This is a genomic window from Streptococcus sp. KHUD_017 (genome assembly GCF_054861245.1).
On the sequence record NZ_CM142175.1, the window covers coordinates 22501 to 79671 of the forward strand.

58 protein-coding genes and 1 other RNA gene (1 of these 59 only partly in view) are annotated in these 57171 nt (G+C 41.7%); 52 read left to right on the forward strand and 7 right to left on the reverse strand.

Going from position 1 to position 57171, the window contains the following annotated elements:
• Positions 1–157: 157 nt before the first annotated feature.
• Positions 158–697, reverse strand: coding sequence for a hypothetical protein (locus tag ACVAMZ_RS00115; RefSeq protein ID WP_461684674.1), 540 nt, complete (start codon positions 695–697; stop codon positions 158–160).
• Between the two features lie 303 nt (positions 698–1000).
• On the opposite strand from ACVAMZ_RS00115, the gene tadA reads away from it, so the two are divergent.
• From tadA to ACVAMZ_RS00170, 11 genes are all read left to right on the forward strand, one after another.
• Positions 1001–1468: a tRNA adenosine(34) deaminase TadA gene (gene tadA / locus ACVAMZ_RS00120; RefSeq protein ID WP_461684675.1), complete on the forward strand. Its 468-nt coding sequence runs from the start codon at positions 1001–1003 to the stop codon at positions 1466–1468.
• Between the two features lie 32 nt (positions 1469–1500).
• An RNA gene (ffs, locus tag ACVAMZ_RS00125) (signal recognition particle sRNA small type) lies at positions 1501–1599 on the forward strand.
• Positions 1600–1652: 53 nt separating this feature from the next.
• Complete coding sequence (locus tag ACVAMZ_RS00130; RefSeq protein WP_195184408.1) at positions 1653–2096, forward strand: dUTP diphosphatase; 444 nt, start codon at positions 1653–1655, stop codon at positions 2094–2096.
• 9 nt (positions 2097–2105) lie between these two features.
• Positions 2106–2561, forward strand: a complete 456-nt coding sequence (locus tag ACVAMZ_RS00135; protein ID WP_048716617.1) for an isochorismatase family protein — start codon at positions 2106–2108, stop codon at positions 2559–2561.
• A gap of 18 nt (positions 2562–2579) precedes the next feature.
• Positions 2580–3119, forward strand: a complete 540-nt coding sequence (locus tag ACVAMZ_RS00140; protein ID WP_263394213.1) for a histidine phosphatase family protein — start codon at positions 2580–2582, stop codon at positions 3117–3119.
• A 15-nt stretch (positions 3120–3134) separates the two neighbouring features.
• Positions 3135–3626, forward strand: coding sequence for a hypothetical protein (locus tag ACVAMZ_RS00145; protein WP_461684676.1), 492 nt, complete (start codon positions 3135–3137; stop codon positions 3624–3626).
• 40 nt (positions 3627–3666) lie between these two features.
• Positions 3667–5031: a DNA repair protein RadA gene (gene radA / locus ACVAMZ_RS00150; RefSeq protein ID WP_414259875.1), complete on the forward strand. Its 1365-nt coding sequence runs from the start codon at positions 3667–3669 to the stop codon at positions 5029–5031.
• A gap of 70 nt (positions 5032–5101) precedes the next feature.
• Positions 5102–5797, forward strand: a complete 696-nt coding sequence (locus ACVAMZ_RS00155; protein WP_461684677.1) for a TIGR00266 family protein — start codon at positions 5102–5104, stop codon at positions 5795–5797.
• Between the two features lie 162 nt (positions 5798–5959).
• Positions 5960–6454: a beta-class carbonic anhydrase gene (locus tag ACVAMZ_RS00160; RefSeq protein ID WP_281137612.1), complete on the forward strand. Its 495-nt coding sequence runs from the start codon at positions 5960–5962 to the stop codon at positions 6452–6454.
• Positions 6455–6669: 215 nt separating this feature from the next.
• The gene (locus ACVAMZ_RS00165; protein WP_049496613.1) at positions 6670–7638 is read left to right on the forward strand and encodes a ribose-phosphate diphosphokinase; all 969 of its coding nucleotides are present in this window, start codon (positions 6670–6672) and stop codon (positions 7636–7638) included.
• A 116-nt stretch (positions 7639–7754) separates the two neighbouring features.
• Positions 7755–8192 carry a CoA-binding protein gene (locus ACVAMZ_RS00170; protein WP_414268921.1) on the forward strand — a complete coding sequence of 146 codons (438 nt, stop codon included), beginning with the start codon at positions 7755–7757 and terminating at the stop codon, positions 8190–8192.
• Positions 8193–8220: 28 nt separating this feature from the next.
• On the opposite strand, the gene ACVAMZ_RS00175 is transcribed toward ACVAMZ_RS00170, so the two are convergent.
• Entirely contained in the window at positions 8221–9231 is a 1011-nt protein-coding gene (locus ACVAMZ_RS00175) for a YeiH family protein (RefSeq protein WP_461684678.1), read from the reverse strand.
• A 154-nt stretch (positions 9232–9385) separates the two neighbouring features.
• On the opposite strand from ACVAMZ_RS00175, the gene ACVAMZ_RS00180 reads away from it, so the two are divergent.
• The 20 genes from ACVAMZ_RS00180 to purB all read left to right on the forward strand — a co-directional run bounded on the left by ACVAMZ_RS00180 (position 9386) and on the right by purB (position 31427).
• Positions 9386–10555, forward strand: coding sequence for a pyridoxal phosphate-dependent aminotransferase (locus ACVAMZ_RS00180; RefSeq protein ID WP_461684679.1), 1170 nt, complete (start codon positions 9386–9388; stop codon positions 10553–10555).
• The gene (gene recO / locus ACVAMZ_RS00185) at positions 10552–11322 is read left to right on the forward strand and encodes a DNA repair protein RecO (RefSeq protein ID WP_461684680.1); all 771 of its coding nucleotides are present in this window, start codon (positions 10552–10554) and stop codon (positions 11320–11322) included. Before ACVAMZ_RS00180 ends, recO begins: the two co-directional genes overlap by 4 nt.
• Positions 11319–12311, forward strand: coding sequence for a phosphate acyltransferase PlsX (plsX, locus tag ACVAMZ_RS00190; RefSeq protein WP_461684681.1), 993 nt, complete (start codon positions 11319–11321; stop codon positions 12309–12311). Before recO ends, plsX begins: the two co-directional genes overlap by 4 nt.
• 10 nt (positions 12312–12321) lie before the next feature.
• Positions 12322–12558, forward strand: a complete 237-nt coding sequence (locus ACVAMZ_RS00195) for an acyl carrier protein (RefSeq protein ID WP_006155550.1) — start codon at positions 12322–12324, stop codon at positions 12556–12558.
• Between the two features lie 212 nt (positions 12559–12770).
• Entirely contained in the window at positions 12771–14924 is a 2154-nt protein-coding gene (gene comA, locus ACVAMZ_RS00200) for a peptide cleavage/export ABC transporter ComA (protein WP_461684682.1), read from the forward strand.
• 12 nt (positions 14925–14936) lie between these two features.
• Complete coding sequence (locus ACVAMZ_RS00205) at positions 14937–15854, forward strand: HlyD family efflux transporter periplasmic adaptor subunit (protein ID WP_371500119.1); 918 nt, start codon at positions 14937–14939, stop codon at positions 15852–15854.
• Between the two features lie 162 nt (positions 15855–16016).
• Entirely contained in the window at positions 16017–16724 is a 708-nt protein-coding gene (purC, locus tag ACVAMZ_RS00210; RefSeq protein ID WP_461684683.1) for a phosphoribosylaminoimidazolesuccinocarboxamide synthase, read from the forward strand.
• 55 nt (positions 16725–16779) lie between these two features.
• Positions 16780–20505 carry a phosphoribosylformylglycinamidine synthase gene (locus ACVAMZ_RS00215; RefSeq protein WP_461684684.1) on the forward strand — a complete coding sequence of 1242 codons (3726 nt, stop codon included), beginning with the start codon at positions 16780–16782 and terminating at the stop codon, positions 20503–20505.
• Between the two features lie 12 nt (positions 20506–20517).
• Positions 20518–21960: an amidophosphoribosyltransferase gene (gene purF / locus ACVAMZ_RS00220; RefSeq protein WP_461684685.1), complete on the forward strand. Its 1443-nt coding sequence runs from the start codon at positions 20518–20520 to the stop codon at positions 21958–21960.
• A gap of 44 nt (positions 21961–22004) precedes the next feature.
• Positions 22005–23027 (forward strand): phosphoribosylformylglycinamidine cyclo-ligase, encoded by a 1023-nt coding sequence (gene purM / locus ACVAMZ_RS00225; protein WP_414312508.1) that lies wholly within the window; start codon positions 22005–22007, stop codon positions 23025–23027.
• Positions 23027–23584: a phosphoribosylglycinamide formyltransferase gene (gene purN, locus ACVAMZ_RS00230; protein WP_414312509.1), complete on the forward strand. Its 558-nt coding sequence runs from the start codon at positions 23027–23029 to the stop codon at positions 23582–23584. The genes purM and purN overlap by 1 nt, the downstream gene beginning before the upstream one ends.
• Positions 23581–23955 (forward strand): hypothetical protein, encoded by a 375-nt coding sequence (locus tag ACVAMZ_RS00235; protein ID WP_414312510.1) that lies wholly within the window; start codon positions 23581–23583, stop codon positions 23953–23955. The genes purN and ACVAMZ_RS00235 overlap by 4 nt, the downstream gene beginning before the upstream one ends.
• A gap of 43 nt (positions 23956–23998) precedes the next feature.
• The gene (locus ACVAMZ_RS00240; RefSeq protein WP_414312511.1) at positions 23999–24172 is read left to right on the forward strand and encodes a hypothetical protein; all 174 of its coding nucleotides are present in this window, start codon (positions 23999–24001) and stop codon (positions 24170–24172) included.
• Positions 24173–24198: 26 nt separating this feature from the next.
• Entirely contained in the window at positions 24199–25746 is a 1548-nt protein-coding gene (gene purH, locus ACVAMZ_RS00245; RefSeq protein ID WP_461684686.1) for a bifunctional phosphoribosylaminoimidazolecarboxamide formyltransferase/IMP cyclohydrolase, read from the forward strand.
• Between the two features lie 121 nt (positions 25747–25867).
• Positions 25868–27130 (forward strand): phosphoribosylamine--glycine ligase, encoded by a 1263-nt coding sequence (purD, locus tag ACVAMZ_RS00250; RefSeq protein WP_461684687.1) that lies wholly within the window; start codon positions 25868–25870, stop codon positions 27128–27130.
• Positions 27131–27320: 190 nt separating this feature from the next.
• A complete protein-coding gene (gene purE / locus ACVAMZ_RS00255; RefSeq protein ID WP_461684688.1) occupies positions 27321–27809 on the forward strand; it encodes a 5-(carboxyamino)imidazole ribonucleotide mutase in 489 nt (162 codons plus the stop codon).
• Positions 27796–28887: a 5-(carboxyamino)imidazole ribonucleotide synthase gene (purK, locus tag ACVAMZ_RS00260; protein ID WP_461684689.1), complete on the forward strand. Its 1092-nt coding sequence runs from the start codon at positions 27796–27798 to the stop codon at positions 28885–28887. The genes purE and purK overlap by 14 nt, the downstream gene beginning before the upstream one ends.
• Positions 28888–29838 carry a ketopantoate reductase family protein gene (locus tag ACVAMZ_RS00265; protein ID WP_461684690.1) on the forward strand — a complete coding sequence of 317 codons (951 nt, stop codon included), beginning with the start codon at positions 28888–28890 and terminating at the stop codon, positions 29836–29838.
• 8 nt (positions 29839–29846) lie between these two features.
• Positions 29847–30074, forward strand: a complete 228-nt coding sequence (locus ACVAMZ_RS00270; protein WP_461684691.1) for a phosphoribosylaminoimidazole carboxylase — start codon at positions 29847–29849, stop codon at positions 30072–30074.
• 54 nt (positions 30075–30128) lie between these two features.
• Positions 30129–31427, forward strand: coding sequence for an adenylosuccinate lyase (gene purB / locus ACVAMZ_RS00275; protein WP_424847943.1), 1299 nt, complete (start codon positions 30129–30131; stop codon positions 31425–31427).
• Between the two features lie 44 nt (positions 31428–31471).
• Here purB and strH read toward each other — a convergent pair whose 3' ends face one another.
• Both strH and ACVAMZ_RS00285 read right to left on the reverse strand, forming a co-directional pair.
• Entirely contained in the window at positions 31472–35347 is a 3876-nt protein-coding gene (strH, locus tag ACVAMZ_RS00280; protein WP_461684692.1) for an LPXTG-anchored beta-N-acetylhexosaminidase StrH, read from the reverse strand.
• A gap of 271 nt (positions 35348–35618) precedes the next feature.
• Positions 35619–36335 carry a GntR family transcriptional regulator gene (locus ACVAMZ_RS00285; protein WP_006153065.1) on the reverse strand — a complete coding sequence of 239 codons (717 nt, stop codon included), beginning with the start codon at positions 36333–36335 and terminating at the stop codon, positions 35619–35621.
• A 322-nt stretch (positions 36336–36657) separates the two neighbouring features.
• Between ACVAMZ_RS00285 and ACVAMZ_RS00290 the strand changes: the two genes are divergently transcribed.
• The 7 genes from ACVAMZ_RS00290 to ACVAMZ_RS00320 all read left to right on the forward strand — a co-directional run bounded on the left by ACVAMZ_RS00290 (position 36658) and on the right by ACVAMZ_RS00320 (position 43380).
• The gene (locus tag ACVAMZ_RS00290) at positions 36658–38445 is read left to right on the forward strand and encodes a glycoside hydrolase family 35 protein (protein WP_461684693.1); all 1788 of its coding nucleotides are present in this window, start codon (positions 36658–36660) and stop codon (positions 38443–38445) included.
• Positions 38442–38918 carry a PTS sugar transporter subunit IIB gene (locus ACVAMZ_RS00295; RefSeq protein WP_006155184.1) on the forward strand — a complete coding sequence of 159 codons (477 nt, stop codon included), beginning with the start codon at positions 38442–38444 and terminating at the stop codon, positions 38916–38918. The genes ACVAMZ_RS00290 and ACVAMZ_RS00295 overlap by 4 nt, the downstream gene beginning before the upstream one ends.
• A 26-nt stretch (positions 38919–38944) precedes the next feature.
• The gene (locus tag ACVAMZ_RS00300) at positions 38945–39850 is read left to right on the forward strand and encodes a PTS mannose/fructose/sorbose/N-acetylgalactosamine transporter subunit IIC (RefSeq protein WP_414291581.1); all 906 of its coding nucleotides are present in this window, start codon (positions 38945–38947) and stop codon (positions 39848–39850) included.
• A complete protein-coding gene (locus tag ACVAMZ_RS00305; protein WP_373094633.1) occupies positions 39837–40658 on the forward strand; it encodes a PTS system mannose/fructose/sorbose family transporter subunit IID in 822 nt (273 codons plus the stop codon). The genes ACVAMZ_RS00300 and ACVAMZ_RS00305 overlap by 14 nt, the downstream gene beginning before the upstream one ends.
• A 3-nt stretch (positions 40659–40661) precedes the next feature.
• Positions 40662–41066, forward strand: coding sequence for a PTS sugar transporter subunit IIA (locus ACVAMZ_RS00310; protein ID WP_000167445.1), 405 nt, complete (start codon positions 40662–40664; stop codon positions 41064–41066).
• A 99-nt stretch (positions 41067–41165) separates the two neighbouring features.
• On the forward strand, positions 41166–42332 hold the full coding sequence (locus ACVAMZ_RS00315) for an SIS domain-containing protein (protein ID WP_461684694.1): 1167 nt from the start codon (positions 41166–41168) through the stop codon (positions 42330–42332).
• A gap of 10 nt (positions 42333–42342) precedes the next feature.
• Complete coding sequence (locus ACVAMZ_RS00320; protein WP_461684695.1) at positions 42343–43380, forward strand: aldose epimerase family protein; 1038 nt, start codon at positions 42343–42345, stop codon at positions 43378–43380.
• A gap of 41 nt (positions 43381–43421) precedes the next feature.
• Here the strand turns inward: ACVAMZ_RS00320 and rnjA are convergent, their stop codons facing one another.
• Positions 43422–45101 (reverse strand): ribonuclease J1, encoded by a 1680-nt coding sequence (gene rnjA / locus ACVAMZ_RS00325; protein ID WP_004250408.1) that lies wholly within the window; start codon positions 45099–45101, stop codon positions 43422–43424.
• Between the two features lies 1 nt (position 45102).
• Positions 45103–45336 carry a DNA-dependent RNA polymerase subunit epsilon gene (locus tag ACVAMZ_RS00330; protein WP_006149161.1) on the reverse strand — a complete coding sequence of 78 codons (234 nt, stop codon included), beginning with the start codon at positions 45334–45336 and terminating at the stop codon, positions 45103–45105.
• 272 nt (positions 45337–45608) lie between these two features.
• On the opposite strand from ACVAMZ_RS00330, the gene ACVAMZ_RS00335 reads away from it, so the two are divergent.
• From ACVAMZ_RS00335 to ACVAMZ_RS00390, 12 genes are all read left to right on the forward strand, one after another.
• A complete protein-coding gene (locus ACVAMZ_RS00335) occupies positions 45609–45815 on the forward strand; it encodes a hypothetical protein (protein ID WP_461684696.1) in 207 nt (68 codons plus the stop codon).
• Between the two features lie 110 nt (positions 45816–45925).
• Entirely contained in the window at positions 45926–46609 is a 684-nt protein-coding gene (gene tsaB / locus ACVAMZ_RS00340) for a tRNA (adenosine(37)-N6)-threonylcarbamoyltransferase complex dimerization subunit type 1 TsaB (RefSeq protein ID WP_461684697.1), read from the forward strand.
• A complete protein-coding gene (gene rimI, locus ACVAMZ_RS00345) occupies positions 46606–47043 on the forward strand; it encodes a ribosomal protein S18-alanine N-acetyltransferase (RefSeq protein WP_414275251.1) in 438 nt (145 codons plus the stop codon). The genes tsaB and rimI overlap by 4 nt, the downstream gene beginning before the upstream one ends.
• On the forward strand, positions 47033–48043 hold the full coding sequence (tsaD, locus tag ACVAMZ_RS00350; RefSeq protein WP_414278444.1) for a tRNA (adenosine(37)-N6)-threonylcarbamoyltransferase complex transferase subunit TsaD: 1011 nt from the start codon (positions 47033–47035) through the stop codon (positions 48041–48043). Before rimI ends, tsaD begins: the two co-directional genes overlap by 11 nt.
• A 66-nt stretch (positions 48044–48109) precedes the next feature.
• Positions 48110–48718, forward strand: coding sequence for a hypothetical protein (locus tag ACVAMZ_RS00355; RefSeq protein ID WP_461684698.1), 609 nt, complete (start codon positions 48110–48112; stop codon positions 48716–48718).
• Between the two features lie 139 nt (positions 48719–48857).
• Complete coding sequence (locus ACVAMZ_RS00360; protein ID WP_461684699.1) at positions 48858–49553, forward strand: AzlC family ABC transporter permease; 696 nt, start codon at positions 48858–48860, stop codon at positions 49551–49553.
• The gene (locus tag ACVAMZ_RS00365; RefSeq protein WP_461684700.1) at positions 49543–49866 is read left to right on the forward strand and encodes an AzlD domain-containing protein; all 324 of its coding nucleotides are present in this window, start codon (positions 49543–49545) and stop codon (positions 49864–49866) included. The genes ACVAMZ_RS00360 and ACVAMZ_RS00365 overlap by 11 nt, the downstream gene beginning before the upstream one ends.
• A 102-nt stretch (positions 49867–49968) precedes the next feature.
• A complete protein-coding gene (locus ACVAMZ_RS00370; protein ID WP_461684701.1) occupies positions 49969–50811 on the forward strand; it encodes an amino acid ABC transporter substrate-binding protein in 843 nt (280 codons plus the stop codon).
• 153 nt (positions 50812–50964) lie between these two features.
• Positions 50965–51819 (forward strand): MetQ/NlpA family ABC transporter substrate-binding protein, encoded by an 855-nt coding sequence (locus ACVAMZ_RS00375; protein ID WP_016466399.1) that lies wholly within the window; start codon positions 50965–50967, stop codon positions 51817–51819.
• 120 nt (positions 51820–51939) lie between these two features.
• Positions 51940–53313 (forward strand): M20 family metallopeptidase, encoded by a 1374-nt coding sequence (locus ACVAMZ_RS00380; protein ID WP_461684702.1) that lies wholly within the window; start codon positions 51940–51942, stop codon positions 53311–53313.
• Positions 53306–54367 carry a methionine ABC transporter ATP-binding protein gene (locus ACVAMZ_RS00385; protein ID WP_461684703.1) on the forward strand — a complete coding sequence of 354 codons (1062 nt, stop codon included), beginning with the start codon at positions 53306–53308 and terminating at the stop codon, positions 54365–54367. The genes ACVAMZ_RS00380 and ACVAMZ_RS00385 overlap by 8 nt, the downstream gene beginning before the upstream one ends.
• Position 54368: 1 nt before the next feature.
• Positions 54369–55061, forward strand: a complete 693-nt coding sequence (locus tag ACVAMZ_RS00390) for a methionine ABC transporter permease (protein WP_004250431.1) — start codon at positions 54369–54371, stop codon at positions 55059–55061.
• 29 nt (positions 55062–55090) lie between these two features.
• Here the strand turns inward: ACVAMZ_RS00390 and ACVAMZ_RS00395 are convergent, their stop codons facing one another.
• Positions 55091–55660, reverse strand: a complete 570-nt coding sequence (locus ACVAMZ_RS00395; protein ID WP_461684704.1) for an MptD family putative ECF transporter S component — start codon at positions 55658–55660, stop codon at positions 55091–55093.
• A gap of 131 nt (positions 55661–55791) precedes the next feature.
• On the opposite strand from ACVAMZ_RS00395, the gene ACVAMZ_RS00400 reads away from it, so the two are divergent.
• Positions 55792–56643 (forward strand): Rgg/GadR/MutR family transcriptional regulator, encoded by an 852-nt coding sequence (locus ACVAMZ_RS00400; RefSeq protein WP_461684705.1) that lies wholly within the window; start codon positions 55792–55794, stop codon positions 56641–56643.
• A gap of 187 nt (positions 56644–56830) precedes the next feature.
• Positions 56831–57171 carry the beginning of an MFS transporter gene (locus ACVAMZ_RS00405; RefSeq protein WP_461684706.1) on the forward strand. The gene runs 907 nt beyond the window's last position, so 341 of the gene's 1248 nt are visible here — the first part of the coding sequence; its start codon is at positions 56831–56833; its stop codon lies off the right edge, out of view.

Consider the following 57171-nt stretch of genomic DNA (forward strand, 5'->3'; position numbering starts at 1 on the left):
TTTTTGAATTCTCAAATACCAACAAATCGTTCAATTTGCCATCACATCGAAGGCGCATAACTAAGAAAAAATGAGGTTGGGATTTCTGATCCCAGCCTCTTCAGTGAACTATTTTCTTGAGAATTTGTAAGTTAGACAAACTTGAATTTTTTCTGAATCAGCTTTCTTGATTATCTGATTTATCACTTTGAAATTGCTTCATTTCGTGCATAAAAGCATCTGCTTTTAGTTTGTCTGTGATGATACTGACTCTGACTAGCTTATTTAGTTTTTTTTCATGTCCTTCTAAAAAAATAGGATTTCTAATTTTTATGCTTAACTTTACGCAATTAAAAGGACGCTTTTTAATGGTTATTTGTTCGATATCTTGAAGTCCAAATTGATAATGTAATAGGCTGTGGCCTCTGCTGCTATAGGTATAATATTGAACAATATTGTTTTTATAAATTTCTAATTTTACTACATTTATGAAGAGATAATACCCCATAAACCATATAAGGAGGGGAGCATAAATCAGCGCTACCGCCATAACAATCTTGTCTGCAAAATCAGTATTGTAAGTCATCAGACGCTTCAGAATCCAGAGAATCATAACAGATATAGATATCATGGATGGTCCCCCTACTCTATTAAATGTATCTTTATATGGAAACATCAAGGTAAGTTTTGGTTCATCCTGTAAGAATTCTAATTTCATTATTTACCCTTTCATCTTGTTTATTATTTAAATCTCAGGATAATCATCTCTTGGAGACTTATAGTTAAAAATCTTCCGACAGATCTGGACATTCTGTATCACTTGTATCCATTACTCTCAGTTCATGATTCCTAGTGTTTCTCTATATTTTGCTACCATTATACTCTTTTTATAACATTATTTCTACAAACCAGAGATTGAATACTATCTAAAGTTGGTTTCTGCAAATATTATAGAGCTCTTTTTTTGTCTAGGAAAACATGCTATAATGATAGAATTGATAGGCGAGAAAAGAGAGATGTTATGGATTATACAGTTGAAGAAAAAGAAGCTTTTATGAGAGAGGCCTTAAAGGAGGCGAAGATTGCTTTAGAGCACGATGAAATCCCAATTGGTTGTGTAATTGTAAAGGATGGAGAAATCATTGGTCGGGGGCACAATGCACGTGAGGAGTTGCAACGTGCGGTCATGCATGCAGAAATTATGGCTATAGAGGATGCTAATCTGAGCGAAGAGAGTTGGCGCTTGCTTGATTGTACGCTTTTTGTGACCATTGAGCCTTGTGTTATGTGTAGTGGAGCAATTGGTCTCGCACGGATTCCAAACGTGGTCTACGGGGCTAAAAACCAGAAATTTGGCGCCGCTGGGAGCTTGTACGATATTTTGACAGATGAGAGGCTCAATCACCGTGTGGACGTTGAAACAGGTGTTTTAGAGAATGAGTGCGCAGAGATTATGCAAGACTTTTTCCGAAATCGACGTAAAAAATAATTTCTCTTTAAAAATAGAGGGGAATGTGGTATAATAACTAGTGGAGCAACAGTTCTGCGTGAAGCGGGTCAGGGGAGGAATCCAGCAGCCCTAAGCGAGTGTGAATTGTGTGCTCTTTTTTCGTGCTTTTTTCGAATAAATAAGATAAAATAACCTAGAATAAAAGATTAAAAAGAGGAATAATATGAAAATTCGTGGTTTTGAATTAGTTTCTAGTTTTACAGATGAAACTTTGTTACCTAAACGTGAGACAGCGCATGCAGCTGGCTACGACTTAAAGGTTGCGGTGCGTACGGTGATTGCTCCAGGAGAGATTGTTCTTGTCCCAACTGGTGTCAAGGCCTATATGCAGCCGACTGAAGTGCTCTATCTTTATGACCGTTCCTCTAACCCTCGCAAAAAAGGCCTAGTTTTAATCAACTCTGTGGGGGTTATTGATGGAGACTACTATGGCAATCCAGGAAATGAAGGCCATATCTTTGCTCAGATGAAAAACATTACCGACCAGGAAGTCGTCCTTGAAGTTGGCGAACGTATAGTTCAGGCTGTCTTTGCTCCTTTCTTAATTGCAGATGGGGATGAGGCAGACGGCGTGCGGACTGGTGGATTTGGGTCAACAGGGAAATAGAGGAATAAAATGGCAGACTATTTATTAGTTGTAGACATGCAGTCAGATTATGTTGCTGTAGGAAAAGCATATCATGAAGAACTGACTGCAGCTGTAAATGACAAAATTGCTACCTATCCTAGCGACCGAGTTATCTATATTCTCAATCGTTTTTTCTGGGAGAGAAAAGATAGAAAGAAGAAATTTGCGACCGGCTTGCTGGTTGTATCTTCTCGTATTTTTGAGAAGCGTCGGGCTTCTTGCTTTACTAATCCAGATTTAAAAGATTTTTTAGAGGGAAACGGTGCTAAAAGCATAGAGTTTATAGGGGTAGATGGCAATGGATGTGTCAAGGCTTCCATTTTGGCAGCTGTTAAGGAGAATTATCAGGTTTCTGTCGATTTGTCTGCTGTCGGAGTTGCCAACCAGAAGAAATTCTCTAAAACACTGAAGCAGTGGCAAGATTGCGGAATCAAGATTGGATAGTTTTACGGGGATCTTAATATGAAGATTATCTTTGTCCGTCATGGGGAGCCAGATTATAGTATGCTTGATAAACTTGAAAATCCGCAACTCTATAGTGGTTTTGGTCGTGATTTAGCACCATTGACAGGAAAAGGTCGCAGTCTGGCAAAAGAAGTTGCTAAAACTGCATGTTTTGGAAAGGCAGAGATTATTATTTCATCGTCTGTGACGAGGGCTTTAGAAACAGCACATTATATAGCAGTTGAAACAGGATTGGACTTATTTGTAGAGCCGTTTTTTCATGAGTGGCGTCCAGACTTAGATGGCACTAACTCTGATTTAACTAGTGTATTGGTAGCTCATGAATATTATCTAAAACATCAAGGAGGTTTATCTGAAGATTCTCCTTATCGCTATGAAACTGATCTAGAGATGCGTCATCGTTTTTTAAGAGCTTTGGAAAAATATAAAAATTATAAAACTATTATCATTGTAACTCACGGAATGCTCATGCGCCAATTTGTACCAGACGAGAAGATTGATTTTTGCCAAGTGATTGAGTGTGAGATAGAGATATAGAAAGAAGCGCAATGAATGAGCTATAAGGATTTTCAAGCTTTTACCGCAGAGAATTGTCAAGGGTATAAGAAGGTGTATGAGATCAGTATTGGAGGATTTCTTTACCTAACATTTCTCCCTGATGCCTATCATAAAATTCTCTGTATTTCCTCAGACTACATCTCAATCATTGATAGCGAAAATGGTCAAGTCACTCCAATAGATGGGGACTACGATGAGGTGGAGTTAGTAGCCATGTGTGAGGGCTATGATTCTCCTATCCCTATCGCTGGGCAATATGGTGGAAGTCTCCCTCTGGATAATGGCAAAGACATCAGAGTGACAATGGATAAAGACCAATCTGAAGAATATCCAATTTTAACCATTTATTGGGAAAAAGATAAGGAAGATAGAAGTCAAATCTATAAAAGTTATTTACCCTATATTTTTGGATTTAGCCCTGATGGTCAGTATTATGTCCATGCGGATGATGGTGGGCTCACTGTTTTGAAAAGAAATAGTCATTAATATAAAAATTAATAAGAGATTTTAAAATGAGAGGATTAGAATTATAGCAAAGAAAAAAGCGACATTTGTGTGTCAAAATTGTGAATATAATTCACCTAAGTATTTAGGACGCTGTCCAAACTGTGGAGCCTGGTCTTCTTTTGTAGAAGAAGTTGAGGTCGCAGAAGTCAAAAATGCGCGTGTCTCCTTGACAGGTGAGAAAACCAAGCCTATGAAATTGGCTGAAGTAACTTCTATTAATGTCAATCGAACTAAGACTGAGATGGAGGAATTTAACCGAGTGCTTGGTGGCGGTGTGGTGCCAGGAAGTCTTGTCCTCATTGGTGGAGATCCAGGGATTGGGAAATCAACCCTTCTCTTACAAGTATCAACCCAGTTATCTCAAGTAGGAACAGTTCTCTATGTTAGTGGGGAGGAGTCTGCTCAACAGATCAAACTCCGTGCAGAGCGCTTGGGGGATATTGATAGTGAGTTTTATCTCTATGCTGAGACTAATATGCAGAGCGTGCGAGCAGAGGTGGAGCGTATCCAGCCAGATTTTCTCATTATCGACTCTATCCAAACTATCATGTCTCCTGAGATTTCAGGGGTGCAGGGGTCAGTTTCCCAGGTACGTGAAGTAACCGCTGAACTCATGCAGCTGGCTAAGACCAATAACATTGCTATCTTTATCGTAGGGCATGTTACAAAGGAAGGAACCTTGGCTGGACCTCGTATGTTGGAACATATGGTGGATACAGTGCTTTACTTTGAAGGGGAACGACACCATACCTTCCGTATCTTGAGAGCGGTCAAAAACCGTTTTGGCTCCACTAATGAGATTGGAATCTTTGAGATGCAGTCAGGTGGGCTAGTAGAGGTATTCAATCCAAGCGAGGTCTTTCTAGAAGAACGTTTGGATGGGGCAACTGGTTCGTCAATCGTTGTGACTATGGAAGGGACACGTCCGATTTTGGCGGAGGTGCAGGCCTTGGTGACACCGACTATGTTTGGGAATGCCAAGCGAACTACAACTGGTCTTGATTTCAATCGTGCTAGTCTGATTATGGCTGTTTTGGAGAAACGGGCAGGTTTGCTCCTCCAAAATCAGGATGCCTACCTCAAATCTGCAGGTGGCGTCAAATTGGATGAGCCTGCCATTGACCTTGCGGTAGCAGTTGCTATTGCATCAAGTTACAAGGATAAACCAACCAATCCTCAGGAATGTTTTGTAGGAGAACTTGGTTTGACGGGAGAGATTCGACGCGTGAATCGTATCGAACAACGGATCAATGAAGCTGCTAAACTTGGATTTACAAAAATCTATGTACCAAAGAATTCTTTAACTGGAATCAAGCCACCTAAGGAAATTCAGGTGATTGGAGTGACGACTATCGGAGAAGTCTTGAAAAAAGTTTTCTCCTAATCGTTTTACTCAGGTTTAGATTACTAATTATTTTATTGCTAACAATTATTAAAACAAGGAGGAATTTCTGATGAAATTTTCTATGGACAGTCAAATGCAATTTCCTTTGGTAGAGTTGTCACTCAATCAAGGAGAAACCGTCTATATCCAGCGAGGTAGCATGGTCTACCATACACCTAATGTAAGTCTCAATACCCAGCTCAATGCTAGCGGATCTGGTTTAGGCCGTTTTGTCAAAGCTGTAGGGCGTTCAATGGTTTCTGGTGAAAGTACCTTTATCACTCAAGCTGTTGCTGAGTCTGACAACGGGAATCTTGCTTTAGCACCAGATACTCCTGGTCAAGTGATTGCTCTTGAGATAGGTGAAAAGCAATATCGATTGAATGATGGAGCCTTTCTAGCTCTTGATGGTACAGCTTTCTATACAATGGAGCGCCAGTCTATTGGGAAAGCTCTGTTCGGAGGGCAAGGCGGTCTCTTTGTGATGACTACTCAAGGTCAAGGAACTCTTTTGGCCAATGCTTTTGGTTCGATTAAAAAAATTGAACTACAAAACCAAGAAGTAACGATTGATAATGCTCATGTGGTGGCTTGGAGCCAGTCTTTGGACTATGATATTCACCTAGAAAATGGTTTCTGGCAGTCTATTGGTACAGGCGAAGGAGTGGTGAATACCTTCCGAGGTAGCGGTGAGGTCTATGTACAAAGTCTCAATCTTCAAAGCTTTGCAGGCTCACTTAACAAGTATATCCAAAAAGGTTCATAATAATAAAAAAACTAGGACAGAAACCCAAGCTAGACGCTGGATGTATCTGTCCCAGTTTTTTTATATGAAAGTTGACAGCTGACAAGACAAAGAAAAGATGGTATGATAGGAGATAAATAATTTGGTGTTCAAATTATCTGGCAGACTAGAAAGTGAGTTGTCATGTCCTATTTTGAAAATTTTTTAAAAGCCAATCAAGCTTATGTAGAACTACACGGAGATTTGCATTTATCCATTAAACCCAAGACCAAGGTTGCAATCGTAACTTGTATGGATTCGCGTCTACACGTTGCGCCAGCTCTGGGGTTAGCTCTAGGAGATGCCCATATTTTACGGAATGCGGGTGGTCGAGTGACGGACGATATGATTCGTTCACTTGTAATTTCCCAACAACAAATGGGGACAAGAGAGATTGTGGTTCTTCATCATACAGACTGCGGGGCTCAAACCTTCAATAACGAGGATTTTCAAGAGCACCTAAAATGTGAATTGGGAGTTGATGTATCTGGGCAGGATTTTTTACCGTTTCAAGACATCGATGAGAGTGTCCGAGAGGATATGAAGTTGTTGCGAGAATGTCCATTAATTCCAGATGATGTCATAATTTCAGGAGCTGTTTACGATGTGGATACAGGTAGTATGAGGGAGATATACTAACTTTCTAATTAAAAGCTTCTGGAGTAGCATGAAGTAGGATGAGAAGGTTGACAAGTTTTACCTTTGATATCACTAATATAAAATGGCATAAGATAAGAGTATAAAAGTCTACTCTTGTCTTATTTTTTATTGAAAAATCGAGAAAAAAGCGCTACAATGGTAGATGGAAAAATGTTGTGAAAAACACAAGTGATACATAAATACCGGAGGAAATCATGTCTTTTTCTGATTTAAAGCTGTTTGCCCTTTCTTCAAATAGAGAATTGGCAGAGCGTGTGGCGCAAGAGATTGGGATAGAGTTGGGAAAATCGACTGTTCGTCAATTTTCGGACGGAGAAATTCAAGTTAATATCGAAGAATCGATCCGTGGAAAACACGTCTTTATTCTACAATCAACTAGCTCACCAGTAAATGATAATCTACTTGAGATTTTGATTATGGTAGACGCTTTGAAGCGCGCCAGTGCAGAATCTGTCAACGTTGTTATGCCTTACTATGGTTATGCACGTCAGGATAGAAAGGCAAGAGCGCGTGAGCCAATCACTTCAAAACTCGTTGCAAATATGCTTGAAGTAGCTGGAGTTGATCGTTTGTTGACAATCGACTTGCACGCAGCACAGATTCAAGGGTTCTTTGATATTCCGGTGGATCACTTGATGGGTGCTCCATTGATTGCGGATTACTTTGAGCGTCGTGGCATGGTTGGTTCTGACTATGTCGTTGTCAGCCCGGACCACGGTGGGGTGACTCGTGCTCGTAAATTAGCAGAATTTTTGAAAACTCCAATTGCCATTATCGACAAGCGTCGTAGTGTAGACAAGATGAATACTAGTGAAGTTATGAATATCATTGGTAAGGTAGAAGGTAAGACTTGTATCTTGATTGACGATATGATTGATACAGCTGGAACCATTTGTCATGCGGCTGATGCTCTAGCAGAAGCAGGAGCTGTTGAAGTTTATGCAAGCTGTACGCACCCAGTTCTTTCTGGTCCAGCAATGGAGAATATCCAGAAATCAGCCATTAAAAAATTGGTTGTTTTGGATACTATCTATCTTCCAGAAGAACGTTTGATTGATAAGATTGAACAAATTTCTATTGCTCATCTCCTAGGAGATGCGATTGTACGTATCCATGAAAAACGTCCTCTTTCTCCATTATTTAGTATCGAGAAAAAAATCTAAACTTTCACTTGAATAAACGAGTTTCCTAGCAGATTTTCCTCTTGCTAGGAAATTTTTTGTAGTCAAAAACTGCAAGCCTTTTCAAAATGTGCTATACTGATGAAAAGGAGGGTTTTATGACTCAAGAATTTATCAATCCAAGTGATGGAGTGGTCCGTCAGTATCTAGCAACCAGTAAAACTCTAGCTGTAGTAGGCTTATCCGATCGTGAGGAAACCACTAGCAATCGAGTGACTAAAGAAATGCAGGCTCGTGGCTATAAAATCATTCCAGTTAACCCTAAAGCTGCAGGTGGCGAGATTTTGGGAGAAAAGGCTTATGCCAGTCTAGCTGAAATTCCTTTCCCTGTAGATATCGTTAATGTATATCGTCGCAGTGAATTTTTACCTGATGTAGCACGAGACTTTCTCAAGGCGGATGCCAAGATTTTCTGGGCACAATTAGGACTTGAAAGTTTGGAAGCAGAGGAGATTTTACGTGCTGGAGGATGCGATGATATTGTGATGAATCGTTGCATCAAAAGAGAACATACACGTTTAATTCTTGAACAATAAAAAGGTAGCCTTTAGGCTACCTTTTGTCTTAGATAATACCGATGAGTATTTGCATGCCAAGACTAGTCAGGATGATGGCAATCCAGCAAAGGGCTCCAAGAAGAATGGATTTTCCACTGGATTTGATCATAGCAATGAGGTTGGTTTTGAGGCCAATAGCACTCATGGCCATGATGATGAGGAATTTGGAGAGTTGTTTGAGAGGTGAAAAGAAGCTATTGCTGACACCAAAAGAAGTAAGGACGGTGGTTAGCAGAGAAGCTAGGATAAAGTAGAGGATGAAAACGGGGAAGATTTTTTTAAGTTTTACCCCTTGGCTATTTCCTTGTTGACGACTTTGCCAGTAGGAGAGGAAGAGGGTAATAGGGATAATAGCTAGGGTACGGGTCAGTTTGACAATGGTTGCTGACTCAAGAGTGTTGGTGTGATAAAGACTATCCCAGGCGCTAGCTGTAGCCGTTACAGAAGAAGTATCGTTGACTGCTGTCCCTGCAAAGAGAGAAAAACCTTCGTTTGATAGGTGAAGCCAGCCTCCTAGGGTCGGGAAGATAAGCGCAGCTATGACATTGAAGAAAAAGATAACAGATATGGCTTGAGCGACTTCTTTTTCCTTAGCATGGATGACAGGAGCAGTTGCCGCAATAGCAGAGCCTCCACAGATGGAAGAACCTACTCCAATTAAGGTAGCCAGCTTTGTATCGAGGTCAAAAAAGCGTTGGAAGAGATAGGCTACAATTAAAGCTATAGAAATGGTAGAAAGAATGACAGGGAGGGAAGATTTCCCAACTGCGAAAACTTGAGAGATATTAAGTCCAAATCCAAGCAAGATGACAGCGTACTGGAGTAATTTTTTGGAGCTATAAGTTAAACCGGCATCCAGTTGTTTATAGGGAGTGAGAAAGGGGTGGAGGATCATTCCAATAAAAATGGCGAAAACAGGAGCTCCCACAACAGGCAGAAAGCCTCCTAAAACCCAAGAGATGATAGAAATGCTAAGACAGGCTAACAGTCCTGTCCAATTTTTTGATAGAAATGACATAAAAACCTCCGAAAATAAGCACTTCTTATTATAAGCTTGTCTATCAGAAAAGTAAAATAGAAAGTAGGAATAAGGTTGTAAATTAACGGAATTTTGCGGTCAGAGAGCTTTTGTAGTATAATAGATATATGTTCTTTGATCAAGGAGGATATATATGGACTTAACCAAACGATTTAATAAACAATTAGATAAGATACAAGTTTCCTTGATTCGTCAATTTGACCAGGCTATTTCAGAGATTCCTGGTGTCCTGCGATTGACCTTGGGAGAACCAGATTTTACAACGCCAGATCACGTCAAGGAAGCTGCAAAGCGAGCCATTGACCAAGATCAATCCTACTATACAGGGATGAGTGGTTTGTTGACATTGCGTCAGGCGGCGAGTGAATTTGTAAAAGAGAAATATCAGCTAGACTACAATCCAGAGAATGAAATCTTGGTCACAATTGGTGCGACAGAGGCTCTTTCAGCTACTCTGACAGCTATTTTGGAGAAAGGAGACAAGGTTCTCTTGCCAGCTCCTGCCTATCCTGGCTATGAGCCAATAGTTAATCTAGTTGGTGCAGAGATTGTCGAGATTGATACGACTGAAAATGGTTTTGTCTTGACCCCTGAGATGTTGGAAAAGGCAATTTTGGAGCAGGGGGACAAGCTCAAGGCAGTTATTCTCAACTATCCAGCCAACCCTACAGGAATTACCTATAGTCGTGAACAATTAGAAGCCTTGGCAGAGGTTTTACGCAAGTATGAGATTTTTGTTGTGTGTGATGAGGTCTACTCAGAATTGACCTACACAGGGGAAAATCATGTATCTTTGGGAACTATGCTGAGAGATCAGGCCATTATCATCAATGGTCTATCCAAATCTCATGCCATGACCGGTTGGCGTTTAGGCTTTATCTTTGCACCAGCAAACTTTACAGCTCAACTTATCAAGAGTCATCAGTATTTGGTAACCGCTGCAAACACCATGGCGCAACATGCGGCAGTAGAAGCCTTAACAGCTGGTAAAAACGATGCAGAACCGATGAAGAAGGAGTATATCCAACGTCGGGACTACATTATTGAGAAGATGACTGACCTTGGTTTTGAAATTATCAAGCCAGACGGTGCTTTTTATATCTTTGCTAAGATCCCAGCAGGCTATAATCAAGATTCCTTTGCTTTTCTCAAGGAATTTGCTCAGAAGAAGGCTGTTGCCTTCATTCCTGGAGCAGCATTTGGTCAGTATGGAGAAGGCTATGTTCGCCTATCTTATGCAGCTAGCATGGAAACCATCAGAGAAGCTATGAAACGACTTGAGGAGTACATGAGAGAAGCATGATTCAATCGATTACGAGTCAGGGTTTAGTACTTTACAATCGAAATTTTCGAGAGGATGATAAGCTTGTTAAAATCTTTACAGAACAGGCAGGGAAGCGCATGTTTTTTGTCAAACACGCCGGCCAATCCAAACTAGCTCCTGTCATTCAACCTTTAGTCTTAGCCCATTTTCTCCTAAAAGTCAATGACGATGGACTTAGTTATATAGAAGATTATCATGAGGTGAAGACTTTTCCGAAAATCAATAGTGACCTCTTTGTTATGGCTTATGCGACTTACGTTGCAGCCTTGGCGGATGCGAGTTTGCAGGATAACCAAGAAGATGCTCCCTTATTTGCTTTTTTGCAAAAGACTTTAGAGCTGATGGAAGAGGGTCTGGATTATCAAGTTTTGACCAATATTTTTGAAATTCAAATATTGACACGTTTTGGAATCAGTCTCAACTTTAATGAGTGTACCTTTTGTCATCGTGTGGGGCAAGCCTTTGACTTCTCCTTCAAATACGGGGGTTGTCTTTGTCCCAATCATTACCATGAAGATGAGAAACGATGTCATTTAAATCCCAATATTCCTTATCTGCTCAATCAATTTCAAGCCATTGATTTTGAGACCTTGGAGACTATCTCACTTAAGTCCGAAATCAAGCAGGATTTGCGCAAGTTTATGGACCAAATCTACGAGGAATATGTCGGCATTCATCTGAAATCAAAGAAATTTATTGATTCCCTAGCCGACTGGGGACAACTACTGAAAGAGGAAGACAAATGAAAAAAATCGCAGTTGATGCAATGGGTGGCGATTACGCACCACAAGCTATTGTAGAGGGAGTTAATCAAGCCCTTGCTGACTTTTCAGATATTGAGATTCAACTTTACGGAGACGAAAGCAAAATCAAGCAATATCTAACAGCTACAGAGCGCGTTAGTATTATCCATACTGATGAAAAAATCGACTCAGACGATGAGCCTACAAAAGCCATCCGCAAGAAGAAAAATGCCAGCATGGTATTGGCAGCTAAGGCTGTCAAAGATGGAGAGGCAGATGCTGTTCTTTCTGCAGGAAATACAGGTGCCTTGTTAGCAGCAGGATTTTTCATCGTTGGTCGTATCAAAAATATCGATCGACCAGGTCTTATGTCAACCTTACCAACTATTGATGGAAAAGGTTTTGATATGCTTGACCTTGGTGCCAATGCAGAAAATACAGCTCATCACCTGCATCAATATGCAGTCCTAGGCTCCTTCTATGCTAGAAATGTTCGTGGTATTGAAAAACCTCGTGTAGGTTTGCTTAATAACGGGACAGAGAGTAGCAAGGGAGATCCACTCCGCAAGGAAGCCTATGACCTATTAGCGGCTGACGAAAGTTTGAATTTCATCGGGAACGTGGAAGCACGTGATTTGATGGATGGTGTTGCTGATGTAGTCGTAACAGATGGTTTCACGGGAAACGCTGTGCTAAAAGCTATCGAAGGGACTGCTATGGGTATCATGGGCTTGCTCAAAAATGCTATTGTAGGTGGCGGTCTTAGAGCCAAACTAGGGGCTTTCCTTCTTAAGGATAACCTAAGAGGTTTGAAAAAACAGCTCAACTATTCAGATGTTGGAGGTGCGGTTCTGTTTGGTGTTAAGGCACCAGTAGTTAAGACTCATGGCTCAAGTGATGCCAAGGCTGTCTATAGCACAATACGCCAGATTCGTACCATGCTTGAGACAGATGTAGTTGCCCAAACTGCGCGTGAATTTTCAGAGGAATAAGGAGAACAATATGACAGAACAACAAATTTTTGACCGTATCGTAACCATCATTCAAGAGCGTCAAGGAGAAGACTTTGTCGTAACCGAAAACTTGAGCTTAAAGGATGACTTGAATGCTGATTCAGTAGATTTGATGGAATTTGTCCTAACCATTGAGGATGAATTTGGAATCGAAATCGATGATGAAGAAATTGACAACCTCCAAAGTGTCGCAGACGTATTAGCAATCATTAAAAATAGAATATAAGAAAAAGCAACATGCTGGTCATGTTGCTTTTTTGGTTGTGTGGAATATTTATTTTAACGGATTTATCAATCCATATGTTTGCTTAAACTTCTAAAAGTGCTATTTGGGTGTAGATTTTGTTTTTTTAGAAAGAGTTACCTATTTCTTACTTTGTTTGGCTAAAATAATCTTACAGAACTTTTAATTAGATTGTTAAGAAAAAGGATAAGAATATGAAATTTAGGAAAAAACACTACCGCTCACAGATGGATCAGAAGGACTGCGGAGTGGCTTCGTTAGCCATGGTGTTTGGCTATTTTGGAAGCTATTATTCATTAGCACGTCTTCGTGAATTAGCCAAAACGACTACAAATGGGACGACAGCTTTGGGTCTGGTGAAGGCTGCGGAAACATTAGGTTTTGAGCCACAAGCTATTCAAGCAGACATGACTTTATTTGATTCTCCAAATTTAATCTTTCCTTTTGTGGTTCACGTGCTTAAGGACAAAGAATTATTTCATTATTACGTAGTGACAGGAAAGGATAAGCAGAATATCCATATAGCTGATCCAGATCCAGAGGTTAGATTGACAAAACTATCGCGCGAAAGATTTGAAGAAGAATGGACAGGAACAACTATCTTTGTGGCTCCCTCACCAAATTATCAGCCACATAAGGACAAGAATCAGGGTTGGACTTCTTTTCTACCTATTTTGATAAATCAGAAAGGTTTAATCATCAATATCATTTTAGCGACTGCTCTAGTAACCTTGATTAATATCGTTGGTTCGTACTATCTACAATCTATTATTGATACCTATGTACCAAATCAGACATCTTCGACCCTAAGTATTATTTCTATATGTCTTGTTATCGTGTATGCCCTCCAACAGATTTTATCTTTTGCTCAAGATTACCTATTAATTGTCCTTGGACAACGTCTATCGATTGATGTTATTTTATCTTATATCAAACATGTTTTTCATCTACCTGTGTCTTTTTTTGCGACTCGACGGACGGGAGAAATCGTGTCTCGATTTACAGATGCCAATAGTATCATAGATGCCTTAGCTTCAACCATTATTTCAATTTTTTTGGATATATCTACGGTATTCATTATTTCCATAATCTTGTTTTTGCAAAATAGTAGTCTTTTTTTCATAAGTTTATTGGGTCTCCCTATTTATGCTGCAATCATTTTTGCTTTTATGAAACCTTTTGAAAAAATGAACCGGGATACTATGGAAGCAAATGCAACCCTATCATCATCCGTTATAGAGGATATCAATGGTATTGAAACGATTAAATCCTTGGCTAGCGAAAAAACACGCTACCAAAAGATTGATAGGGAATTTGTGGATTATCTGAAAAGATCCTTTACTTATAGTAAAGCAGAAAGTCAGCAAAAAGCTCTTAAAAAACTTGGTCAACTGTCGCTAAATGTCTGCGTATTATGGATAGGGGCTAATTTCGTTATGACTGGGGAAATGAGTTTGGGCCAGTTGATTACGTATAATACACTTCTTTATTATTTTACTAATTCTCTAGAAAACATCATCAACCTTCAGAGTAAGCTTCAAACAGCTCAAGTTGCTAATAGTCGTCTCAACGAGGTGTATCTGGTCAAATCCGAGTTTGAAGAACAGAAAATGGTAGAGGATTTGAGTATGGTTCAAGGAGATATGACTTTCAAGGGAATTCACTACAAGTATGAATATGGTCAAGATATCTTATCAGATATCAATTTGACAATCAAACAGGGCTCTAAAATAGCTCTTGTAGGGATTTCAGGATCAGGAAAGTCGACCCTAGCTAAGATGATGGTTAATTTTTACAGCCCAAATCAGGGAGAAATCAGACTGGGGGATATGAATTTAAATCAGATTGATAAAAAGTCTCTGCGCCAACATATCAACTATTTACCTCAACAACCCTATGTATTCAATGGAACAATTTTAGAAAATCTCCTTCTCGGAGCTAAGGAGGGTACGACTCGGGAGGATATACTGTGTGCAGTTGAGCTAGCAGAAATTCGTGAAGATATTGAGCGTATGCCCTTGAATTACCAGACAGAATTGACTTCTGATGGGACAGGAATTTCTGGTGGCCAACGCCAGAGGATTGCTTTAGCGCGTGCTCTCTTGACAGATGCCCCTATCTTGATTCTGGACGAGGCGACGAGCAGCCTAGATATCTTAACAGAGAAACGGATAGTAGACAATCTCATGAATCTAGATAAGACCTTGATTTTCATTGCTCACCGCTTGACTATTGCTGAACGAGTGGAGAAAGTTGTCGTTTTGGATCGGGGTAAGATTGTAGAGGAGGGGAATCATGCTGACTTACTTGCTCAAAATAGTTTTTATACTCATTTAGTTAACTGTTAGAAAGGAGAAATAATGCACCTTGAATTTTTAGAAAGTGCGGAATTTTATAATCGACGTTATCATAATTTTTCCAGCCGAGTGATTTTTCCTATGTCACTTTTGGTGGTGTTTACGTTTGGATTTGCAATGTTTGCAGAAAAGGAAATTAGTTTATCTTCGAAAGCTACAGTTGAACCTAGTCGTATCATTGCTAATATCCAATCAACTAGTAATAGGCGGATGGTAGTTAATTATCTGGAAGAGAACAAACAAGTGCAACGAGGAGATTTACTTGTTCAGTATCAGGAGGTTGGAGATGTGATCCAGGATGAAGCCAATGTTAATCAGTTGGAGAGTTTTAGAAATCATCAAAGTAAAACAAGTAACCTTAAGAACAGTACTACACAGCCCAATATAGGTCTCTTTTCTCAGAATTCTTCGACTGTACAAGAGCAGATTGCTTTAGAGCAGGATGATTTAGAAAGAGAAATAGGCAAAAAAAATCAAACTAGCTTACTCGAAAAAGGAACAATAAGAGCCCAGGAAGACGGAGTTCTTTATCTCAATCCTGAAAGGAATCAATCTGCGGTAGTCACAGAAGGAACATTACTGGCTAAATTATATCCACTATTAGATAGAGAAGGGAAAACAAAATTGACGGCCTATCTTAGTTCAAAAGATATTGTGAGAATCAAGATTGGAGATTCTGTACGCTTTACCACGACTAATGGTGCTAATGGTCAAGTGAGACTTGTTTCTACTATCACTAGTATTGATACAATTGCAACGAGAACTGACCAAGGAAATTTCTTTAAAATAGAAGCGGAAACAAAAATAACTCAAGAACAAGCTGAAAAGCTTAGGTACGGTTTAGAAGGCCGTTTACAGATAATTACAGGCAAGAAAAGTTATTTACGCTATTATTTGGATGATTTCTTGAATTGGGAATAATGATCACTTTTTCTCAAATAATATTTAAAAACTGTAATCCTAAAAAGATTTACAGTTTTTTATAAAACTCAGGAGGGAATACGTTTACGTTCGTAAAACATTTGATTTCTGCTTGTTTTTGTGTTAGAATGAGGCCAAGTAATACGAAAGGCGAATAATAAAATGTCCAGTAAACTTATTTATACGGGAAAAGCTAAAGATATCTATACTACAGAAGACGAACATGTGATTAGGTCCGTTTATAAGGACCAGGCTACCATGCTGAATGGTGCTCGTAAAGAGACCATCGAAGGCAAAGGTGTGCTGAATAATCAGATTTCGTCTCTTATTTTTGAAAAATTGAATGCTGCGGGTGTAGCTACTCACTTTATCGAACGTATCTCTGATACTGAACAACTCAATAAGAAAGTGACCATCATTCCTTTGGAGGTTGTTCTTCGAAATGTGACTGCGGGTTCTTTTTCTAAACGTTTCGGTGTTGAAGAAGGTTTGGACTTGAAAACTCCAATCGTTGAATTTTACTACAAAAACGATGATTTGGATGATCCATTTATCAATGATGAGCATGTGAAGTTTTTGGATATTGCCAATGATGAACAAATCGCTTATATCAAGGAAGAAACGCGTCGTATCAATGGATTGCTGAAAGATTGGTTTGCGCAAATTGGTCTTCGTTTGATTGATTTCAAATTGGAATTCGGTTTTGATAAGGATGGCAAAATCATCTTGGCAGACGAATTCTCTCCAGATAACTGCCGCCTTTGGGATGCTGAAGGGCACCACATGGACAAGGATGTTTTTCGTAGAGATTTGGGCAGTCTAACGGATGTTTATAAGGTCGTGTTAGAGAAGTTGCAGGGATTGAAGTAAAGTTTTACTTGGTCGTCACTACAATCTTTAAGTAGAAATAGATAAAGGAACTAAAATGGATAAACGTATTTTCGTTGAGAAAAAAGCTGATTTTCGTGTCAAATCTGACTCTTTAGTAAAAGAATTACAACATAATCTTCAGTTGAAAACTTTGAATGATCTTCGCATCGTACAGGTTTATGATGTCTTTAATTTGGCAGAAGATTTGTTTGCGCGTGCGGAAAAACATATTTTCTCTGAGCAAGTGACAGATACTATTTTGGACGAGGCTGCGGTTCAGGCTGATCTTGAGAAATATGCTTTCTTTGCTATCGAAAGCTTGCCTGGTCAATTTGACCAACGTGCGGCATCTTCACAAGAAGCTTTGCTGTTGCTTGGTAGTTCAAATGATGTAACGGTGAATACAGCGCAACTTTACTTGGTTAACAAGGATATTGATGCGAATGAGTTGGAAGCTGTCAAAAATTACCTTTTGAACCCAGTGGATTCTCGTTTCAAAGATATCACTGTTGGCATTGCGAAACAGGATTTCTCTGAGTCTGACAAGACCATTCCAAACTTGGATTTCTTTGAAACTTATACGGCAGAAGATTTTGCACAGTATAAGGCTGAGCAAGGATTGGCCATGGAAGTGGATGACCTTCTCTTCATCCAAGATTACTTCAAATCCATTGGACGTGTGCCAACTGAGACTGAGTTGAAGGTTTTGGATACTTACTGGTCTGACCACTGCCGTCACACAACTTTCGAAACTGAGTTGAAAACCATCGACTTCTCAGCTTCTAAATTTGAAAAACAATTGCAGGCGACTTATGACAAGTATATTGCCATGCGTGATGAGTTGGGACGTAGCGAAAAACCTCAAACATTGATGGATATGGCGACTATTTTTGGTCGTTATGAGCGTGCTAATGGTCGTTTGGATGACATGGAAGTGTCTGATGAAATCAATGCCTGCTCAGTTGAAATTGAAGTGGATGTCAATGGTGTCAAAGAACCATGGCTTCTCATGTTCAAGAACGAAACCCACAACCACCCAACTGAAATCGAACCATTTGGTGGAGCGGCTACTTGTATCGGTGGTGCCATTCGTGACCCATTGTCAGGGCGTTCCTACGTTTACCAAGCTATGCGTATCTCGGGTGCTGGCGATATCACGTCTCCTATTTCAGAAACTCGCGCTGGTAAATTGCCACAACAAGTGATTTCTAAAACAGCGGCTCACGGTTATTCTTCATATGGTAACCAAATTGGTTTGGCGACAACTTATGTTCGTGAATACTTCCACCCAGGTTTCGTTGCTAAGCGTATGGAGCTAGGTGCAGTTGTCGGTGCGGCTCCTAAGGAAAATGTTGTCCGTGAGAAACCTGAAGCTGGAGATGTCGTGATCCTTCTCGGTGGGAAGACTGGGCGTGACGGTGTCGGTGGTGCGACAGGCTCTTCTAAAGTTCAAACGGTTGAATCTGTTGAAACAGCTGGTGCTGAGGTTCAAAAAGGGAATGCCATCGAAGAACGTAAGATTCAACGTCTTTTCCGTAATGGGGAAGTGACCCGTCTAATCAAGAAATCAAATGACTTTGGTGCTGGTGGTGTCTGTGTGGCTATCGGTGAATTGGCAGATGGTCTTGAAATTGATCTAGACAAAGTGCCATTGAAATACCAAGGTTTGAACGGTACAGAAATTGCCATCTCTGAATCTCAAGAACGGATGGCTGTAGTGGTTCGTCCAGAAGATGTAGACGCCTTCGTTGCTGAATGTAACAAAGAAAATATTGATGCTGTTGTCGTTGCGACAGTGACGGAGAAACCAAATCTTGTCATGCACTGGAATGGTGAAACCATCGTTGATTTGGAACGTCGTTTCCTTGATACAAACGGTGTACGTGTGGTTGTAGATGCTAAGGTGGTTGACAAGGATGTCAAGCTTCCAGAAGAACGTCAAACATCTGCTGAAACCCTTGAAGCGGATACTCTTGAAGTCTTGGCTGACCTGAACCATGCCAGTCAAAAAGGGTTACAAACCATCTTTGATAGCTCAGTTGGTCGTTCAACAGTCAATCACCCACTCGGTGGTCGCTACCAAATCACACCAACGGAAGCTTCTGTACAGAAATTGCCAGTTCAACACGGCGTGACAACAACTGCTTCTGTTATGGCGCAAGGGTTTAACCCTTATATCGCCGAATGGTCTCCATATCATGGTGCGGCTTATGCGGTCATCGAAGCAACCGCTCGTTTGGTTGCTGCTGGTGCAAACTGGTCTAAGGCTCGTTTCTCTTATCAAGAATACTTCGAGCGCATGGACAAGCAAGCGGAGCGCTTTGGCCAACCAGTAGCAGCTCTTCTTGGATCAATTGAAGCTCAGATTCAACTTGTTTTGCCATCTATCGGTGGGAAGGACTCTATGTCTGGTACCTTTGAAGAATTGACAGTACCACCAACCTTGGTTGCTTTTGGTGTGACAACAGCAGACAGCCGTAAGGTTCTTTCTCCAGAATTTAAAGCTGCTGGTGAAAATATCTATTACATCCCAGGTCAAGCTTTGGCACAAGAAATTGACTTTGAACTGATAAAGTCTAACTTTGCTAAGTTTGAAGCCATCCAAGCAACTCACAAAGTCACAGCAGCATCAGCGGTCAAATATGGTGGTATCCTTGAAGCTCTTGCCCTTGCAACATTTGGTAACCATATCGGTGCCACTGTAACCCTTGAAAATCTTGAGGCTGCCTTGACAGCTCAATTGGGTGGATTCGTCTTCACATCTCCGGAAGAGATTTCAGGGGTTGCCAAGATTGGACAAACAGCAGCTGACTTTACACTTACTGTCAACGATGTAAGGCTTGATGGACACAAACTTGACAGTGCCTTCCAAGGTAAATTGGAAGAAGTTTATCCAACGGAATTTGCACAAGCAACTGAGTTGGAAGAAGTACCAGCTGTGGCATCAGATGCTGTTATCAAAGCTAAGGAAACAGTTGAGACACCAGTGGTTTACATCCCAGTATTCCCAGGTACTAACTCTGAGTATGATTCAGCTAAGGCCTTTGAAAAAGAAGGTGCGAAAGTCAACTTAGTACCATTTGTCACACTGAACGAAGAAGCTATTGCCAAGTCTGTTGACACCATGGTTGACAATATCGAAAAAGCTAACATTATCTTCTTTGCAGGAGGCTTCTCAGCCGCTGACGAACCCGATGGATCTGCTAAATTTATCGTCAACATCTTGCTTAATGAAAAAGTACGTGCAGCCATTGACAGCTTCATCGAAGGTGGTGGTTTGATTATCGGTATCTGTAATGGATTCCAAGCTCTTGTCAAATCAGGTCTTCTTCCATACGGTAACTTTGAAGATGCAAACAGTACTAGTCCAACTCTCTTCTACAATGATGCCAACCAACACGTGGCTAAGATGGTTGAAACACGGATTGCCAACACCAACTCACCATGGCTTGCTGGCGTGAAAGTTGGTGACATCCATGCCATCCCAGTATCACACGGTGAAGGTAAGTTTGTCGTGACAGCTGAAGAATTTGCAGAGCTTCGTGATAATGGTCAAATCTTTACCCAATATGTTGACTTCGAAGGTAAACCAAGCATGGATTCTAAATACAATCCTAACGGATCTGTCAATGCGATTGAAGGTATCACAAGTAAGAACGGTCAAATTATTGGTAAGATGGGTCACTCAGAACGTTTCGAAGACGGTCTCTTCCAAAATATTCCAGGAAATAAAGATCAACATCTCTTTGCATCAGCTGTTAAATACTTTACTGGAAAATAAAAGGTATATAAAATGACATACGAAGTAAAATCTCTTAATGAAGAATGTGGTGTTTTCGGTATCTGGGGACATCCAGATGCTGCTAAGTTGACCTATTTTGGTCTCCACAGTCTTCAGCACCGTGGTCAGGAGGGGGCAGGAATCCTCTCCAATGACCACGGACAATTGAAGCGCCATCGTGATATGGGGCTTTTATCAGAAGTCTTCAAAAATCCTGCTAATTTGGATAAATTGACAGGGACTGGAGCGATTGGACACGTGCGTTATGCGACTGCGGGAGAAGCTTCTGTAGACAATATCCAGCCCTTCCTTTTCCGCTTCCATGATATGCAGTTTGGTCTGGCTCATAATGGGAATCTGACCAACGCAGAATCTCTCAAGCAAGAATTGGAACAAAGAGGAGCGATTTTCAGCTCAACTTCAGATTCAGAAATTTTGGCTCATCTTATTCGTCGTAGCCACAATCCAAACTTGATGGGTAAAATCAAGGAAGCACTTAGTCTTGTCAAAGGTGGTTTCGCTTATCTCTTGATGTTTGAAGATAAGTTGATTGCAGCCCTTGACCCAAACGGCTTCCGACCTCTATCAATCGGGAAAATGGCTAATGGAGCAGTTGTTGTTTCATCTGAAACCTGTGCCTTTGAAGTCATCGGTGCGGAGTGGATTCGCGATGTGAAACCAGGCGAGATTGTCATTATTGACGACAATGGTATCCAGTATGATAGCTACACAAACGATACTCAACTGGCTATCTGTTCCATGGAATATATCTATTTTGCTCGTCCTGACTCCAACATCCATGGTGTTAATGTCCATACAGCTCGTAAGAGGATGGGAGCTCAGTTGGCACGAGAGTTCAAGCATGAAGCCGACATTGTGGTCGGTGTGCCAAACTCCTCACTCAGTGCAGCTATGGGATTTGCGGAAGAGTCTGGGCTACCAAATGAAATGGGCCTTATCAAGAACCAATATACACAACGGACCTTTATCCAGCCGACTCAAGAATTGCGCGAGCAAGGAGTTCGGATGAAATTGTCTGCTGTTTCGGGTGTCGTTAAAGGCAAACGTGTGGTCATGATTGATGACTCCATTGTACGTGGAACAACATCACGTCGTATTGTCCAACTCTTGAAAGAAGCGGGGGCATCAGAAGTTCACGTTGCCATTGGGAGTCCTGCTCTTGCCTATCCATGTTTCTACGGAATTGATATCCAGACACGTCAGGAGCTGATTGCGGCCAATCATACGGTCGAAGAGACTCGCCAAATCATTGGTGCGGATAGCCTGACCTATCTTTCGATTGATGGCTTGATTGATTCTATCGGCATCGAAACAGATGCGCCGAACGGTGGTCTCTGTGTCGCTTACTTTGACGGTGACTACCCAACGCCTCTCTACGACTATGAAGAAGACTATCGTAGAAGTTTGGATGACAAGATCAGTTTTTACAAATAGACGGATAAAGACTCTCCATTAAAGGAAAGGAAGAGGAGACAAAGATGACAAATAAAAATGCGTATGCCCAATCGGGTGTGGACGTTGAAGCGGGTTATGAGGTTGTAGAACGCATCAAAAAACACGTGGCACGTACGGAACGTGCGGGTGTTATGGGAGCTCTTGGTGGTTTTGGTGGTATGTTTGACCTTTCAAAAACAGGTGTTAAAGAGCCAGTTTTGATTTCAGGAACTGACGGTGTTGGAACCAAGCTCATGCTTGCTATCAAGTACGACAAACACGATACTATCGGACAAGACTGTGTGGCTATGTGTGTCAACGATATCATCGCTGCAGGTGCAGAGCCCCTCTACTTCCTTGACTACGTAGCAACTGGGAAAAATGAACCAGCTAAGCTAGAACAAGTGGTTGCTGGTGTGGCTGAAGGTTGTGTACAAGCAGGTGCGGCCCTCATCGGTGGGGAAACTGCTGAAATGCCTGGTATGTATGGCGAAGACGACTATGACTTGGCTGGGTTTGCTGTTGGTGTTGCAGAAAAATCTCAAATCATCGACGGTTCAAAAGTAGCAGAGGGAGACGTCCTTCTTGGACTTGCTTCCAGTGGTATCCACTCAAATGGTTACTCACTCGTACGTCGTGTTTTTGCGGACTATACAGGTGAAGAAGTCCTCCCAGAATTGGAAGACAAAAAACTTAAAGACGTTCTTCTTGAACCAACTCGTATCTACGTCAAAGCGGCTTTGCCTCTCATCAAAGAAGAATTGGTGAATGGAATTGCCCACATCACAGGTGGTGGTTTCATCGAAAATGTGCCACGTATGTTCGCGGATGATTTGGCGGCTGAAATTGACGAAAGCAAAGTACCAGTCCTTCCAATTTTCAAAGCCCTTGAAAAATATGGCCAAATCAAACATGAAGAAATGTTTGAAATCTTCAACATGGGGATTGGTCTCATGCTTGCGGTGAAACCAGAAAATGTAGAGCGTGTCAAAGAACTTCTCGACGAACCAGTTTATGAAATCGGTCGGATTGTCAAGAAGACAGATGCGAGTGTGGTGATAAAATAATGGCTAAAAAGATTGCTGTTTTTGCCTCTGGAAACGGTTCAAACTTTCAGGTGATTGCGGAACAATTTCCAGTAGAATTTGTCTTTTCAGATCATCGTGATGCCTATGTCTTAGAACGTGCCGAAAAGCTAGGGGTTTTATCTTATGCCTTTGAACTTAAAGAGTTTGAGAATAAGGCAGACTATGAAGGAGCCATCGTCGAACTCTTAGATGAGCACCAGATTGACTTGGTTTGTCTCGCAGGCTATATGAAAATCGTTGGGGGAACCTTGCTAGCGGCTTATGAAGGCCGTATCATCAATATTCACCCAGCTTTTCTACCTGAATTTCCAGGCGCTCATGGGATTGAGGATGCTTGGAATGCAGGTGTGGACCAGTCTGGCGTGACTATTCACTGGGTGGATTCTGGTGTTGATACCGGTAAGGTCATCAAACAAGTTCGCGTGCCACGCCTTGAAGGGGATACCCTTGATACTTTCGAAACTCGCATCCACGAAACAGAGTACAAACTTTATCCAGAAGTCTTGGATAGTTTGGGAGTGGAGAGGAAAAAATGATTACTGACCAATACTATATGGAGTTAAAGAACAAGTTATCTAACAGACCAATCCTACTGGATAATACTAATGATTTTCTTTTTGTCTTAGCAAATACAGTGAAAGCTATGATAGAAAATACTGATAAAAGTCAGCTTTCAGAGTTAGATAAAATTTTAGATGGTGTCACAAGTCAAGAATTAAAACTTGCCTATGATTTCTGTCAAAGGAGATTCGGTCAAGCAGGTTTTTCTTATCGTAGGCACCCGAATTATTTTTATTTGTCCAGTTTAATTGCGACTTTTCCAGAATTTGAGTTGTCTAAATCAGACAGAGATTACCTCAAAGGAATCATAAATTTTGATAACTACCTTTTATATGAGTTAGATTAGTCTTTAATCACCTCAAAATCCTATTTATTCAAAAGGAGAAAAAATGACAAAATGGTTAGAAACACTTGCTTTGATCACCTTAGCAGTGATTTTACGCTTACTGGTTAATTTCTTATTCCCTGAGATTCCCTATTGGGGAAGATTTTTACTGACAATAATTTTGGGAGTCTTGGTAATCGTCTCCCTATACTTTATGAAAAGAAAATTACGTAGGTAGAAAGTTTGAACATGAAAGGAAGAAAAATGACTAAACGCGCACTAATTAGTGTTTCAGATAAAGCGGGCATTGTTGAATTTGCCCAAGAACTCAAGAAACTTGGTTGGGATATCATTTCAACGGGTGGTACCAAAGTGGCCCTTGATAATGCCGGTGTTGATACCATTGCTATTGACGATGTGACTGGTTTCCCAGAAATGATGGACGGCCGTGTCAAGACTCTCCACCCAAATATTCACGGTGGTCTCCTCGCTCGTCGTGACCTCAATAGCCACCTAGAGGCTGCAAAGGACAACAACATCGAATTGATCGACCTTGTTGTGGTCAACCTTTACCCATTCAAGGAAACCATTCTTAAACCAGACGTGACGTACGCTGATGCGGTTGAGAACATCGATATCGGTGGGCCATCAATGCTTCGTTCAGCAGCTAAAAACCATGCAAGCGTGACGGTTGTGGTAGACCCTGCTGACTATGCTGTTGTTCTTGACGAATTGGCAGCTAATGGCGAAACAAGCTACGAAACTCGTCAACATTTGGCAGCCAAGGTTTTCCGTCACACAGCAGCTTATGACGCCTTGATTGCAGAGTATTTCACAGCTCAAGTCGGAGAAAGTAAGCCAGAAAAACTGACCTTGACTTATGACCTTAAACAAGCCATGCGTTACGGTGAAAATCCTCAACAGGATGCTGATTTCTACCAAAAAGCCTTGCCAACGGATTACTCCATTGCTTCGGCTAAACAGCTCAACGGTAAAGAATTGTCCTTCAACAATATTCGCGATGCGGATGCAGCTATCCGTATCATCCGTGACTTCAAAGATCGTCCAACCGTTGTGGCTCTTAAACACATGAACCCGTGCGGTATCGGTCAAGCTGATGACATCGAAACTGCTTGGGATTACGCTTATGAGTCTGACCCAGTTTCTATCTTTGGTGGAATCGTCGTTCTCAACCGTGAGGTGGATGCTGCGACAGCTGAGAAGATGCACGGTGTTTTCCTTGAAATCATCATCGCACCAAGCTATACGGATGAAGCGCTAGCTATTTTGACCAACAAAAAGAAAAACTTGCGCATTCTGGCCTTGCCGTTTGACGCACAAGATGCTAGTGAAGTGGAAGCAGAATACACAGGTGTTGTCGGCGGACTTCTCGTACAAAACCAAGACGTGGTCAAAGAAAGCCCAGCTGACTGGCAAGTGGTAACCAAACGCCAACCAACTGAGACAGAAGCGACTGCCCTTGAGTTTGCTTGGAAAGCTATCAAGTATGTCAAATCAAACGGAATCATCGTGACTAATGATCACATGACACTTGGTGTCGGTCCTGGTCAAACCAACCGTGTGGCTTCCGTCCGTATCGCCATTGACCAAGCCAAAGATCGCCTTGACGGTGCTGTCCTTGCTTCGGATGCCTTCTTCCCATTTGCGGATAACGTGGAAGAAATCGCTAAAGCAGGGATTAAGGCCATCATCCAGCCTGGTGGGTCAGTACGTGACCAAGAGTCTATCGAAGCTGCTGATAAATACGGCTTGACCATGGTCTTCACAGGCGTGAGACATTTTAGACATTAAAAAACAAAAGGGAAGAAAACAGTTTCTTTCCCTTTTTTGCTTAAAAATTCTTAGTGAAACAAGATTAAAACGAACGATTATGGTATAATGATAGTAAATAATTCGCAAAAGAGGTTGAGAGATGAAACTGCTTGTTGTCGGTTCAGGTGGTCGTGAACATGCGATTGCTAAGAAGTTGCTGGAGTCTAAAAACGTAGAAAGAGTCTTCGTAGCTCCTGGAAATGACGGGATGCGATTAGATGGTCTAGATTTGATTAATATCGGAATTTCCGAACATTCTAAGCTGATTGACTTCGCAAAAGTCAACGATATTGCTTGGACCTTTGTTGGTCCAGATGATGCCCTTGCGGCTGGGATCGTGGATGATTTCAATGCAGCTGGTCTCAAGGCTTTTGGTCCGACCAAGGCTGCGGCTGAGCTGGAATGGTCTAAGGATTTTGCTAAGGAAATCATGGTCAAGTACGGCGTTCCGACAGCAGCCTATGGTACATTTTCTGACTTTGAGGAAGCCAAGGCCTATATCGAAGAAAAAGGCGCTCCAATCGTAGTCAAGGCAGACGGTTTGGCCCTTGGGAAAGGTGTTGTCGTTGCTGAAACGGTTGAGCAAGCAGTCGAAGCAGCTCACGAGATGCTTTTGGACAATAAATTCGGCGACTCAGGTGCGCGTGTGGTTATCGAGGAGTTTCTTGCAGGAGAGGAATTTTCACTTTTTGCCTTTGTCAATGGGGACAAGTTCTACATTATGCCAACGGCTCAGGACCACAAACGTGCCTATGATGGCGATAAGGGTCCGAACACTGGTGGGATGGGGGCTTATGCGCCAGTTCCTCACTTGTCACAGAGCGTGGTTGACACAGCGGTTGACACCATTGTCAAGCCAGTCCTCGAAGGCATGATCAAAGAAGGTCGTCCATATCTTGGTGTCCTTTACGCGGGTCTTATCTTGACAACTGACGGACCCAAAGTCATAGAATTTAACGCTCGCTTCGGAGATCCTGAAACGCAAATTATCTTGCCTCGTTTGACATCTGACTTTGCACAAAATATTACTGACATTTTGGATGGTAAAGAGCCAGCCATCACTTGGACGAACAAGGGTGTGACACTAGGTGTGGTTGTAGCATCAAACGGCTACCCACTGGCTTATGAGAAGGGTGTCAAGCTTCCAGCCAAGATAGAAGGCGACATCATCACTTACTATGCCGGAGCTAAATTTGCTGAAAATGGGCAAGACCTTCTTTCAAACGGAGGCCGTGTTTACATGCTGGTTACCACAGCTGATACTGTCAAAGAAGCCCAAAACATTATATACAAGGAACTCAACAAACAAAACACAGAAGGCCTCTTTTACCGAACAGATATCGGAAGCAAGGCGATTCGATAAAGATATAAGAAAAAGCGACGCAGTCGCCAAACACGATAATGGTCGACGTGGTGAAAAGACCAGAACAATTTCTGTTCTGGTCTAGGGAAAATTTGAGATTTGGGCTTAAATTTTAGGAATGAAACCGAAGGGTTGCTTCCGTCCCCACCACCTAAGACCATTATCAAAAAAGGAAGAAAAAGGATTAAAAATGAAACCAGTAATTTCCATCATCATGGGCTCAAAATCCGACTGGGCAACCATGCAAAAAGCTGCTGAAGTCCTCGACAACTTCGGCGTAGCCTACGAAAAGAAAGTTGTTTCCGCTCACCGTACACCAGACCTCATGTTCAAACATGCCGAAGAGGCACGTAGCCGTGGCATCAAGGTCATTATCGCTGGTGCTGGTGGCGCTGCTCACTTGCCAGGTATGGTTGCTGCCAAAACAACCCTTCCAGTCATCGGTGTTCCAGTCAAATCACGTGCTCTTAGCGGTGTGGATTCGCTCTACTCTATCGTTCAGATGCCAGGTGGGGTACCAGTCGCAACCATGGCGATCGGTGAAGCGGGTGCGACTAACGCTGCCCTCTTTGCCCTCCGTCTCCTCTCAGTAGAAGACGAAACCATCGCGACTGCACTTGCTAATTTTGCTGAAGAACAAGGAAAAATCGCAGAGGAGTCTAGCAATGAGCTCATCTAAAACAATCGGAATTATCGGTGGTGGCCAGCTTGGTCAGATGATGGCCATTTCTGCTATCTACATGGGTCACAAGGTTATCACGCTGGATCCTGCAGCGGATTGCCCGGCCTCTCGTGTGGCGGAAATCATTGTGGCCCCTTACGACGACGTAGATGCCCTTCGTCAGTTGGCTGATCGCTGTGATGTTCTCACTTATGAATTTGAAAATGTCGATGCTGATGGTTTGGATGCCGTTATCAAAGAAGGACAGCTCCCACAAGGGACCGACCTACTTCGTATCTCCCAAAACCGGATCTTTGAGAAGGACTTTCTTTCTAACAAGGCCCAAGTCACTGTGGCACCTTACAAGGTTGTGACATCAAGCCAAGACTTGACAGATATCGAATTGTCGAAAAACTATGTCCTCAAGACTGCGACAGGTGGCTATGATGGACACGGACAAAAAGTCATTCGCTCAGAAGCAGATTTGGCAGAAGTCTATGCGCTAGCTGACTCAGCAGACTGTGTCTTGGAAGAATTTGTCAACTTCGACCTTGAAATTTCTGTCATCGTGTCAGGTAATGGCAAGGACGTGACAGTCTTCCCTGTTCAGGAAAATATCCACCGCAACAACATCCTCTCTAAAACCATCGTGCCTGCTCGCATTTCAGAAAGTCTAGCTGAAAAAGCCAAAGCTATGGCTCTGCGAATTGCTGAACAACTAAACCTTTCTGGAACCCTTTGCGTGGAAATGTTTGCGACAGCTGATGACATCATTGTCAACGAAATCGCGCCACGTCCACACAATTCAGGCCATTACTCGATTGAAGCTTGTGACTTCTCCCAGTTTGATACTCATATCTTGGGCGTTCTCGGAGCACCACTCCCAGCAATTCACCTTCATGCTCCTGCTGTTATGCTCAATGTTCTCGGCCAACACGTCGAGGCTGCTGAAACATATGTCACAGAAAATCCAAGCGCCCACCTCCACATGTATGGTAAAATAGAAGCGAAGCACAACCGCAAGATGGGACATGTGACTTTGTTTAGTAGTGTGCCGGAAGAGGTTGAAGAGTTTGGGAAAGGGATTGATTTTTAAGTGAAAATAGCGATTCTAGGACTCGGAGTGATTGGGACCACTTATGCCTACGCCTTTCAAAAAGCAGGCCATCAAGTGGAACACGTATTGAGAGATAGTAAGAAAAACAATGCACCGAAGGAGTTGTCAGTTGATCTGCTAGATGGTCGCTATCATTCCAAAGGTGAGAACAAGCATGATACCTATGAGGTTCATGTGGCGGAAGCTGATTCGGAATATGATTTTATTTTTCTCAGTGTGCGTCATGGTTTTGTCAAAGAAGCTGTGGAAACCTTGCGAAAAAACAATATCAAAGGCACCCTTGTTTTCTTCTGTAATTTCTGGGATACTCGAAAAGAGATCCAAGAGTGGGCAGGGGATTACGACTATATTTTGGCCTTTCCGACAGCGGGTGGTCACATGCAGGAGAACCATTTGGATGGTGTCTTGTTTGATCATTTAATGCTAGAAGGTGAGCAAAAAGCACACATTTCTAACTATGCTGATCTGACGGCTTTACTAGTTTCTGCAGATTTGAAGTGGGAAGTGCCTCATGATATGGTCGAGTGGATTTGGATTCACATGGCGATTAACGCAGGTGTCACTTCGACAGCTGCTCGCTCAGGAAATTTGGAAAATCCAGAAGAACTGGCTTTGAACTTGATGAATAGTTCATCGGAATTATCATTGGCCATCAAGGCCATTCGAGAAGCTTTGAAAGTCGTAGAAGCGCGTGGCGTGAATTTGAAGCTTTACAAAGCAGAACTATTGCCATACAAAATTCCCGCTTGGATAGCCGGCAAAGCCATGAAAGTCATGTTTGCTAAAAATGAGCTGACCCGAAAAATCATGACCTTGCACAATGATAAACAGGACATTTTTTACTGCTGTCAAAGTGTTTATCAGACTGGTCAGGAGTTAGGTGTGAAAATGCCTATTCTGGAAGCAAATATGAAGGGAATTTCTATTTAGGAGGTTTTATGATTCAACTCATCGTCAACGCATTTGTTGAAAAAGATAAGACTGGAGCAGTCGTCGAAGTCTTGTATGCTAGTAGTGATCATGAAAAAGTGAAAGCTAAGTATGAAGAGCTAGTTGCACAGTATCCTGAAAACTATTTAGCTATCTATGATGTCCCGCTGGATACAGATGTGAATACATTAGATCACTACCCATCTATGTGGATTGGGAAAGAAGAATTTGAGTAAAGTGACTGTTGCTTGCCAACTGATGAGAAACATCAAAAGAAAGGAAAATTAAACATGATCGAACGTTACTCTCGCCCTGAAATGGCGAACATTTGGACTGAAGAAAATAAATACCGTGCTTGGCTTGAGGTGGAAATCTTGGCTGATGAAGCATGGGCTGAGTTGGGAGAAATCCCTAAGGAAGATGTGGCTTTGATTCGCGAGAAGGCGGATTTTGACATTGACCGTATTTTGGAAATCGAGCAGCAAACTCGTCACGATGTAGTGGCTTTCACACGTGCGGTTTCTGAGACGCTTGGTGAAGAACGCAAGTGGGTTCACTATGGTTTGACTTCTACTGACGTGGTAGATACGGCCTATGGTTACCTCTACAAACAAGCCAACGATATCATCCGCAAGGATCTTGAAAACTTCCTCAACATCATTGCTGACAAAGCCAAAGAATACAAGTTCACCATCATGATGGGGCGTACCCACGGTGTGCACGCTGAGCCTACAACTTTTGGTCTGAAATTGGCGACTTGGTACAGCGAAATGAAACGGAACATCGAGCGTTTCGAGCATGCGGCTGCTGGTGTGGAAGCTGGTAAGATTTCTGGTGCGGTTGGTAACTTTGCCAACATTCCACCATTCGTTGAAAAATACGTCTGCGATAAATTGGGTATCCGTGCTCAAGAAATCTCTACACAGGTGCTTCCTCGTGACCTTCACGCTGAGTACTTTGCAGTTCTTGCCAGCATCGCAACTTCGATTGAGCGGATGGCAACTGAAATCCGTGGTCTTCAAAAATCTGAACAACGGGAAGTGGAAGAGTTCTTTGCCAAAGGTCAAAAAGGGTCTTCAGCAATGCCTCACAAACGGAACCCAATCGGTTCTGAAAACATGACAGGTCTTGCGCGTGTGATCCGTGGTCACATGGTCACAGCTTATGAAAATGTGTCACTCTGGCACGAACGTGATATCTCTCACTCATCAGCTGAGCGTATCATCGCACCAGACACAACCATCTTGATTGACTACATGCTCAACCGTTTCGGAAACATCGTCAAGAACTTGACAGTCTTCCCAGAAAACATGATTCGCAACATGAACTCTACATTTGGACTTATCTTTAGCCAACGTGCTATGTTGACTTTGATTGAAAAAGGGATGACACGTGAGCAAGCATACGACCTTGTTCAACCGAAGACTGCCCAATCATGGGATAACCAAGTAGACTTCAAACCACTTCTTGAAGCAGATCCAGAAGTGACTTCACGTCTCACTCAAGAAGAAATCGATGAAATCTTCAACCCAACATACTACACCAAACGGGTGGATGAAATCTTCGAACGCATCGGTTTGGGTGACTAATGATAATAAAAAAAGCGAGATTCTATCTCGCTTTTTATTTGTGCTTAATCTTTTTTCTTGCTTAGTCCATAAGCTGTGAGAGCAGCCATGAGACCTGTAGCAATCAACCATTCTGAACCTTGGCTTCCTGTCTCAGGAAGTTTATTTTCTTTTGCTACAGGAGCTGGACCTTGAGGAAGTGCTTTGTTTTCCTTAGCAGGAACAGTTTCTGGAGCTGGTACATTTGGAATTTCTAATTTCGGTTTTTCTTCTGCGACAGGAGTTGGCACATTTGGAATCTCTAGTGCAGGTTTTTCTTCTGCAACAGGAGCTAGACCTTTTTCATTTCCCACATGTGTTACAGGAGTTCCGATTTCGATGATTTGAGTAACTGGTTCTTGAGCGACAACACTTGTAACCAATGTTTTAACTTCGCTTCCGTCAGCAGCAGTAGACACAGAATAGAAATGACTACGACGACCCTTGACGCCTTCAGTTACGACACGAGTTTCTCCTTTAGGTAAGACATCAGTTTCACGAGTAATAGTTGTAAACGGAATTTCTTCGTCCTCAATCACAACACGTGGTTTGGCATCTGCAACAGGAGCGACTCCTTCTTCGTCACCGACATGAGTGACTGGAGTTCCAACTTCAACCACTTGGTTGATAGCTTCTTTTGTGATTTTTTCTTCAAGAACTGTTTCGGTTTCTTTACCATTTTCAGTAGTAACTGAGACGTAGATTGTACGTTCGCCTTTGGCACCTTCAGTGACAACTTTTTCTTGTCCTGCTGGAAGGTTAGGATTTTCCTTCTTGACAGTCTCAAATGGAATTTCTTCCGTTCTTGTGATAAGCTCTGGTCGATTTTCAACGTTGGCAGCAACTTCATTTTCGTCAAGACTTCCTGAGTGAGTTGCAGCTGGTTTGAGGCCAAGTCTTGTAGCTTTAAGGTTGGCTACAAGCGTATCCAACTCAGCTTGTTTATTACGGTTGAGATTGTAGTTCAGAGCATCTTTAGCAGCCTTGAGAGCATCGAGGCTTTCTGTGCTATATCCTTCTAAGTTTTCAGGGATTTTAGCAAGTTCCTCACGTAGAGCCTTGTAGTCAGCACGGAAGTAGTCTTTGTTGTGGTCTGCAAAGGCAGTCATGAGCTCAAAGATTTCTTCTTCCTTGTACTCAGCTTGAGGTTTGTCTGCCCAGATGGCTAGCATACTACCAGTTGTTGGAAGATCGACTTCCGGATACTTGGTTGAAGCTAGTTGCTTGAATGGTACTTTTTCAGTATTTTCAATTGCTTTTGATAGAGGGTAGGCTTCGTCATTTTTATGATTGCCTAGAACATAGTACCAGTCTCCGTTAGTGTTAAGGATTTTGTAACCCTTACTTGCTAGATATTGAGGAGATGCAAGGTTGTAACCCCACCAGCCTTTAGACCAGTAAGAGATGATGACATCTTTATCAAACTCAACATCGTCATTATCATCGTAGTAGAAGCCATCGTTAAAGGCCATTGGTTGTAGACCTTTTTCTTTTGCCATAGCAGCTAGACTATTAGAGTACTCAGCAAATTTACCATAGAGGCCATACCACTTGAGGTAGTACCAACCTTGAGCGTTGGTAGCATCATTTGCATACTCATCTGTACCATAGTTAAAGATTTTAGTCTTGCCTGCAAAGAAGTCCATGTACTTGCCAATAAGGGCTTTTGTAAAGTTCATTGCTTCTTCGTTTTCAAGGTCCATGGTTGTTTTTGAAACCTTGTCAAAGTTAGCTTGAGGGTTTGCAATGCCTAATTTTTCCATAGCGACAAGCATAGCATCCATGTGGCCAGGACTGTTGATAGCAGGGATGATTCCAATACCTCTATCCTTAGCATACTGGATGAGTTCAGTGATTTCAGCCTGGTTCAAAGTTGTTCCATTTGGATCGTCGTAGTAAGATTTTGTTCCTTCAATGATGGCATTTTTTACATCGTCACTTGCATAGGTCTTGCCGTTTGCAGTGATTGTCATGTCATCCAATAGGAAGCGAAGTCCATCATTTCCAAGGAGGAGATGAAGGTCAGAGTAACCAAGTTCGCTGGCTTTATCTACGATACGTTTTAGTTGGTCTAGAGTGAAGTATTTACGTCCAGCATCGATTGAGATAACCTTGTTTTTCTCAAGTTTTTCAACTTCACGTTTGGCATCTTCTTCTTTTTGAGCTTCTGGTGTGAAGGTTAAGTTGCTAACAGCTTCTTGGAGTTTTGCAATTGCTTGGTCAATACTATCTTGTTCAGCACGACTAAGGTTGCTATCAAGAGAGCGAATGGCTTTTTCAGCTTCTTTAACGGCAGCAATACTTTCTGCAGTATAGCGACTAAGGTCAGTTGGCACTTCTTTAAGAGCTTGTTCAGCAGACTCGTAGTCAGCGGCGAAATATTCAGCATTTGAGTTCGCGAATTGACGCATGAGTTTGAAGAGGCGAGATGGAGAGTAGCGGGCAGATGGAGTATCGGCCCAAGCAGCTACCATACCACCGATGATAGGGATATCGGCACCTTCAGTTTTTGGAACAGAAGTAATCGGTGTGCTCTTAATACCGTTCAAACCTTGGTCTAGGTTATACCAACCTTGTCCATCAGCGTTACGGCCGAGAACGTAGTACCAAGCATCATTAGTGTTGAGGATTTCGTGCCCTTTTTCAACAAGTAGTTTAGAAGAAGCGACATCGTAACCACCCCAGCCACCAGTCCACATAGAGACGATGATATCTTTGTCAAAGGTGCCAAAAGTAGTGTCACTATTATAGTAGATACCATCATTAAAGGCCATTGGTTTCAGACCGTGAGACTTGACGATACGAGCTAGATCGTTAGCATAGGCGATGAATTTATCATAACCCTTATCTGGGAAGCCATCTTCTGGATACCATTTATAGGCTTGAAGCACACTCCATCCTTTGGCATCAGTAGCGTCATTAGCATACTCATCCAAACCGATGTTGAAGATTTCAGACTTGCCAGCAAAGTAAGCAGCGTATTTATCAATCAAAGCTTTTGTGAAGGCAACTGCTTTTTCATTATCAAGGTCAACAGTACGTGCAGATTCTTTACCAAAGTAGTTGAAGTTAGGCTTTTCAATGCCAAGCTCTTTCATGGCGTTAAGGATAGCATCCATGTGACCTGGGCTATTGACTGTTGGGATAAGTCCAATTCCTTTATCCTTAGCATAACTAATCAAATCAGTCATTTGGCTTTCAGTCAGATGATTGCCATTTGGATCGTTGTAGTAGGCATTGGTTCCATTTTCAACAGCACGTTTGACATCATCGCTGGCATAAGTTTTGTCACCTACAGTTAGAGACATATCATCAAGCATGAAGCGCAAGCCATCGTTTCCGACTAAAAGGTGAAGGTCAGTATAGCCATAGTGTTTTGCTTTATCGATGATTTCTTTCAGTTGATCTGGAGAGAAGTATTTACGTCCAGCATCGATTGAGACGATTTTCTTTTTAGCAAGTTTTTCATTTACTTGAGCTGCTTTCTCTGTAGCGCCTACAGGAGCCTCAATTGTAGCAACTTCTTTATTTTCTTCTTTTTCTTTTTCAGATTCTGTCTTCTTAGCTTCTTCAGTGACTTCTGGTTTAGCTGGAGCTACTTCGGTTGCAAGAGGCTCTTCTACAGCAGGTGTAGGAGCAACTTCAACTTTTGGAGCTTCAGTAGTTGCTACTGGAGTAGCTGGAGTGACGTTTTCTGTTGTTGGAGTAGTCTCGAGCTTTTCTTCACTCGTTGGTGGAGTGACTTCTCCAGTAGTTTGGACAGCAGGCTGATTTTCTGCTGGAGCAGGCACAACTCCGTCGGCAGCAACAGCTTGAGCCTGAAAGGCAAAGCCGATCAATACAGAAGCTGCTCCGATTGCATATTTACGAATAGAGAAGCGCTGTTTATTTTCTGGTTTCATTAAAAAACCTCCCTTTTGAATTTTTTTGATAGCGTTTTCACATACTAATCCTATTTTATGTTCTAACTAAAATAAAGTCAAGTTTTTGAGGAAATTACTATAAAAAATAGAATAATTTATAAATTAAGATATATTTTTCTAATTTTGACTATTTTTTAGTAAAAAGGTTACTAATTAAAGAATTGCTTAAAATGCTATTCTCAGGGAAGGGAGCTGATGCTATAATGGGTATATAAAAAACCTGAGACAGTTGCCTCAGGATTTTTATAAATTAGTGACCACGGTCACAAGAAATGAATTTAATTTTGTAGAAATCAGAACGTTTATAAGTTTCGATGTATTCCAAAACTTGTCCAGTTGCTTCAAGCTGAGTTGTCTTAGTTTGGAAAACAGTTGGGAATTTAGTGTCGATTCCTAAAATAGAAGCGGCATGTTTTGGAGTCGGAAATACAATTTCGTTAATTTCTTCAAAATGCTCGTCATTCATGTGAATGTGGTAGTCCAATTTGAAACGAGTATAGATAGAACTATAGTATTCAAGATTTGGATAGTTGGCATTGATGTATTGTTCAGGTATGTATGAATTGTGATAGATATAGGTAACACCGTTTGTTTCACGAACACGTTCAATCTTATAATAGAATTGATCGCCACGTAGGCCGAGTTTTTCTAAATATTTAAGATCGTTTCCACGTTCTATAGAAAGAACAGTTACTTTATCATCTTTGGTTTCGAAGATTTCTACATCAGAAAATTCAACGAGTTTATGCTTACGTGCACGAGCTACGAAAGTTCCCTTACCTTGTTGGCGGACGATATATCCGTCTTTGGCAAGGTCATTCAAGGCACGAACTACTGTGATTGAACTAACATCATACATGGAAATCAATTCTGCTTCAGTGTAGAACTTATCTCCACTAGCAAATTGACCAGAAATGATCTTATTTTTCAATTCATCTTTAATGTATTGATACTTTGGAATTGCCATATTTTCACCTCATTTTTTTCCTTCTCCACTTATCATTTTAACATAAATTCTTAAAAATAGCTGAATAGCACTAAAAAAAATTAAAATATCAGGATAAGAAATTAGAATACATATAAATAATTCGTGTTTTGCTCCTTGTTTTAGTTAGTTATTCAGAATGCTGATTTTATGGGATTTGTGGAGATTTTTAGAAAAGATTCAGTAAAAAAATAGAAAAATTTTAAAGAAAATTTCAAAAACTATTGACATTATTCCCCGATTGGTTTATAGTTGATATAACAATAAATGAAAGCGCAAACTTTTCGCTTTTAGGGGAGGAAGAATGGCAAGATTTGAAATTAAAGATGATTTCTATCTGGATGGGAAACCATTCAAGATTTTGTCTGGGGCCATTCATTATTTTAGAGTTCCTGCGGAAGATTGGCATCATTCATTGTACAACCTCAAAGCATTAGGCTTCAATACAGTTGAGACTTACGTCGCTTGGAACATGCATGAACCTGTTGAAGGACACTTTAATTTTGAAGGTGCTCTTGATTTAGAGAGATTTCTTCAAACTGCACAAGATTTGGGCTTATATGCAATTGTACGTCCTTCTCCATTTATCTGTGCAGAGTGGGAATTCGGTGGTTTACCAGCATGGCTCTTGACCAAGGATATGAGAATTCGGTCATTTGACCCGGCTTTCATTGACATGGTTGGTCGCTACTATAATCAGTTGCTTCCACGTCTAGTTCCGAGATTATTGGAAAACGGTGGGAACATTCTCATGATGCAAGTCGAAAATGAGTACGGATCCTATGGCGAGGACAAGACCTACTTGAGGGAAATTCGACGTTTGATGGAAGAACGAGCAGTTACTTGTCCGCTTTTCACATCAGATGGACCATGGAGAGCAACTCTTAAGGCTGGAACCTTAATTGAGGATGATCTCTTTGTGACAGGGAACTTTGGTTCCAAGGCTGCTTATAATTTCTCACAGATGCAAGAATTCTTTGATGAGCACGGCAAGAAATGGCCACTCATGTGTATGGAATTCTGGGATGGCTGGTTCAATCGATGGAAAGAACCAATCATCAAGCGTGAACCTGAGGAATTAGCAGAAGCTGTCCACGAGGTTTTAGAGCAAGGATCTATTAACCTTTACATGTTCCACGGCGGAACCAACTTTGGTTTTATGAATGGTTGTTCAGCTCGAGGAACCATTGATTTACCACAAGTAACATCTTATGATTACGACGCTCTTCTTGATGAAGCTGGAAACCCAACTGCTAAATATTTCGCAGTGAAAGAAATGATGGCGACTTACTATCCTGAGTATCCGCAATCTGAACCGCTTTACAAAGAGAGTATGGAAGTAGAAAACATTCCACTGGTCGAGAAAGTTTCTCTTTTCGAAACCTTGGATAGCCTATCCAGTCCGATTGAAAGTCTCTACCCTAAGAAAATGGAAGAGCTAGGACAAGGTTACGGCTACCTACTCTATCGTACGGAAGCAAGTTGGGATGCGGATGAAGAACGCATTCGAATTATTGACGGACGTGATAGAGCTCAACTCTTTATCGATGGTAAACGAGTGGCAACACAGTACCAAACAGAAATCGGTGAAGATATTTTTTATCAAGGTAAAAAGAAAGCGCTCTCTAGATTTGACATCCTCATTGAAAATATGGGGCGTGTCAACTATGGACACAAATTCTTAGCAGATACACAGCGAAAAGGAATTCGCACAGGTGTTTGTAAAGATTTGCATTTCTTGCTCAACTGGAAGCAATATCCACTTCCTCTTGATAACCCAGAGAATATTGATTTCTCTAAGGGATGGACAGAAGGGCAACCTGCCTTTTACGCTTATGACTTTGAAATTGAGGCGCCAAAGGATACCTACTTAGACTTATCTGAGTTTGGTAAAGGGATTGCTTATATCAACGGACATCATCTAGGTCGTTTCTGGAATGTCGGTCCAACCTTATCTCTTTATATTCCACATAGCTATCTCAAAGAAGGTGCCAACCGCATCATTATCTTTGAAACAGAAGGGGAGTATAAGGAACACATACATTTAACTTGTAAACCTACACTAAAACTTATAAAGGGGGAAAACTTATGACAATTGTAGGATGCCGTATAGATGGGCGCTTAATTCACGGACAAGTAGCAAACCTTTGGTCTGCTAAACTTAATGTTTCACGTATCATGGTCGTTGACAATGATGTTGTGAACAACGACGTTGAAAAAAGCGGCTTGAAACTTGCAACACCACCAGGTGTAAAACTTAGTATTTTGCCAGTTGATAAAGCAGCAGCGAATATCCTTGCTGGTAAATACGATAGCCAACGTCTGTTGATTGTAGCACGCAAACCTGACCGTTTCCTCGGTTTGGTAGAAGCAGGTGTGCCACTTGAAACTGTCAATGTCGGCAACATGTCTCAAACACCAGAAACACGTCCTATCACTCGTTCTATCAACGTAGTAGATAAAGATGTAGAAGATTTCCGTAAATTAGCGGAAAAAGGTGTTAAACTCACTGCTCAAATGGTTCCAAATGATCCAGTTTCAGACTTTTTGAGCTTATTAAAATAGGAAAAAATTTTTAGGAGGTCATTGTTATGATACAATGGTGGCAAATTTTACTTCTCACTTTGTACTCAGCTTATCAAATCTGTGATGAGTTGACGATCGTTTCTTCTGCAGGTTCCCCTGTATTTGCTGGTTTCATTACTGGTTTAGTCATGGGAGATTTGACAACTGGTTTGTTTATCGGTGGTAGCTTGCAGTTGTTCGTACTTGGGGTAGGTACCTTCGGTGGTGCTTCTCGTATCGACGCAACTTCTGGTGCGGTTCTTGCGACAGCTTTCTCAGTTGCACAAGGTATTGAAACAGACCTTGCGATCACTACAATCGCTGTACCAGTAGCGGCACTCTTGACTTACTTCGACGTACTTGGTCGTATGACTACAACATTCTTCGCTCACCGTATTGATGCTGCGATCGAACGCTTTGACTATAAAGGAATCGAACGCAACTACCTTCTTGGTGCGCTTCCATGGGCTCTATCTCGTGCCCTTCCAGTATTCTTCGCCCTTGCTTTCGGTGGAGAATTCGTTACAGGTGTTGTAAATCTTGTTAAAGAATACCAATGGGTTGCAGACGGTTTGACTCTTGCAGGTCGTATGCTTCCAGGTCTTGGATTCGCTATCTTGCTTCGTTACCTTCCAGTTAAACGTAACCTTCACTATCTTGCTATGGGATTTGGTTTGACAGCTATGTTGACTGTTCTTTACTCAAACGTAATAAGTCTTGGTGGAGCAGTTGCTGGTATCATTGGCACTCTTCCTGCTGAAGTTGCTCAAACTATCGGTTTTGCTAACAACTTCAAAGGATTGTCTATGATCGGTATCTCTATCATTGGTATCTTCCTTGCAGTTGTTCACTTCAAGAACAGCCAGAAAGTTGCTGTAGCAGCACCTTCTACACAGTCAGAAAGTGGGGAAATTGAAGATGACGAATTCTAATTACAAATTAACAAAAGAAGATTTTAATCAAATTAACAAACGTAGCTTGTTCACTTTCCAATTGGGATGGAACTACGAACGTATGCAAGCATCAGGTTACCTTTACATGATCTTGCCACAATTGCGTAAAATGTATGGAGATGGAACTCCTGAGTTGAAAGAAATGATGAAAGTTCATACTCAATTCTTCAACACTTCACCATTCTTCCACACAATCATCGCTGGTTTTGACCTTGCTATGGAAGAAAAAGATGGCGTTGACTCAAAAGATGCGGTTAACGGTATCAAGACAGGTTTGATGGGACCATTCGCTCCTCTTGGAGATACAATCTTTGGTTCACTTGTACCTGCTATCATGGGATCTATCGCTGCAACAATGGCTATTGCCGGCCAACCTTGGGGTATCTTCCTTTGGATCGCAGTTGCAGTAGCGTATGACATCTTCCGTTGGAAACAGTTGGAATTTGCATACAAAGAAGGGGTTAACCTTATCAACAACATGCAAAGTACTTTGACAGCTTTGATTGAAGCTGCATCTGTACTTGGTGTATTCATGATGGGTGCTCTTGTAGCAACAATGATCAACTTTGAAATTTCATACAAATTGCCAATCGGTGAAAAGATGATTGACTTCCAAGACATCTTGAACTCAATCTTCCCACGTTTGCTTCCAGCAATCTTCACTGCCTTTATCTTCTGGTTGCTTGGTAAGAAAGGTATGAACTCTACAAAAGCAATCGGTATTATCATTGCTCTTGCAGTTGGACTTTCATTCATCGGAAAATTCTTGCTTGGAATGGGCGCATAATTTATGACTAAATCATTGATTTTAGTGAGTCACGGTCGTTTCTGTGAAGAACTTAAAGGTAGCACAGAAATGATTATGGGACCACAAGATAACATTCATGCGGTGGCTCTTCTTCCAGAAGATGGACCAGAAGAATTTACTGCTAAATTTGAAGCTGCTGTTGAAGGTTTAGATGATTTCCTAGTCTTTGCAGATCTTCTTGGTGGAACACCATGTAACGTGGTGAGCCGTCTGATTATGGAAGGTCGCGACATTGAACTGTATGCAGGGATGAATCTTCCGATGGTCATTGAATTTATCAATGCTAGCCTAACAGGCATGGATGCGGACTATAAGAGTCGTGCTTCAGAAAGCATTGTGAAAGTTAATGATTTATTGGCAAGCTTCGATGACGATGAAGACGAGTAAGATGTAACAGACCATCTTATAGAAAATATACATGGGAATGGGAGCGACTCCCATTCCCATGTTTTCAATCATGAAACAATATTAGATTAGAGGTTTTCAATGCTAGATTATACAAAAGAAGATTTGCTTGAGTTGGGAGCAGAGATCACCACACGCGAGATTTACCAACAACCAGATGTTTGGAAGGAAGCTTTTGAATCCTATCAAGCTTGCCGTGATGAAATTGCAGCATTCTTGCAAGGAATTGCAGATAAACATGACTACATCAAGGTTATCCTGACTGGTGCTGGAACTTCAGCTTATGTAGGTGATACCTTGGTTCCATACTTTAAGGAAGTCTATGACGAACGTAAATGGAATTTCAATGCTATTGCGACAACAGATATCGTTGCAAACCCACAAACTTATTTGAAAAAAAACGTGGCGACTGTTTTGGTATCATTTGCACGTAGTGGAAACTCACCTGAGAGTGTAGCAACGGTTGACCTGGCTAAGGCCTTAGTTGACGAGCTTTATCAAGTAACGATCACTTGTGCGGCTGAAGGAAAATTAGCACTTCAAGCCCATGGTGACGATCGTAACCTCTTGCTCTTGCAACCGGCAGCTTCTAACGATGCTGGCTTTGCTATGACATCAAGCTTTACTTCAATGATGTTGACAGCACTTTTGGTATTCGATCCAACTGAATTTGCTGTTAAAGCTGAACGTTTTGAAGTGCTTTCTAGTCTTGCTCGTAAAGTTCTTGACAATGTGGCAGATGTGAAAGAGTTGGTTGACCTAGACTTTAACCGAGTGATTTACTTAGGTGCAGGTCCATTCTTCGGACTTGCTCATGAGGCACAACTGAAAATTTTGGAATTGACTGCTGGTCAGGTTGCGACAATGTATGAAAGTCCAGTCGGCTTCCGTCACGGTCCAAAATCTCTTATCAATGAAGATACTGTAGTTTTAGTCTTTGGTACTACAACTGAATATACTCGTAAGTACGACTTAGACTTGGTTCGTGAAGTTGCAGGGGATCAAATCGCTCGTCGCGTTGTTCTCTTGAGTGATCAAACCTTTGGTCTTGAAAACGTGAAGGAAGTAGCACTTGGCTGTGGCGGTGTCTTGAATGACGTTTACCGTGTATTCCCTTATATTGTTTATGGTCAACTATTTGCTCTCTTGACTTCGCTTAAGGTTGGCAACAGACCTGATACACCATCCCCTACAGGTACAGTAAACCGCGTCGTTCAAGGTGTTATTATTCACGAATTCAAAAAATAAGGAGAAAAGGATGAAAACATACACAGAACGTGTATTTGGGAAAGTTGATGACAAGGATGTTGTCGCTTATCGCTTTGAAACAGAAGCAGGCTACCAACTAGAAATCATGACCTATGGTGCAACGATTCTACGCTATGTAACTCCTGATAAGGCTGGTAATTTTGCCAATGTTATCCTAGGCTTTGATGATTTTGACAGCTATGTAGGTAACAGTCCTAAACATGGAGCGAGTGTAGGTCCAGTGGCAGGTCGTATCGCAGGTGCGACATTCGAATTGAATGGGAAAACCTATGAACTCGAAGTCAATAACGCAAGCAACTGTAACCACAGCGGCTCAACAGGTTGGGATTCTAGCTTGTTTGAGCTAGTCGAGGTAAGCGACCATGGTTTGACTCTTTACACAGAAAGAACAGACGGTACTGGAGGTTTCCCTGGGAATCTTAAAATCTGGATTAGCTACCACTTGGAAGAAAATGGTGCTTACGAAGTTAGCTACAAGGTGACGACGGACCAGGATACCTTGGTTAATCCGACCAATCATAGCTACTTTAACTTGTCAGGCGATTTCACTCAGACGGTTGACCGCCATGTCTTCCAATTGAACACTGAGGGCATCTATCCAATCGCTCCTGATGGTGTTCCAGCTAAAACTCCAGATGCTAATCGTGATGTGGTTAAACATATCTATAATGGTACCTTGTTGAAAGATATCTTTGCAGACAAAGATGAACAAATCCAACTCGTATCTGGTTTGGACCATCCATTTGCTCTGCCTGCAGGACATGACAATGCTGGTTTCCTCTATGACCAAAACTCAGGTCGTTTCTTGCTCTTTAAGACAGAAGCTCCTTGCTTTGTAGTTTACACCGCAAACTTTGTGGATGAGAGTGTCATCATCGCTGGTCAGCCAATGATGCAGCACAATGGAATTGCTCTTGAAGCACAGGCTTTACCAGATGCTATTCACAGTGACCTGAAAGATCAAGTCATTCTAAAAGCAGGTGAAACTTTCACTAGCAAAACTCGTTACGAAATCATTGTTAAATAATAAAAATTCTCTGAAGTCATAGGATTTCAGAGAATTTTTTCTTATTCTTCATCTGGTGTGAGAATCATCGGAATGATGATTGGTTCACGTTCAGTATTTTCGTAAAGGAATGGTCGAATGGCGTTTACGATAGCACCATTGACTGATTGGACGCTGGCATCCTTGTTTTTCAAAGCGATACGAATAGCATTGAAAAGGATGCGTTGGCTTTGACGAATCAAGTCGCCAGATTCGCGCATGTAGACGAAACCACGACTAAGGATATCTGGTCCAGAAATAATCATCTGAGACTCAAAGTCTACCGTTGCTACGGCAAGTACGACACCATCTTCGGATAGGTCTCGGCGGTCTTTTAGGACTGCTGCTCCGATTTCACCGATCCGATTTCCATCGACGTAGATATCTTGAGCATTGAAATGACCAGCGATACGAGCAGAGTTTGCAGTAAGGGCAAGGACATCACCATTGCTCATGATAAAGATATTATCTTTTTCAACTCCAGTATCTACGGCAAGTCCAGCGTGGACTTTTTGCATGCGGTATTCACCGTGAACAGGCATGAAGTATTTAGGTTTGATGAGGCGGAGCATGAGTTTTTGTTCTTGCTGACCACCATGACCAGATGTATGGATGTTGTTAATCTTACCATGGATGACTTCAACACCAGCTTCAGAAATGATGTTAATCAGCTTGTTAACGCTAGTGGTGTTTCCTGGGATTGGACTAGATGAGAAGATAACCGTATCGCCAGGTTGGAGTTGCACTTGACGGTGGGTTCCGTTAGCGATACGAGAGAGAGCCGCCATAGGTTCACCCTGACTACCTGTACAGAGGATAAGAATTTCACCTGCAGGGTAGTCTTTGATTTCATTTGGTTCGATGAAGGTTCCCTTTGGCGCTTTGATGTAGCCAAGTTCGATTCCGTTAACAATAGCCTTCTCCATAGAGCGTCCAAAGACAGCAATCTTACGACCTGTTTTAACAGCGGCATCAGTCGCTTGCTGGAGACGGAAGATATTTGAGGCAAAGGATGCAAAGATGATACGTCCCTCGATACCTTGGATAATCTTCATAATAGACTGACCAACGACCTTTTCAGAGTTTGTAAAGGTTGGCACTTCAGCATTTGTCGAGTCAGAGAGTAAGCAAAGCACTCCGTCTTCACCTAGGGCTGCCATACGGTGCAAGTCTGCAGGTTCACCAACTGGTGTAAAGTCAAACTTAAAGTCACCGGTACAGACGATTTTTCCTTGAGGTGTGTGGATAACAATTCCCAAAGGTTCTGGGATCGAGTGAGTTGTTCTAAAGAAGGTTGCTTTAAGATTTTTAAAGGTCAACTCAGTGTTGTGGTTGATTTCGTGAAGTGTAGCATTGCGCAAAAGGCCATGCTCTTCGAGTTTTCCACGGATCAAAGCGAGAGCTAGTGGACCTGCATAGATAGGGATATTTGCTTGCTTGAGCAAGAAAGGAATCCCACCAATATGGTCCTCGTGTCCGTGTGTAATCAAGAGAGCCTTGACGCGGTCGATGTTTTCGACAATATAAGAGTAATCAGGGATAACGTAGTCGATACCAAGCAAGTCATCCTCGGGGAATTTAATCCCTGCATCAACAATGATGATTTCGTCTTGGTATTCGATTCCGTATGTATTTTTACCGATTTCTCCTAGACCACCAATGGCAAAAACTCCCACTTCTTCTGGTTTAAGAGTATAGGCCATATTAGAACTCCGTAATTTCGAATGCGCCAGTTTCTTTTTCGTAGTCTAGCAATTTGTCTGACAAGAGCTCGATATATTCAACGTTGAATTCTGGACGGTTTTTTTCAACAAGTTCACGGGCAATAATGCGTCCTTCAAGTTCTGAACTAGCATCGATGTCTAAGTAAAGTGAGCGTGTTGTTTCACGACGTGGGCTACGGTCTTTAGTTTCTTGATAAAAAACTTTGTAAATCATGTGTTTCCTTTCTGTTTTCAGGTCAGCTGTATTCAAAAAATTACCAGCTTGAAGCTGTTTGTTTCTATTTCATTTTCTGCCTGTATTGACCTTGATTCGTTACAATTATCTCAATTATAACATAAAAAGGGGAATTAGTAAAAGCAGGAAACATGAAAGTAAGGAGCTTGAAATGCGTTTCATTTTACCTTGTATAAGTATTTGAAGACATAAGATGCAAGTGCTATAATAAAGTTAGAAAAGAGGTTTTTCCTTATGAAGGAGGGCAGGATATGTTTCAACTAGCTATTATCATTCGTCTTCTGGCCTTTGCGGTATTCGTTGCCTGTGTTTACGGAGGAAATGTTTTGTATACTCGGCTAGAGTATCGGAAAGCCAAACTCATTTGGCAGATTGGCTTCGTGACCCTTTATTCGTTTTTCCTTCTCCTGGTGACCTATGTGGTCTGGTTCGTATTTTACTTTGGTTTGAATACTTAAGTGCTTGTCCTGTCTGTTTGGCAGGACATTTTTGTTTGGAAACAAAGAAAATTCCCATGTGGCGGCTTTTGTAGTATAATAGTAAGCAGACAAAAAGATAGGAATGTGTTATGAAAGTATTAGCTTTTGATACGTCCAGTAAGGCTCTGTCTCTAGCTATTTTAGAGGACAAGCAGCTTCTTGCTGAGACGACGATTAATATTAAGAAGAATCACAGTATTACCCTCATGCCTGCCATCGATTTTTTGATGACCAATCTAGATTTGACACCCAAAGATTTGGATCGAATCGTCGTGGCAGAGGGGCCTGGTAGCTATACAGGTTTGCGAATCGCAGTAGCCACTGCCAAGACCTTGGCTCATACCCTAAACATTGAGTTGGTTGGGATATCGAGCCTTCTAGCTCTGGTACCGAGCCAGCAGCAAGGTCTGGTTGTTCCCTTGATGGACGCACGTCGTAACAATGTTTATGCAGGTTTTTATGAACATGCTCAACCTGTCTTTCCAGAAGCGCATCTGTCCTTTGCGGAAGTCCTTGAGCAAGTCAAGGATGCTGACCAGGTAACCTTTGTCGGTGAAGTGGGTCCCTTTGTCGAGCAGATTCAAGAGCAATTACCACAGGCTAACTATCAAGAAACCTTACCAAATGCAGCGAATCTAGCTCTTTGGGCCTGGGATAAGAAAGCGGACTCCTTGCACGACTTTGTGCCGAATTACCTCAAACGAGTCGAAGCTGAGGAAAATTGGCTTAAGAATCACGCCGAGTCTGGCGAGTCTTACATTAAACGCCTATGATAGAAATCAAACGAATCCAACAGCAGCCTGATGTGGCACAAGCTATCTACGAAGTGATGACGGATGTTTATCCCGTCAGTCCTTGGACGTTGGAACAAATCCAAGCAGACCTGTCTCAAGACCAGACTTGGTATGCTCTAGCTTATGATGGGGAAGAAGTGATAGGTTTTCTAGCAATTCAGGAGAATCTTTTTGAAGCAGAAGTCCTGCAAATCGCTGTCAAGAAAGCCTATCAAGGACAGGGGATAGCCTCAGCCTTGTTTGCGACATTGCAAACAGACAAGGAGATTTTCCTCGAAGTCAGAAAGTCTAATCAACGAGCGCAAGCATTTTACAAGAAAGAAAAAATGGCGGTCATCGCTGAGAGAAAGGCCTACTACCATAATCCAGTTGAGGATGCCATTATTATGAAGAGAGAAATAGATGAAGGATAGATATATTTTAGCATTTGAGACATCCTGTGATGAGACCAGTGTCGCCGTCCTGAAAAACGACGATGAGCTCTTGTCCAATGTCATTGCTAGTCAAATTGAGAGTCATAAACGTTTTGGTGGTGTGGTGCCAGAAGTGGCTAGCCGCCACCATGTTGAAGTCATCACAGCTTGTATCGAGGAAGCTCTGGCAGAGGCAGGGATTACCGAAGAGGACGTGACAGCTGTTGCTGTTACGTATGGACCAGGATTGGTCGGAGCCTTACTTGTTGGTTTGTCAGCTGCTAAGGCATTTGCTTGGGCTCATGGACTTCCTTTGATTCCTGTGAATCACATGGCTGGCCACCTCATGGCAGCTCAAAGTGTCGAACCTTTGGAATTTCCTTTGTTAGCTCTTTTAGTCAGCGGTGGACACACAGAGTTGGTCTATGTTTCTGAAGCTGGTGATTATAAGATTGTTGGTGAAACTCGTGATGATGCAGTTGGTGAAGCCTATGACAAGGTTGGACGTGTCATGGGCTTGACCTATCCAGCAGGTCGGGAGATTGACGAGTTAGCTCATCAAGGTCAGGATGTTTATGATTTCCCTCGAGCCATGATTAAGGAGGACAATCTGGAGTTTTCATTCTCAGGTTTGAAATCTGCCTTTATCAATCTTCACCACAATGCCGAGCAAAAGGGAGAAAGCTTGTCCAAGGAAGACCTATCTGCTTCCTTCCAAGCAGCAGTCATGGATATTCTCATGGCAAAAACCAAGAAAGCCCTGGAGAAATATCCTGTTAAAACCCTAGTCGTAGCTGGTGGTGTCGCAGCTAACAAAGGCCTCAGGGAACGCCTAGCATCAGAAATTACCGATGTCAAGGTTATCATTCCACCTCTACGACTTTGCGGAGACAATGCGGGAATGATTGCCTATGCTAGCGTTAGCGAGTGGAACAAAGAAAATTTTGCAGGCTTGGAGCTAAATGCCAAACCTAGCCTGGCTTTTGATACCATGGAATAGAGAGTTAGCCTAAGGTTAACTCTTTTATCTTGGACAAATGCCTGAGTTTTTTAGTATAGTAGAAATATGAGATTTAAAAAAACAATGAGTGTTGTGCTTGCTCTTGGAGCTTTATTGCTCTGTATGTCAGCTTGCCAGCATATTCCAAAGATACAATTGATTCTATTTGAGTCACTGTCATTCAATATGCCCCTCAAATCTCTTGAAAAAGTGTTTGGAGAAGCTGATGAAGTGATAGAAGAAACGGAAACCGCCTTTCGGGACACTTGGCATGCAAGGGATCCTTATTTCTATAAAACAGGCCGGCTTTTCTATCATTACGAAAATATTGCATTGAATGGTTATACAGGTCGAGCAGATTTCACATTTTCAAAATCACATCGCTTGGAAGAAGTGACAGTTCATATTTCTGTAGCTTCAAAAATGGAGCAACAAGTGGCGCTCTACAATTTATCCCAGACTATAAAAAAAGAAATTGAAGCTCTTCCGACTTTCAAATCCGTAACTACCGAGACAGTAGGATTATACGATGATGGCTATCGCTATAAAGTCAAATTGCAAGGCCAAAGGAGAGAGCTCTGGGTTGATGTCTACCCGATAGAAGATGAATATACTGAAAAAAATGAAGGCTATAAGTATAGAATTCGAATTGATCAATTTCTCATGTATCCATAATGAACCATACTGTTCAGGGGCTGATACTTGCTATTAGTTTCAAATTCCAGACTATTTTCTCCTCTTTGATTGTGTTATAATAGTCCTCATTGTGACTGTTGATAAGCAGTCGATTGCTGAAACACTGGTAAGGAGTTTTATGAAAGAAAAAGGATTTTGGGAAGGTGTGCAGGCAGCCATGCCAACAGCACTGGGCTATGTTAGCATCGGCCTTGCTTGTGGCATTATCGGAGCTCCCTATGTAACACCTGTTGAGATGGGCCTGATGAGCCTCTTTGTCTATGCTGGGAGTGCCCAGTTTGCCATGATAGCCTTGATAGCAGTTCAAGCGCCTGTTGCAGCCATTGCTATGACGGTCTTTTTGATTAATCTGCGTCTCTTCTTGCTGAGTTTGCATGCGTCGACCTATTTCCGTCATACTAGCTTATGGCATAATATCGGAATGTCCAGTCTCTTGACCGATGAGACTTACGGGGTCTTGATGGGAGAGTTGGTTCATACGGATAAGGTCAACCCTATGTGGATGCATGGGAACAATCTTAATAGCTATGTAGCCTGGTTTGTTGGGACAGTAGTTGGGACAACCCTTGGTGGCCTTTTGCCAAATCCGGAAGTTTTTGGTCTAGATTTTGCCCTAGTGGGGATGTTTATCGGGATTTTCACTTCCCAGTTTCAGATTATGCAAAAACGGATTCCCTTACGGAAACTCTTCATCATTCTGGGAGTTGTTGCTGTTTCCTTTTTTGTACTCTTGACAGTAGTGTCTCAGTCGCTAGCTGTCCTGTTTGCGACCTTGCTAGGTTGTACCATGGGGGTGATTTTAGATGGTCAGTAAGTATATTTTAATGGCAATCGTTTTTTCTGGATTGGTGACTTGGATTCCGAGAATGATTCCTTTCATCCTTGCTAAGTACAAGGGGTTGCCGCCTATTGTCGAACGCTTTTTGAAATTTCTACCAGTTTCTATTATTTTTGCCTTGATTTTATCAAGCGTGGCGACAGGTAAGATTGGAGATTTCCCTCAAATCAAATGGCTAGACTTTTTAGCAGTCTTTCCGACAGCCTTTGTCGCCTTTCATTACCGCAATCTGGTGGGGACGGTTATCTTTGGAGTGGTCTTGATAGCAGTCCTACGCTTGGTTTTTTAATCAGCCATAAAGAAAACCTATGGCAAATATAGAAATCATATAATGGCGCAATTACTTTTTTTCTGTTAAGATAAGACTGTATCTTATTTTGGAGGAAATATCATGAAAAAAATCGTTAAATATTCATCACTTGCTGCCCTAGGGCTTGTTGCTGCAGGTGCATTAGCAGCTTGCTCAGGTGGTGAGAAGAAAGATGCTGCATCTGGTGAAGCAACATCTGGTAAGAAAGAAATCGTTGTAGCAACTAACGGATCACCAAAACCATTTATCTATGAAGAAAATGGTGAATTGACAGGTTACGAGATTGAGCTTGTTCGTGCTATCTTTAAAGACTCAGACAAGTATACTGTCAAGTTTGAAAAGACAGAGTGGTCAGGGATTTTCCCAGGACTTGATAGCGATCGTTACCAAATGGCCGTTAACAACCTTAGTTATACCAAAGAACGTGCAGAGAAATACCTCTACGCAGCGCCAACTGCTAAAAACCCTAACGTTCTTGTTGTGAAGAAGGACGACACTAGCATCAAGTCTCTTGATGATATCGGTGGAAAATCTACTGAAGTCGTTCAAGGAACAACCTCAGCTAAACAATTGGAAGCATACAACACAGAACATGCGGACAATCCAACTATCCTTAATTATACTAAGGCAGATTTCCAACAAATCATGTCTCGTTTGAGCGATGGACAATTTGACTATAAGATTTTTGACAAGATCGGTGTAGAGACAGTTATCAAAAACCAAGGTTTGGATAATTTGAAAGTCATCGAACTCCCAAGTGACCAACAACCTTATGTTTATCCACTTCTTGCCAAAGGTCAAGATGAGTTGAAGGCTTTTGTGGACAAACGCATCCAAGAACTATACAAAGACGGAACTCTTGAAAAACTATCTCAACAGTTCTTTGGTGGTTCTTACCTCCCAGCAGAAGCTGACATTAAATAAGTTTGTAAATCATCCACTCTCTCGTAGGTGGATGATTTTGCAACTTTTAGACATATAGTTTCAAACTATATGTCTGCCTATCTAATAACAATTTGCTAAATCAAATAAAGTATGAGATACTATTACGGTATTATTTTTAAAGGAGAAAGAATCATGAAAATCAAAAAATGGTTAAGCGTAGCAGCAATCGCTACAGTAGCAGGCCTTACACTTGCAGCTTGCGGAAATTCAGACAAGAAAGCGGACAATACAACTACAGTTAAAATTGCAACTGTTAACCGTAGCGGTTCAGAAGAAGCGCGTTGGGATAAAGTCCAAGAATTGGTTGAAAAAGACGGAATTAAATTGGAATTCACAGAGTTTACAGACTACTCACAACCAAACAAAGCAACTGCTGATGGTGAAGTAGACTTGAACGCTTTCCAACACTACAACTTCTTGAACAACTGGAACAAAGAAAACGGTAAAGACCTTGTAGCGATTGCAGATACTTATATCTCACCAATCCGCCTTTACTCAGGTAAAAACGGTGAAGAAAACAAGTATACTAAAGTGGAAGAAATCCCAAATAACGGTGAAATTGCAATTCCAAACGATGCTACTAACGAAAGCCGTGCCCTTTACCTTCTTCAATCAGCAGGTTTGATTAAATTGGATGTTTCAGGAACTGAACTTGCTACAATCGCAAACATCAAAGAAAATCCAAAGAACTTGAAAATTACTGAGTTGGATGCTAGCCAAACAGCTCGTTCATTGACATCAGTTGATGCAGCTGTTGTCAACAACACTTTTGTTACAGAAGCAAAATTGGACTACAAGAAAGCACTCTTTAAAGAGCAAGCTGACGAAAACTCAAAACAATGGTATAACATCATCGTTGCGAAAAAAGATTGGGAATCATCACCTAAAGCTGATGCAATCAAGAAAATTATCGCAGCTTACCACACTGACGAAGTGAAAAAAGTCATCGAAGAAACTTCAGACGGCTTGGATCAACCAGTTTGGTAATAAACACAGGGAGGTGGGAGAGATTTTTCCACCTCTTGCTTTTATATAGAGCCTAAAACAAATGAAATCAGCTTGTATTGATTCTAAAGGTACAAGTCCTAGTAGAAAGGTAGAGAGAAAATGGTTTTCCCTAGCCAAGAAGAACAAATTGAAAAGTTTGAAAAGGATCATGTAGCGCAACATTATTTTGAAGTTTTGCGTACCTTGATTTCTAAAAAATCAGTCTTTGCCCAACAAGTCGGCCTGAAAGAGGTGGCTCGTTATCTAGGTGAGATTTTTAAACGTGTTGGTGCAGAAGTTGAGATTGACGAGAGCTATACAGCGCCTTTTGTCATGGCACATTTCAAAAGTTCACGACCAAATGCCAAGACTATCATTTTCTACAACCACTATGACACAGTACCAGCAGATGGTGATCAAGTTTGGACCGAGGATCCTTTTACACTCTCTGTGCGTGATGGCATTATGTATGGGCGCGGGGTTGATGATGACAAGGGTCATATCACTGCTCGCTTGAGCGCTCTGAGAAAATATATGCAACATCACGATGATCTTCCAGTCAATATCAGCTTCATTATGGAAGGGGCAGAGGAATCGGCCTCTATGGATTTGGATAAATATTTAGAAAAACATGCGGACAAACTCCGAGGTGCAGATTTATTAGTCTGGGAACAAGGAACAAAAAATGCCTTAGAGCAGTTAGAAATCTCTGGTGGAAACAAGGGAATTGTGACCTTTGATGCCAAGGTCAAGAGTGCAGATGTCGATATCCATTCTAGCTATGGTGGAGTCATCGAATCAGCTCCATGGTATCTCATTCAAGCTTTGACTAGTCTTCGCGCTGCCGACGGCCGTATCTTGGTAGAAGGTTTGTACGATGATGTGCAGGAGCCAAACGAACGTGAGTTAGCCTTGGTTGAAACCTATGCCCAACGCAATCCAGAGGAAATCAGTCAGATTTATGGCTTGGAATTGCCACTTTTACAAGAGGAACGTACAGCCTTTCTAAAACGCTTCTTTTTTGAGCCAGCGCTCAATATCGAAGGAATTCAGTCTGGCTATCAAGGTCAAGGAGTTAAAACGATTCTACCAGCAGAAGCTAGCGCTAAGCTAGAAGTCCGTTTGGTTCCAGGGCTTGAACCTCATGATGTTTTGGAGAAAATCCGAGAACAACTAGACAAAAACGGTTTTGATAAGGTAGAATTGTACTATACCTTGGGTGAGATGAGTTATCGAAGTGACATGAGTGCGCCGGCCATTCTCAATGTTATTGAGCTAGCCAAGAAATTCTATCCACAGGGCGTATCTGTCTTACCGACAACTGCTGGTACAGGTCCTATGCATACGGTATTTGATGCCTTAGAAGTACCTATGGTTGCCTTTGGTCTAGGAAATGCCAATAGCCGAGACCACGGTGGAGATGAAAATGTGCGAATCGCAGATTATTATACCCATATTGAATTAGTAGAGGAGCTGATTAGAAGTTATGAGTAGAGACATTATCAAATTAGACCAGATTGATGTGACCTTTCATCAAAAGAAGAGAACTATCACAGCGGTCAAGGATGTGACCATTCACATCCAAGAAGGGGATATCTACGGGATTGTAGGATATTCTGGAGCAGGGAAATCAACCCTGGTTCGTGTTATTAATCTTTTACAAAAACCATCTGCAGGTCGAATTACTGTAGATGATGATGTGATTTTCGATGGTAAAGAAACCTTAACTGCCGGGCAATTACGTCGTAAGCGTCAAGATATTGGGATGATTTTCCAACACTTTAACCTGATGAGTCAGAAGACAGCAGAGGAAAACGTAGCTTTTGCCCTCAAACACTCTGGACTTAGTGAGAAAGATAAGAAGGCTAAAGTAGCTAAGTTGTTGGACTTGGTTGGTCTTGCAGACCGTGCTGAAAACTATCCTTCACAACTTTCTGGTGGGCAAAAACAGCGTGTGGCTATTGCGCGTGCTTTGGCTAATGATCCAAAAATCTTGATTTCGGATGAGTCGACTTCAGCTCTTGACCCTAAGACGACTAAACAAATCTTGTCACTCTTGCAAGAATTGAACCGTAAACTAGGCTTGACCGTTGTCTTGATTACGCACGAGATGCAGATTGTCAAAGACATTGCTAATCGTGTGGCAGTCATGCAGGATGGCCGCTTGATTGAAGAAGGTAGCGTTCTTGAAATCTTCTCAGATCCTAAGCAGCCATTGACCCAGGACTTTATCTCAACGGCTACTGGTATCGATGAAGCTATGGTCAAGATTGAAAAGCAAGAAATCGTGGAGCACTTATCTGAAAATAGCATTTTGGTACAACTCAAGTATGCAGGCGCTTCTACAGATGAGCCGCTTTTAAATGAATTGTATAAGCACTACCAAGTAACAGCCAATATTCTCTATGGAAATATTGAAATTTTGGATGGCACTCCTGTTGGTGAACTTGTGGTTGTCTTGTCAGGGGAAAAAGAAGCCTTGGCAAGCGCTCAAGATGCCATCCGTCAGGCTGGTGTGCAACTAAAAGTATTGAAGGGAGGACAGTAAGATGGCAGAATTGATTAAAGCATACTTACCAAACGTCTACAAGATGGGTTGGTCTGGTCAAGCTGGCTGGGGAACAGCAATCTACTTGACCCTTTATATGACGGTTCTTTCCTTCATCATCGGAGGTTTCCTAGGGCTGGTTGCAGGGCTTTTCCTTGTCTTGACAGCTCCAGGTGGTGTCTTGGAAAATAAAGTTGTTTTCTGGATTTTGGACAAGATTACCTCTATCTTCCGTGCGGTGCCATTCATCATTCTCTTGGCTGTCTTGTCACCCTTCTCTCATCTAATCGTAGGGACAAGTATCGGGCCAAATGCGGCTATTGTACCCCTATCTTTTGCAGTCTTTGCCTTCTTTGCCCGTCAAGTACAGGTGGTATTAGCTGAGCTAGATGGTGGTGTCATCGAGGCAGCTCAAGCTAGCGGAGCTACTTTCTGGGACATCGTAGGTGTTTACCTATCAGAAGGTCTACCAGACTTGATTCGTGTGACAACTGTGACCTTGATCTCACTAGTCGGTGAAACAGCTATGGCGGGAGCGGTCGGAGCAGGTGGTATCGGTAACGTAGCTATCGCTTATGGATTTAACCGTTTCAATCATGATGTGACAGTCCTTGCGACGCTCATCATTATCCTGATTATCTTTACAATTCAGTTCTTGGGAGACTTCTTGACCAAGAAATTAAGTCATAAATAAAAAAGAGCCTTCTAGCTCTTTTTTATTATCTAACTTTTATGTGTCAACTTCTTACAAAGTGCTTGTCCAATCAGGGCGCCAAGTAAAGCACCAATGAGGACACTTGCGATAAAAAGTAGGATATTACCGAGATTCGGTGAGACCATAATGCGGTCAATATAGTCCTGAGATTTCCCACGAGCTACTAGAGTTGCTATATAAGCTTGAGGGGTTATCCACATAAGTAGAATGGGACCGGTGGTGCCAAAAGCAAATACTAGAAAGGAAAGGAGGTTCTTGACCTTATCCTTGTAATGGCCAAGATGGGCGATGCCATCCGCCGCAAGTCCACAGATGATTCCTGGGAGAAAGGCTCCAGCACCATGCTTGCTCCCGAGGAAAAAGAGAGAAATCACAAGCCCAATCGTTGTAATCGCTCCAAAGCGAGGCACTTTTTCTAAAAGGATTATATAGACGCTACCGCCTACAAGAGCAGAAAAGGCAGGGGCGTAAAACATATTTCCAGTATGGTCGACAAGGCTTCCTAGTAGAACCCCCACCCCAATACAGAGAAAGTAGACAAGGGCAGCCACAAGAGTTGTCAAGATATTCTTTTTCATAAATTCTCCTTCGTATATCTGATGGTTTTCATTGTACCATGCCTTGCTTAGATTGTAAATGCTAGTTTGGAACTAGTATTTATTAGGAAATGTGGTAAAATAGGAAAAAATAAAAGATGAGTGGTAAGAGGATGAAGAATTTAGGAAAAGTTTTTAAAGAGCTACGAGAATCAAGAAAAATTTCCTTGAGAAAAGCAACAGGTGGACGCTTTTCAGCATCCTTATTGTCGCGTTTTGAAAATGGTCAGAGTGAAATATCTGCTCCAAAGTTAATCACAGCTTTGGAGAATATTCATGCGAGTATGGAAGAATTGTTGTTTTTGGCGAGAGGTTTTCATCAGGATGTCTATTCTGAATTTAGAAACAGAATAGTCGAGTCTATAGACCCACAAGATTTAACATCTTTGCGTACTCTCTACCAGAGAGAATATCAACAACTTCCTTTTTCAAAGGATAAACAAGAACACATTCTCAATGCGATTTTAATAAAATCCTATATGAAAGCCATTGATGAGACAGTTACATTGACCTCTGAGGAAGAAAGAGTCCTACATGATTATCTATTTTCTGTTGAAATTTGGGGGCTCTATGAACTTTCGTTCTTTTCTTCCTGCTCTCCTCTTTTATCAGTCCAGCTTTTGACAAAATATACTCGAGAAATGTTGCGGAAGTCAGATTTCTTGCAAGGAGTTGGGAAAAATCGGAATATGATGCACACCTTGCTCCTCAATGCTTTTATGGCCTGTATTGAAATTGATGATTTTACCAATGCCCTCTATTTTAAAAAACAAATTGAAAAGAACTTCTTTGAAGAAAATGAAACCTATTTTCGAATAGTCTACCTCTGGGCAGAAGGTTTGCTTGATAGTAAGCAAGGAAGAGTAGAGGAAGGGCAGAGAAAGATGGAGGACGCTCTCCGTATTTTCGAGATGATTGGTTGTAGCAAATCTGCAAACTTTTATAGAAGTGCTATGGAGTGTTGAATATCTGCAACTATATAAAACAACTTGAAACGATAGGACTGTGAAGATACTTATTAGCATTAGACAAGTTCTATCGTTTTCGTTATTCGTTTAATCTGTTGCATATATTCAAAAACATCTTCTCGTAAGACTCTTGATGCTATACTAGAGCTACCATAAAAGTAGTATGTGAGAGAGAGGAATCTATATGAAACTATTACTAAGAAACCAAGCTTACAGAGTTTTGAGTTTATCACGATTTTTCAATGCTTTTGGAGCTTCCATTTTTAATTTAGTGTTTGTGGTCTATGCTTCGACTTTACCAGGGGCTTCTGTTGCCGTTGCCATGGCGAATGTTGTGATGATGCTTCCAACTCTTTTTACAGTTTTTGTGGGGATTCGGGCAGATTATACGAGGGACAAGGTCAAATGGATGACCTATGTCGGTTTATTTCAGGCAATTTTATTTTTTCTGGTAGCCCTAGTTGTTCAGCAAGCTAGTTTCTTTGCCTTTTCGACCCTTTGCCTCATCAATGTCATTAGTGATGT

What these genes read in the sequence shown, in the direction of transcription:
- ACVAMZ_RS00320 (WP_461684695.1), top strand. Translation starts at nt 42,343, where the DNA reads ATGAAAACATACACAGAACGTGTATTTGGGAAAGTTGATGACAAGGAT.
- ACVAMZ_RS00370 (WP_461684701.1), top strand. Translation starts at nt 49,969, where the DNA reads ATGAAAAAAATCGTTAAATATTCATCACTTGCTGCCCTAGGGCTTGTT.
- ACVAMZ_RS00130 (WP_195184408.1), top strand. Translation starts at nt 1,653, where the DNA reads ATGAAAATTCGTGGTTTTGAATTAGTTTCTAGTTTTACAGATGAAACT.
- purC (WP_461684683.1), top strand. Translation starts at nt 16,017, where the DNA reads ATGTCCAGTAAACTTATTTATACGGGAAAAGCTAAAGATATCTATACT.
- ACVAMZ_RS00195 (WP_006155550.1), top strand. Translation starts at nt 12,322, where the DNA reads ATGACAGAACAACAAATTTTTGACCGTATCGTAACCATCATTCAAGAG.
- purF (WP_461684685.1), top strand. Translation starts at nt 20,518, where the DNA reads ATGACATACGAAGTAAAATCTCTTAATGAAGAATGTGGTGTTTTCGGT.
- ACVAMZ_RS00400 (WP_461684705.1), top strand. Translation starts at nt 55,792, where the DNA reads ATGAAGAATTTAGGAAAAGTTTTTAAAGAGCTACGAGAATCAAGAAAA.
- ACVAMZ_RS00305 (WP_373094633.1), top strand. Translation starts at nt 39,837, where the DNA reads ATGACGAATTCTAATTACAAATTAACAAAAGAAGATTTTAATCAAATT.
- ACVAMZ_RS00155 (WP_461684677.1), top strand. Translation starts at nt 5,102, where the DNA reads ATGAAATTTTCTATGGACAGTCAAATGCAATTTCCTTTGGTAGAGTTG.
- ACVAMZ_RS00315 (WP_461684694.1), top strand. Translation starts at nt 41,166, where the DNA reads ATGCTAGATTATACAAAAGAAGATTTGCTTGAGTTGGGAGCAGAGATC.
- ACVAMZ_RS00180 (WP_461684679.1), top strand. Translation starts at nt 9,386, where the DNA reads ATGGACTTAACCAAACGATTTAATAAACAATTAGATAAGATACAAGTT.
- purB (WP_424847943.1), top strand. Translation starts at nt 30,129, where the DNA reads ATGATCGAACGTTACTCTCGCCCTGAAATGGCGAACATTTGGACTGAA.
- ACVAMZ_RS00335 (WP_461684696.1), top strand. Translation starts at nt 45,609, where the DNA reads ATGTTTCAACTAGCTATTATCATTCGTCTTCTGGCCTTTGCGGTATTC.
- ACVAMZ_RS00300 (WP_414291581.1), top strand. Translation starts at nt 38,945, where the DNA reads ATGATACAATGGTGGCAAATTTTACTTCTCACTTTGTACTCAGCTTAT.
- ACVAMZ_RS00360 (WP_461684699.1), top strand. Translation starts at nt 48,858, where the DNA reads ATGAAAGAAAAAGGATTTTGGGAAGGTGTGCAGGCAGCCATGCCAACA.
- ACVAMZ_RS00330 (WP_006149161.1), bottom strand. Translation starts at nt 45,336, where the DNA reads ATGATTTACAAAGTTTTTTATCAAGAAACTAAAGACCGTAGCCCACGT.
- rimI (WP_414275251.1), top strand. Translation starts at nt 46,606, where the DNA reads ATGATAGAAATCAAACGAATCCAACAGCAGCCTGATGTGGCACAAGCT.
- ACVAMZ_RS00380 (WP_461684702.1), top strand. Translation starts at nt 51,940, where the DNA reads ATGGTTTTCCCTAGCCAAGAAGAACAAATTGAAAAGTTTGAAAAGGAT.
- tsaB (WP_461684697.1), top strand. Translation starts at nt 45,926, where the DNA reads ATGAAAGTATTAGCTTTTGATACGTCCAGTAAGGCTCTGTCTCTAGCT.
- purN (WP_414312509.1), top strand. Translation starts at nt 23,027, where the DNA reads ATGGCTAAAAAGATTGCTGTTTTTGCCTCTGGAAACGGTTCAAACTTT.
- ACVAMZ_RS00165 (WP_049496613.1), top strand. Translation starts at nt 6,670, where the DNA reads ATGTCTTTTTCTGATTTAAAGCTGTTTGCCCTTTCTTCAAATAGAGAA.
- ACVAMZ_RS00140 (WP_263394213.1), top strand. Translation starts at nt 2,580, where the DNA reads ATGAAGATTATCTTTGTCCGTCATGGGGAGCCAGATTATAGTATGCTT.
- plsX (WP_461684681.1), top strand. Translation starts at nt 11,319, where the DNA reads ATGAAAAAAATCGCAGTTGATGCAATGGGTGGCGATTACGCACCACAA.
- ACVAMZ_RS00385 (WP_461684703.1), top strand. Translation starts at nt 53,306, where the DNA reads ATGAGTAGAGACATTATCAAATTAGACCAGATTGATGTGACCTTTCAT.
- ACVAMZ_RS00145 (WP_461684676.1), top strand. Translation starts at nt 3,135, where the DNA reads ATGAGCTATAAGGATTTTCAAGCTTTTACCGCAGAGAATTGTCAAGGG.
- ACVAMZ_RS00175 (WP_461684678.1), bottom strand. Translation starts at nt 9,231, where the DNA reads ATGTCATTTCTATCAAAAAATTGGACAGGACTGTTAGCCTGTCTTAGC.
- recO (WP_461684680.1), top strand. Translation starts at nt 10,552, where the DNA reads ATGATTCAATCGATTACGAGTCAGGGTTTAGTACTTTACAATCGAAAT.
- rnjA (WP_004250408.1), bottom strand. Translation starts at nt 45,101, where the DNA reads ATGGCCTATACTCTTAAACCAGAAGAAGTGGGAGTTTTTGCCATTGGT.
- purD (WP_461684687.1), top strand. Translation starts at nt 25,868, where the DNA reads ATGAAACTGCTTGTTGTCGGTTCAGGTGGTCGTGAACATGCGATTGCT.
- tadA (WP_461684675.1), top strand. Translation starts at nt 1,001, where the DNA reads ATGGATTATACAGTTGAAGAAAAAGAAGCTTTTATGAGAGAGGCCTTA.
- ACVAMZ_RS00290 (WP_461684693.1), top strand. Translation starts at nt 36,658, where the DNA reads ATGGCAAGATTTGAAATTAAAGATGATTTCTATCTGGATGGGAAACCA.
- purM (WP_414312508.1), top strand. Translation starts at nt 22,005, where the DNA reads ATGACAAATAAAAATGCGTATGCCCAATCGGGTGTGGACGTTGAAGCG.
- ACVAMZ_RS00355 (WP_461684698.1), top strand. Translation starts at nt 48,110, where the DNA reads ATGAGATTTAAAAAAACAATGAGTGTTGTGCTTGCTCTTGGAGCTTTA.
- purE (WP_461684688.1), top strand. Translation starts at nt 27,321, where the DNA reads ATGAAACCAGTAATTTCCATCATCATGGGCTCAAAATCCGACTGGGCA.
- ACVAMZ_RS00240 (WP_414312511.1), top strand. Translation starts at nt 23,999, where the DNA reads ATGACAAAATGGTTAGAAACACTTGCTTTGATCACCTTAGCAGTGATT.
- ACVAMZ_RS00235 (WP_414312510.1), top strand. Translation starts at nt 23,581, where the DNA reads ATGATTACTGACCAATACTATATGGAGTTAAAGAACAAGTTATCTAAC.
- ACVAMZ_RS00375 (WP_016466399.1), top strand. Translation starts at nt 50,965, where the DNA reads ATGAAAATCAAAAAATGGTTAAGCGTAGCAGCAATCGCTACAGTAGCA.
- ACVAMZ_RS00395 (WP_461684704.1), bottom strand. Translation starts at nt 55,660, where the DNA reads ATGAAAAAGAATATCTTGACAACTCTTGTGGCTGCCCTTGTCTACTTT.
- purK (WP_461684689.1), top strand. Translation starts at nt 27,796, where the DNA reads ATGAGCTCATCTAAAACAATCGGAATTATCGGTGGTGGCCAGCTTGGT.
- ACVAMZ_RS00170 (WP_414268921.1), top strand. Translation starts at nt 7,755, where the DNA reads ATGACTCAAGAATTTATCAATCCAAGTGATGGAGTGGTCCGTCAGTAT.
- ACVAMZ_RS00310 (WP_000167445.1), top strand. Translation starts at nt 40,662, where the DNA reads ATGACTAAATCATTGATTTTAGTGAGTCACGGTCGTTTCTGTGAAGAA.
- ACVAMZ_RS00270 (WP_461684691.1), top strand. Translation starts at nt 29,847, where the DNA reads ATGATTCAACTCATCGTCAACGCATTTGTTGAAAAAGATAAGACTGGA.
- ACVAMZ_RS00390 (WP_004250431.1), top strand. Translation starts at nt 54,369, where the DNA reads ATGGCAGAATTGATTAAAGCATACTTACCAAACGTCTACAAGATGGGT.
- strH (WP_461684692.1), bottom strand. Translation starts at nt 35,347, where the DNA reads ATGAAACCAGAAAATAAACAGCGCTTCTCTATTCGTAAATATGCAATC.
- comA (WP_461684682.1), top strand. Translation starts at nt 12,771, where the DNA reads ATGAAATTTAGGAAAAAACACTACCGCTCACAGATGGATCAGAAGGAC.
- purH (WP_461684686.1), top strand. Translation starts at nt 24,199, where the DNA reads ATGACTAAACGCGCACTAATTAGTGTTTCAGATAAAGCGGGCATTGTT.
- ACVAMZ_RS00160 (WP_281137612.1), top strand. Translation starts at nt 5,960, where the DNA reads ATGTCCTATTTTGAAAATTTTTTAAAAGCCAATCAAGCTTATGTAGAA.
- ACVAMZ_RS00115 (WP_461684674.1), bottom strand. Translation starts at nt 697, where the DNA reads ATGAAATTAGAATTCTTACAGGATGAACCAAAACTTACCTTGATGTTT.
- ACVAMZ_RS00365 (WP_461684700.1), top strand. Translation starts at nt 49,543, where the DNA reads ATGGTCAGTAAGTATATTTTAATGGCAATCGTTTTTTCTGGATTGGTG.
- ACVAMZ_RS00215 (WP_461684684.1), top strand. Translation starts at nt 16,780, where the DNA reads ATGGATAAACGTATTTTCGTTGAGAAAAAAGCTGATTTTCGTGTCAAA.
- ACVAMZ_RS00285 (WP_006153065.1), bottom strand. Translation starts at nt 36,335, where the DNA reads ATGGCAATTCCAAAGTATCAATACATTAAAGATGAATTGAAAAATAAG.
- ACVAMZ_RS00135 (WP_048716617.1), top strand. Translation starts at nt 2,106, where the DNA reads ATGGCAGACTATTTATTAGTTGTAGACATGCAGTCAGATTATGTTGCT.
- ACVAMZ_RS00295 (WP_006155184.1), top strand. Translation starts at nt 38,442, where the DNA reads ATGACAATTGTAGGATGCCGTATAGATGGGCGCTTAATTCACGGACAA.
- tsaD (WP_414278444.1), top strand. Translation starts at nt 47,033, where the DNA reads ATGAAGGATAGATATATTTTAGCATTTGAGACATCCTGTGATGAGACC.
- ACVAMZ_RS00205 (WP_371500119.1), top strand. Translation starts at nt 14,937, where the DNA reads ATGCACCTTGAATTTTTAGAAAGTGCGGAATTTTATAATCGACGTTAT.